Source organism: Streptomyces sp. NBC_01390, from assembly GCF_045040105.1.
Classification (GTDB): Bacteria; Actinomycetota; Actinomycetes; order Streptomycetales; family Streptomycetaceae; genus Streptomyces.
In genome coordinates this window covers 1,667,101-1,724,771 of the sequence record NZ_CP109551.1, presented here as the reverse complement: position 1 = coordinate 1,724,771, position 57,671 = coordinate 1,667,101, and the positions used below count along the sequence as shown (strand labels likewise).

Below are 57,671 nucleotides of genomic sequence, written 5' to 3'. Positions count from 1 at the left end.
CAACAACTACCAGGCGGCCGGCTGGGACCAGGACCACCCCAAGAACGGCTACGTCAACTTCAAGGACAAGCTGATGACGTCCGGCGAGCGTGCCGCGCACTGCGGCTGAACCGTCCCCGAGGACAGCGGGCGGCACCGGGCAACGGACCGCACCGGGCCGCCCGCCCTCACCGAGAAGTGGTGTTCCGTGATGCCAGACAGTCGTCTTCGTCCCCGTGCCGCCGTCGCGGCCGTCCTCTGCTCGCTGCTGTTCCTGGCGGGCTGCGGCGGCGCGGCGAAGCAAAACGCCGCGACCGCCTACGCGGATGACGCGGGGCCGCTCGTGATCGGCACCGACGGTTCGGCCGAGAGCCGGGTCGTGGCGGCCCTGTACGGCGAACTGCTCGCCGACGCAGGGGTGAAGGCACGCATGGCGAGCACCCGTTACTCCTCTCCCGCCGCCACCACACGGGCCGTGGCCGAGGGGCGGATCGGTCTCGCGCCCGCCTACGAGACCGCGACGCTGCGCGCCCTGCCCGCCGGCCAGACCCTGCCCGGCAACATGGCAGCCACCCTCAGCATGGCCCTGCCCCCGGGCATCGACGCCCTGCCACCCGCGCGGGCACAGAACGGCGTCGTCCTCGCGGTCACCCGGGCCACCGCCCGCAAGCACCACCTGCGCACCCTCGCCGACCTGACGAAGGCCGGCGGCCTGCGCACCTTCGGCGGCTCCGCCTCCCGAGATCCCGACGCCCCCTCGCCCACCACCCTCCAACGGGCCTACGGCGTCCAGCTCACCGCGACCGGCACCTCAGCGACCGCCGACGTACTGGTCCTGCGTGCCACCGACCCCGTCCTCACCCATGACGGGCCGGTCGCGCTGACCGACCCCAACGGCGTCCTGCCGCCCGAGCACGTCTTCCCGCTGATCGGTGCCCCCTACGCAGGCCGCACCGCGTGCACGGCCCTGGCTCGTCTCAACTCCCGGCTCACGACGGCACAGTTGGCCGGCCTGGCGACGTCCGTCGAGAACGGCGAGCAGCCGTCCGAGGCGGCCCGCAAGTGGCTGCGCAGCAACGGCCTCGTGGGCTGACAGCCCTCCCTCCTTCCCGAAAGGTATGAGCGACATGAGTTCCCTCAACAGAAAGCTCACCATCGCGGCTCTCACCGTGGCCTCCGTCTTCGGTGGCCTCGCGATGCCCGCCACGGCCGGCGCCGCCACGGCCAACGTGCAGATCCAGATCTGCAACGACAACGGCAGCGCACTGAAGTTCTTCCTCGTCGGCTACAACGACCAGGGCGACTGGGTGAACTCCCGCTTCTGGAACGTCCCGGCAAACGGCTGCACGACCGCCAACAACTACTGGTGGCAGACCAACAGCTCAGTAGAGTTCCACTACGTGCGTCCGCCGGCCGGCTGGACCTGGCACCAGGTGTACTTGTCGAAGAACAAGAACGGCCGCACCTTCACGTACCACCAGTCGTAACCACGCCCTCGCCCGCCCGGGGGTCCCGTCGCGACGCAACGTCGGCGAAGGTGTTCCCGGGGCGGGCGTAGCGTAGGCAAGTCGAAGGACGGATCCTTCCCAGGTACGCGTCCTCGGCAGGGGCGCACCACCCCCACTCAGGGGCAGCCACCGAGAACCCTTAATAGCATATAAGCGATTCGGGAACGTTAGATCGAGAGGCAACCCGTCGACCTGGACAGCCCTCAGGGGGTATCTCCTGCGCCGGTAACCACCGGCACGGGTGGTATGGGGTGCCGTTGTCCTTCAGGCATGCCATAGCAGCCGGAAGGAGGTTGCCGACGCCGATCGAGCTGGTGATCAGCCGCCGGGAGGCGAGGCCGCCTCGCCGACCGCACGCCGATGGTCAGGCGGCGGCACGCTCGCCTGTGGGTCGGCGGCGCAGGGCCGGCTGCTGGACGGCCGGAGGGAGGTAGGCGGACCGGTCACCAAGCCGCGGACTACGCCGAGTTGCTCGGCTGCTCGGTCCGCACCCTGAGTCGCGCCGCCCGGGACGCCACCGGCAAGGGCGTACGTGAACTCATCGACGAGCGGCGCCTTCTCGAAGCCCGACGCCTGCTGGGAGTGGCCCGGTGGGACGCCCGGGCCGTGGCCGTCCACCTCGGCTTCACCGATCCCGCGAACTTCGGCCGCTTCTTCCGTGACCGCACCGGTCTCACCCCGGCCGCCTACGGGGCCCGCGACTCCGGGCCCCACCCGTGAGCGGAGCGCGGCGGCAGCCCCATGGGCTCCTGACCGGCCGGGCAACGGGGGGCCCATGCTGCGGGACTCCCGATCGATTCGGAGGTCCGCTCGGGCTGGTCAGACCCAGGTGGGGGCATATTCTTCGGCGTAGCGGGCGCCGAAGCCGCCGGTCGGGAGGATCTCGTGGATCGCGGCGAGATCGGCCTGGGTGAGGGTGACGTCGGCCGCGTGGGCGTTCTCCTCCATGCGGGCTGGGCTGCGGGTGCCCGGGATCGGGACGATGTCCTCGCCCTGGGCGAGCAGCCAGGCCAGGGCGAGCTGGGAGACGGTGATGCCCTTGGCCCTGGCCAGGTCGCTGAGTCGGTCGACGGCTTCGACGTTCTTCTCGAAGTTGCCGGGCTGCCAGCGCGGGTCGGTGTTGCGCATGTCGGTGGCGTCGTAGGTGCCGGCGGGCTTGGCGGTGCCGGTGATGAAGCCTCGGCCGAGGGGCGAGTAGGGGACGAAGCCGATGCCGAGCTCCTTGAGGAGCGGGAAGAGCTGCTCGACCTCGCGCTCGAAGAGCGAGTACTCGGTCTGCAGGACCGAGACGGGCTGGACGGCGTGCGCCTTGCGGATCGTCTCCGGGCCGGCCTCGCTGAGGCCGAAGTACTTCACCTTGCCCGCGTCGATCAGTTCCTTGACGGTGCCCGCGACGTCCTCGATCGGCACGTCGGGGTCGACGCGGTGCTGGTAGAAGACGTCGATCTGGTCGACGCCCAGGTAGCGCAGGCTGTTGTCGGCGACCTTGCGGATGTTGTCGGGACGGCTGTTGACGCCGAATCCCTTGGACAGGTCAGACAGGTCGGACAGGTCGAAGCCGAACTTGGTGGCCAGGACCACCTCGTCGCGGAAGTCCTTGACCGCCTTGCCGACCAGGATCTCGTTGGAGCCGGTGCCCAGGCCGTAGAGCTCGGCGGTGTCGAAGAAGGTGACGCCCAGGTCGTGGGCGCGGCGGATGGCGGCGATGCCCGCCTCTTCGTCACCGGGACCGTAGGCCATGGTCAGGCCCATCGAGCCGTAGCCGATTGCCCAGGCGGTCAGGCCCTGGGTGCCGAGTGTCCTGTGCTGCATGCGAATCTCCTGATGTGAAACCAAACAGTTCGGTTTGAAGCCTGCATCGACCACCGCCCGGAGGCAAACCAAACGGTTTGGCCGGGTGGCGTGGAGACGTGAGCCCCTCACCCCGCGGGACTCGGTTCCCGGTCGACATCCTCGTCCTCGTCGACCAGATCGCCACCGCCTTGGCTGCACAGCCTGACCTGCTGCCTCCGCACAGCGACGGTCGCACCACGTTCCTGACGGCGGGCCGAACTGCCGTCGTCGCAGCCGTCGAGCGGCTGTTTCCCCGCGACGACGAACTGACCGCGCCCCGAGCCCTCGAAGCGGCGCATCACCCGCATTGGCGCCCGGGAGACTCGGGCGAGTGACCGACCGCCGTCGCATCTCGTCAATATCGATCAGCGGGTGACGGTGGCGCCATCCGGGTGCAACGCTTATCTGCATTCCCGTCCACGGGTGCTCGGGTCCCCCGGCGTCAGCGCGGCCCCCGGCGCTCGTCGGCGCCGCGCGGCGGGGTCCGGATGTGCGACGGCACGCTGCCGCTGAACGTCTCCATGTGAGCGGCCACCTGCGCCGCACTCACCCTCGGTGGGGGCGCCTGGCTCGCGGGTCTGCGGTAGCGGTGTTGAGGCGCGATCCAGATTCTTCGGAGTTCGACGGTCTGAGGGTCAGCGTGCGCGAGGGAACAGGCGCTCCACGGCGGTGACCAGGGCCGCACGGCGTGCACCGACGGAGTTGTCCGCGGCCAGCTTGGTCGCGGCGGCGCCGATCTCCGGCTGACCTGCCCAGGTGGTGGCGATCTGGTTGATCAGGGCGAGTACGTCGACCGGATCCCAGGCGGGATCGATGAGGCCGGCGCGCTGCGCGTCGCGGAGCTGTTCGACCTTGCCGGTGATGGTGGCCAGCATGGGGTCAACGGTGTCGCTGTCAGCTTCGCTGTCAGCTTCGCCGTCGGCGAGTTCGAGGCGGCCCCAGGTGATGAGCCGATAGTGGTCCGGGTGGGCCGTGAAGTGGTCGAAGAGGATGCCGGCGTAGCCGGGCAGGTCCGCCGGGTCCATGCGGGTGGCCTCGATGACCGCAGTTGTTTCCTGCCCGGCGATGTGGTGGTAGAGGGCCACTTTGCTGCTGAAGTAGGCGTAGACCCGTTCCTTGCTGGTTTGCGCCTGCTTGGCGAGGCGGTCCACTCGGGCGCCGGCGATGCCGTACCGGGCGAACTCATCCTTCGCCGCGGCGAGGATCCGCTGCCGGGTATCGGCGGTAGGGGAGTTCGAGGTCTTGCGGGAGACGGCGGAGCGAGGCATAGGGACACGATAGGCGACGGAACAGTTCGGTTTGCGAGCCATGGAGGCAGATCTCCTCTCCGGGGGTCGGGTGATCCGGAACGCAGAACGGCCACGAACCCGGCGTGGGCGGCCTGTTCGGACCGGTTCTGCGGCGGGTTCGTGGCGATGGGGGGCGGCCCGGGTATTAGCGGTTGACGCTGCGGAAGGGCTTGAAGTCGGTGCCCTCGCCGTCGAGGAACGTGTCGCGGAACTTCTGGGTGAGGTTGCCGACCATCGTGAGGTGGATCATCTCGGTGGCCTCGGCGAAATCCTTCTGGCCGTCGGTGGTGAGCTCCAGGTGCTTCCAGACGGCCTCCTCGTTCTCGTAGTGCTCGTGCTGGAAGTACGAGCCGTCGGGCGCCTGGAAGATCTCGTAGCCGAGGATGTACGGCTCCTGGGCCTCGGTGACCGGGAGGACCTTGGCCAGGTAGTCCTGGAAGCGGTCTTCCATGCCGGGCTTCACGCGGTAGTGGAACAGGGCGTACACGACGGTGTCGCTCATCGACTTCTCCTTGCTGTCTTCGTCGTTCGGTCGGTGCAGCGACCAGCCGCTGCTGCCCGCGCGGCCCGGGGGCTCCGCGATCGGCGAGAGCCTCTGCGGCATTCAGCCCGAACCGCACCCAAACCAAACCGATTGGTATTGACCGTACCCGGAGACGCTCCGTCGGTCAAACTGAACTGTTTGGTGTGGGATCTCGCAGGGGTCATCGGGTCCAGAGCGGTCAGGCCCGGTGCAGTGCTGCGACGTGCAGCCCGCCGGGCTCCTGTGCCGCCGCTGCTTCTGCTCCATCGGCGAGCCGGCAACGCCGACCTTGCGGTCGCGGACCGGGACCAGGGTGCCGTCCACGATCCACAACCTCTCCGCCGCATCGGCTGTGCGAGAGACGGGCTCAACCGCCAGTAGCGGACCAAGCCGCTGGATGACCCGGCACGCGGTGGAGGAGGAGACGCCGAACAGGGGGCCCAGCTGCCGCATCGTCAGATTCGTCCGGTAGTACACCGCAACCATCAGCACTCGCTCGGTCAACGGCGGCGACCGCGGCCGGCCCCGCAGCGTGCCGTTGCCGCCCCGCTCCCGCACCACCTTTAACGGCCCCGAGAACTGTGTCATCCGCAGTCCCGTGAACGTCTCCACCCACTCCCGCTCAGCGCGTAAGACCCGGCCATGCCAAGGAGATGCCCAGCTCAGAGCCTTGTGCAACACCCTTTAGGCGCAATGCCGTTGCGTCACACGAGACTCTCGTTGCGGATGAGGCGCAGGCCGATCGGTCCAGTCGAACGTGAACCGGCCGGTGGTGCTCTCGCGGCTGACGTTGCAGCGACGGGTGTCGACGCGAACTGCTCTGTGACTCTCGAGAAGAAGAGAAGCAAGGATTGTCATCTGGTGACCGTCAGGTGACCGCTGTCCGTCGGGCGTTTTGCCGGGTGGGGGGAAACCAGGGGAGACATCAGTGCGAACGTACTTTAGAGTGCAAGGAAATTGCTTGTCAGGACATGCTGATGTTCTGATGTGCGCGTGATCTGTGTGTGAGGTGGCACTTGGGGCGTCCTGAGCGGCCGGTCGATCCCGATGCCGGTCCTGTCCAGCGGTTCGCCCACGAGCTGCGCTCACTGCGCAGGGGGGCCGGGGCGCCTTCGTACCGGACAATGGCCAAGCGGACAGGGCTGTCGGTGACCGCCCTGTCGCGGGCCGCCTCCGGGGAGCGGCTGCCGTCGTCCACGGTGGTACGGGCCTACGCCCAGGCCTGCGGGGCCGACCCGGACGTGTGGGAGCGGCGCTGGCGCGAGGTCGACGAAGAGGCCACCCCCGCTGGGGTCGGGGAGGAGGATTCCCCGTACCTGGGGCTCGCCCGGTTCGAGCAGGGGGATCGGGCGTTGTTCTTCGGCCGGGACCGGCTCGTCGACGACCTTCTGCAGTTGGCCCTGGACCGGCGGTTCGCCGTACTGCTCGGTACGTCCGGGAGTGGCAAGTCGTCCTTGTTGCGGGCCGGGCTCTTGCCACGGCTGGACGACGCCCTGGTACGGGAGAAGGACTGGGCCGTGGAGTTCCGGCTGATCACACCGGGTGCCCGGCCCTGCCGCACGCACAGGGAGCTGCTGGATCCGCCGGCGGACGGGCCGGAACGGTTCGTCGTGGTGGACCAGTTGGAGGAGATCTTCACGCTGTGCCGGGACCGGGCCGACCGGTGGGGGTTCGTGGAGAGGCTGCTGGCGGCGCAGGAGTCCACCAGCCGGCTACGGGTCGTCGTCGCGGTCGGCGGCGGATTCCACAAGCTGTGTGCCGAGCACGAAGGGCTCGCCACGGCCATGCGGGACAGCTCTCTGACCGTCCGCCCGATGACCCGGACCGAGCTGCAGGACGCCGTTGTCCGGCCGGCGACAGCCGCGGGGTTGAGAGTCGAGCGGGAGCTGACCGCCCGTATCGTCGAGGAGGCCGTCGATCGACCTGGCGCGCTGCCGATGCTGTCCCAGGCCCTGCGCGAGACCTGGCGCCGACGACGCAGCAGTATGCTGACCCTTGCTGCTTACCAGGCCGCTGGAGGGATCCACGGGGCCATCGCGGCGGCTGCCGAGGAGGCCTACCGGCAGCTGACGCCGACCCAGGCCACCACCGCCCGGCTGCTGCTGCTCGCCCTGATCGCTCCCGGCGAAGGCACCCCCGACACCCGGCGCCCGGTCAGCCGCAGCGATCTGCGGGATTGGCCCGACCCCGAGGTGCCCGCCGTCCTCGAACGACTCTCCCGCGCCCGGCTGGTCACCCTCGACGGGGAGAACGTCGAGCTGGCCCACGAGGCTCTGATCACCGGCTGGCCCCGGCTGCAGGGCTGGATCGAGGCCGACCGTGAGCGGCTGTGCCGGCATCGTCGGCTCACCGAGGCCGCCCGGATCTGGCAGGAGCACGGCAGCGACTCCGGCCACCTCTACCGCGGCACCCATCTCGCCCTCGCCGAGGCGCTGTTCGGGCGAGGCCTCGACGGAGACCTCACCGGGCGTGAGCGAGCTTTTCTCAGTGCCTCCCGGGTGGAGGGCCGTATGGAGAGCTGGAAGGCGGGCCGGACCCGCAGGCGGGCGCGGGCTCTGGCCGTCGCGCTCTGCTTCGCCACCGCCGCCGGCCTGATCGCCAGCCGGCTGGCCTGCCAGAGCGAAGAGGCGGCCGACCTGGCCCGGACCAGGGCCGTCGCCCTGGAGGCAATCGGTCTCGCCGATCGCACCCGGTCGGCCGATCCCCGCACCGCCGCCCTACTCGGCGTCGCCGCCTGGCGGCTCGCCCCGTCGGCGACGAGCCGCGCGGCCCTGTTCACCGCGTTGACCGAGCCGCAGGACGATGTCTTCCCCGGGCCGGAGCAGGACGCGGACGGACGGAGCTTCCTGACCGGCTCCGGGCGGACGCTGCTCACGGTGGGCGCGGGCGCGTGGTCCACCTGGGACGTGGTGACGCATCGACGGACCGGGTCCGGAATCCTGCCGGACGAGCCGGTGTTGGACGCGTCCCCCGACGGGGGGAACCTTCTGCTGGGCGCCCCTGGGGGCCGGCGGCTGTGGCGGCTGCCGACCGGGAGCGGGACGCGGGACGCCGGGGCCCGCCCGGTGGTGGCCGGGCGGCTCCTCGGCTTCGGGACCGACGGGCACAGTTATGTCGTACGGCGTTCCGGGCCGAGCCCGAAGGTGCAGCTGAGGTCGGTCGATGACGGGAAGGTGCTGTTCGAGACGGCGCGGGACCTGTACCCCGTGCCCAGTCAGGACGACCGGCTGGCCGCTCTGTGCCGGCGCGGACAGCCGGTCGGGGTGTGGGACGTCGCTCAGCGGCGGGCGCTGCGGGGGGCCTGGGGGGACTCGGTGGCGGCCGGTGACTGCTCGTCCGCGACCGTCGCCTTCGGCGCCGGTGGTGCGCGGCTCGCCGTGGTGACCGGCGACGGCATCAGGGTGTGGGACACCGGAACGGGGCAGCAGATCGCCGAGTTCGGGGAACCGGGGGCACGACAACCTGCGTTCACGTCGGACGGACGGTTTCTGGCCGCCGACGGTACAGACGGGGTGACTGTCTGGCGGATCTCGGCGCCCCGCGTGCCGGTGTTCAGCCAGGACATGACCGGAGAGGGCCCCGTCGACGCCCTCGCCTGGGACCCCACCCGTCCGACCCTGCGCTGCCTGGTGGGCGGCGCGGTGCGGTCCCTCGATCTCTCGGGCTCTGTCGTTCGCACCTGGCGGGAACGGCCGCTGGACGCCGTGCTGCTGAGCCCGGACGGACGACTGCTGGCCGTCGGAGAAAGGGCCGGTGACGGCTATCAGATCCGGGTGCAGGACCTGCGGACCGGCCGTCGAATCGCCCAACTGCCCGTCGTCGGGCGGAATCCGGACCCCGCCCGGGACCGGCCGAGCGGTTTCACACGGACGCCGGTCCCCGGGGGGAACGCCCATCTGCTGCTCGCCTTCAGCCCGGACAGCCGCAGCATCGCCTACGGCCTGGACGCGGCATCCGGGGCCGCCGGGACCCGGTTCGGCGTACGGGACGTGTCGGGGGGTGGGCCGACTTTTCTCGTCGTGGCCGGGTCACCCGGAGCCGCCGTTCACTCGATCGCGCTCACCGCGCGCGGCCGGCGCCTGCTGGTCTCCTGGCCCACGCCCGGTGGTGGCCTCACCGGCCAGGTGTGGGACACCGCACGGCGGACCCGGCTGTCGGGGCCGGAGGCCCTGACCTCCGACTACTCCGGCCGCGGCTCGTTCCCGCCCTTCGGGCCGTCGCTGGCGGCGGACGGCAGCCACGACTTCGCGGTCAGCGCAGACGGCGTCCACTTGGCCGCGGGCGGGACTCTGGGCACGGTCACCGTGTGGGATGCGGCGGGCGAGCGGCGTACCGAGGCCGTGGTGCCGCCGTTGCCCGCCCCGGCAAGCTGTGCCTCCTGCTCCCGGATCACCGCCCTCGCCTTCAGTCCCGACGGCCGTACCGTCGCGGTGGCGTACGGCTCGGGCCGCCTGCGGCTGTGGGACCTCGTCCTCAACCAGCCGCTCGGTGGCAGTCTGGGCGCCTCGGGCGACACGGTCGACGCGCTGGCCTTCGGCGCGGACGGGAGCTACCTGTACGCCGCGGGCCGGCACATCGGCGTTCAGACCTACGCCGTCGGGCCCGCTCAGGTCGCCGCGCGGCTGTGTGCCCGTGCGGGGCGGACCCTGAGCGAGGGTGAGTGGCACCGGTATCTGCCGGACGTGCCGTACCGGAGGGTGTGCCCGCAGCCGGAGACCGGGACGGACGGGGGCCCGGCGAGCGGTGCGGGCCCGGCGGCCGAGGCTGGGCCGGCACTGGGGACCGGCGACCGCACCGACGGTCGTACGGACGCCAACGGTGAGAACACCGGGACGGTACCTGTCTCCCCAGACCACATCCCCTCGGCGTCCACTGGGTCGGCCGCGCCCACGAAGCCGGGGTCCACGCTCGGCCCGAAGACGTCCCCGGCGCCCGCTCCGCGCTCGCGGTCCCACTCCGCGCCGGGCAGGGAGAGGCACGCGGCGGACGTTCCGGTTTCCGGGCGGAAGCCTTCCGTGGCCCAGGACCACTCACGCGCCTGAGTCAGCCGGCGGATGGTCCCCACAAACCCTCAGGTCCATTTTGCTCTGTCCGGGAAGGCGCGGACACCTTCTGACGCACCGCACAGGTCGCGGCGGGCCCCAGTTTGTTTGTTTCCCCTCTGACCTGCATTGATCAACAATTCCACGGCTCCCAGAGTGGACGTCGAACAGCCCGCTCCGCCGCTGTCGATCTCCCCGGTGACGCGGCGGTGCGGACACCGTGCCGGCCCTCTCACACCCCCGAGGGTCGGCAAACACAGCGCATGCGCACATTCCGGAAGGTCGTCAGCTGCAGGTGTTCCGCTTCAAGGACGCGGTGGTGACGTCAGGCGAGTGTGCCGTGCACTGCGGCTGAACCGTCCCGTGGGACAGCGTGCGGCACCGGGCAACGGACCGCAACGGGCCGCCCACCCACACCGAGAAGTGGTGTTCCGTGATGCCAGACAGTCGTCCCTCCGCGTGCAGCCTGAGCCAGGCCGGCATGTCGGCCTCGCTCGTCACGGCCCTGCGCTTCCTCGGCTTCGACGCGCACCCCGTGGCGACTGGGGCCGAGGTCTGCCGACGGCTGCGCGTGACGGGGGGCAACACCCCGGTGCTCTTCCTCAGCGCTCGAGACACCGTGGCGGACAAATGTCACGCGCTGGCCATGGGCGGCGACGACTGCATGACCAAGCCCTTTGATCTGACCGAGGTCAGTGCCCGCATCCGCGCACTGATCCGCCGCGCCCGGGCGCCGGCTACGCCGCGGCCTCGCGGTCCCCCCGGCGGTTACACGTCGGCGGGGTCGAACTGGACGAGAAGACCCGGGAGGTGTGGCGGCACGGCCAGCCGGTGCAGCTCTCTGCGACCGAGTTCGCCCTGCTGGAAGTCCTCATGAAGCACGCGGGCGAGGTGATCCCCAAGGCGATGATCCTGGCCGGCGTGTGGAACTACGACTTCCAGGGCGAGTCCGGAGTCGTGGAGACCTACGTCTACTACCTGCGGCGCAAGCTCGGTGACTCCGGCCGTCGCTGATCCGCACTGTGCGCGGTGTGGGCTACATGATGAGTGCCGGCGCTGCGGAGAGCTGAGGGCGCCACGTCCCATCTCGTACGCAACGAAGCTCCGGTTGGAGCGGGGGACCTACCAAGTCGCCCTACTGAACCGGAGCTTTGGTCTGCCCTGGGTCTGATGGCATCGGGTTGCTGGTCATTCGAAGTCATGCACATGACTGCCTAAGTCGCGCCGCACATGAGTTTCCTGCTTTTCCGACACAACATCCATGTCAGAGGCATTGCCGTGCCCATCGCTGAACTCCGCAGAGGAACCATCCACTCCCCGATGGCCGAGGAGGAGGTCACCTATCCCGTAAGCATCGTTCTCTCGCTCCAGCGCGAGCAGACGGCGCCTCTGCTCCGCACCATGCGCAGTCAGCATGTGCTGCCTGCTCTGAGCCACACCTGGGGCTCCGCACAAGCCTACGGTGCCCTGCTGCACCAGGCCGTCACTCCACTCACCGTCCTGGACGTGCCCGGTCCGCAGTGGATCAAGGGGCTCGAGCAACGCGTGCGCGCACTCAGCAACATCTCATCCGTGGTGGTGCTCGTACCTGACCACACGGAGTCCGTAGGGCTTCTGCTGGCAGGGGCCGCCAACGTCATTCCCCGCGACACGCCTGCCGAGGAGCTCGCCAGCAGAATCGCCGCGGAACGGCGATGGCTGGACATGCGGCACTCACCGCAACGGCCTGCAGCAGATGCGGAACAGTACCGCTCGCTGCGACCATGGCAGTACTCACAGCAGGTACTGCTCGACATCCTCAGTTCCGGCTCGCGACCCTGGTGCTGCCATGATCTGTGCCTACTGCTCGGCACAGCCGGGGAGCCGATGAGCCGCCGAGCTCTGCAGGCCAGGACCACGCGGCTCAGCGAGCGTCTCATGCCTCACGGGATATCCCTGGACTACACCGCGCAATGGGGGCGCACGACATTCGTGGGGCTCGTCGAGGGCCCAGGAATGGCTGAACGTCGGCGGTGAAAACCTCGCGGTGAGCACCGCCCGGTGGCGGTAGCATCCGGCCGCCGAGCCGCTGCAGCACCACCAGCGCGCGCAACAGACGGGATCGAACGCATGGCCCGACAGGGACTCGTCGAGCGCCAGCCCTGCGGGATGAACGCGCAGGCCATCGCCAGGTGCACCGGAATGCGCTGGGCGGCGAAGTTGCACAGGAATCCGAGGACTTCACGGACTTGGTTCGGCAACTCGCCGTCGTCGGCGGTGTTGTGAGCCAGGTTGACCGGGGTCGGCGGGCGGCGCATCAAGGATCGTGGCCAGGACCCGGCAGTTGCGGTCGGGCAGCGCAGTCGTGATCAGCTCGTACCGTTCAGCCTCGACCTTGCAGACCAGCTCGGCAAGGATCGTGAACGCGTCCGGGGCGCTGACCTGCCGTCCAGGCGAAGCGCTCTTGACCTGCGCGGCAAGCAGACAGTCGCCGTCCTTGTCGACAAGGTCGAAGTCGACCACGTCGATGGCCGAGACCGAGGTCGTATCCGCGGGCCCCTCGATCCGGTGCTACGAGAGGCCGCCGTACGAAGTGATCTCCGCGTCGGCAGGTTCCCCGCCCCCGGCAACGCGGCAGATCACCGGAAGTCTGCCCCCGAACTGCTCAGGTCGGGACTGTCAGGGCAGGTCGGCCAGGCGCCGCGCCCAGAAGGAGCGGTCGGTCCAGCGTGCCTCCTGGGCGTGGATGACACGGTGGCCGCGCAGGTACGCGCTCCGTGCGGCCGCGACCTGGTCCGCGTAGGCGGCGAGGGCCGAGTCCGCGCCGTCAGGAACGCGACTCAGACGGGCGTCGACGGCCAGGCCCGCGCTCAGCCCGGTGTAGAGGGCGGTCAGCACTCCCTGGGAGGAGAGCGGGTCGAAGGCGACGGCCGCGTCCCCGGCGGCGGTCCAGCCGTCTCCGTACACCCGGTCCAGGTGCGCTGTGTGCGCGGCGGCCCGGCGGGGTGCGGCGGGTGACGTGGGCGGGGGCCCGTCCCGCTGAACCCATCGGGACACGTGGCGGGTGGCCGACATCCGGCGGCGGAAGTGGCGTGCGGTGTGGGTGGCCGCGGGCAGGTCGGTGTCGGTGAAGTAGGCGACCAGGCGCCCGCCGGAGGGCTGCGGGGCGGTGTACCACCAGCCGTCCTCGTCGGACTCGACGAGGGAGCGGCGGTCGGTGTCCAGCGGGTTCGCCTCCAGGGGCGCGTACAGGGCTGTGAGCCGGTCCCGGACCCGCCGCCGGGCCCCGTGCCGGACCGCGATCGCGGCGGCGCGGCCGGTGGCGTCGATCACCCAGCGGCAGCGCACCGTGCGCTCGCCCCCGGACCGGGTACTGGCAGGGCCCGTGCCGCCGCGCAGGACCAGAGTCCAGCCGCCGTCCGGCGTCCGTGCCGTTTCGCGTACGGCCGAGCCCTCGGCGACCTCGGCGCCCGCCGCGCGGGAGGCGTCGCGCAGTCGCCGGTCGAACAACCGCCGGTCGAGGTGCCAGCCATGGCCGTGCGGGTCGTTGATGAAGTCCACGGCGTGCAGGTCGGCCGAACCCCACGCCGAAAGACTGCCGTAGCAGGGCAGATGGCCGGAGTCGAGAACGCGCTCGGCGACGCCGAGGTCGCCGAGCAGGACCCGCCCGGCGGGCACGAGCGTCTCGCCGACCTTGGGCGGCCCGGTGCCGGCGTCCGCCAGCAGAACCGTACGGCCGGCCCGCGCGAGCATGAGCGCGGCGGCGCAGCCGGCCGGGCCGCCGCCCGCCACCACGACGTCGTAGGTGTCCGCGCCGGGAGCGACCGCGGCGCTCACCGTGCGTCGCGGAAGGGATCGAGCTTCTCGAGGTATCCGGCGGTGATCTCCTCCTCGCTGTAGCCGGTCGCCCTGGCTGCTTCGCCGACCGCCCGTGCCGCGGACTCGGCCTCGACGGTTTCGGGGGCGAGCCTTCCCTCGGGCGAGAGGCCCGCCGCCATGGACCGCACATGCGGACCCACCTCGGGCACCTGCACGTTGACGAGGTTCGCCGTGTCCGGTGCCTGATCGAGCGGTTGTCCCGGGTGCGACTCCACCAGGATCCGGTCGGGGAACTTCCCGTCGCCCACGGTGTAGTCGCGCGCCTCGACGACGCCGAGTTTGGCCCAGTCCCTGATCATCTGCGTGCGCTGCTGGTTCATGTTGCCGCTGAGTCCGCGCAGCCAGGTCGCCCGCCGTTCGAACGCCTCCTCCCGGGCGCTGTCGTCGCTCCCGGCCGGCGGGGTGTTGACCTTCTCGAAGTCCTCCAGCTTGAGCACATGGTTGGGTACCTGGGCAGGCCAGAAGGTCGGCAGGTACGGGCTGTACCGGGGCCCCAGGTTGGCCAGCACCTCGTAGCCGGAGCGGCAGCTCGCGGTGTCCGCCTGCCAGGGGGCGGCCATCCAGCGGGTGAGGTCTCCGGCCCCCTGCGCCTGTAGGGGGCCGGTGGCGGAGACCGCCTCGTCCGGAGTGAGGGTGGGCCCGAAGTCGGGTTCCGCGGCGGAGGGCGCGCGGTGCCGGATGCGGAAGGGTGCGCTGAACATGCTCGCGTGCCTGATCGGCCAGGTGACCTCGATCCCCGGGTGGAACGCGTCGGCGGCGCAGCCCTCCAGGGCCGCCCGGTCCAGCAGCGCCGGCTGCTCGGCGACAGGGGCGGCGTCGACCGTGGGGCGCGGCTGCCGCAGGGATCCGGCCACGAACGCCCCGTCCGCCCAACGCTGCAGCATCCAGTCCTGGGTCGGCGACAGCGCCAGGTGCTGAAGCACGGACTTGGGCTTGCTGGCCATGCCGTCGCCGTACAGCCACGGCCACGGCAGCGGGGACTTTCCGTCGCGGTTGTAGTCGCGTAGGGAGGCGTACGTCTGGCGGCGCAGTTCCCGGCTCCGGTTGGACGGATCGGCGAGCCTCTTGCGCATCGCCGGCGAGAGGAAGAAGTTGGGGCCGTTCCAGCCGAACTGGGTCGCGAAACCATGGTTGACCCACTGCAGATCGCAGAACCTGCGGAATATCGGCTCGATGTGATCGGTGAACGAGATCTGCTGCGGGCGGGTCAGCGAACCGGCCTGGACGAAGACGTCGAAGAGCAGGTCGTAGAGGGTACGGACGGACTTCACACCGGGGGCGTAGTGCGGAGGTCCCACCACGACCCAGGCCGGGACGGCGGTCAGGTCCCGGCCGTCGATACTGACCTTCGCCGTCACCGGGCCGTCGGACACGTCGTCGTACCAGGTGTCGTTGTTGGTGACCCCGGTGATCGGCTGGTTCTTGTAGGAGGCGGAGTTTCCCCGGCCACCGAGCACCACCAGGCGGCCGTCGGAACGGGTGGAGATCTCGCCGAGGTACACCGCCTTGTCCATGACCTTGCCGGTGTCGAACTTCTGCGTCTCGGTCTTCGAGCCGCGAACGGTGCGAGTTCCGGGATCGTTGACCAGCTTCTTCCGCGCGACGCCCACGACGTCGGCGTTGCGCCGAGCGTATTGCGCCGCCGTGAGCGTCTTGCCCTCGGGGATGTCCAGCGCCAGATGGAACTGGTACCAGGCGGCCTTCTTGTTGGCCAGATGCACCGTCCACTGGATCTCGGAGACACCCTCGGCGCCCGGCTTCAGCTCCCGTACGACTTCCCCCGCGGCGTTGTAGCCGTACACACGGAATCGGGCGGCCTGCCTCCGGAGCGCCCCGGAACCGTCCTTGTAGGAGCCGGGGTCCGCCGGTTTCTGGTCCGGTGATTCCGGGCCGATGAAGGGTGCTTCGGCGCTGTTGCCGACCCGGGCGACACCGATGGCGGGGTGGATCTTCACCTGCACGATGTGACTGTCCATCAAAGAGCCTTCCGTTGTGGGTTCAACCGGTCGAAGGGCTGTGGCCGTACATGAAGAGGGCGCCGGCCGAGATCGCGTTCCGGCCTACGGCCGCTGCTGCCAGGAAGTTCGGTGTTGGGTCGTCGGGCGGCGGACAGTCTGTGCCGCCCATGATCGCGGCGCCGGAGCAGAAGCGCTCACGGCGCCGCGCCTCGGCACGCGTGAACACCGCGATCAGCGGCCTGAACGCCTTGCCGCGTTCGCCGAGACGCGCGGACCGGTGATCTCGCCCCGTTGTTCGTCGAGGCGGCCCAGAGGGAGGCGGCCCAGAGGGCGACGGCGCCCCGCGGTTGATCGGTGCGGTGTGTGGCAGCCGGGCGGGTTCCGGGTCAGGGCCCCACCTGTCGCCAGTCCGTCACCGGGCCGGGGTTCGTGTGGTCCGTAGGGGTGACCCAGAAGGGTTTGCTCAGCTCGGCGCTGAAATGGGCGCCTGTCCGGCCGTCCCCGGAGGAGCGGCCCGTCAGACGGCGCGCTATCCACGGCAGCAGGTACTGCCGGGCGAAGCGGGCGTCCGCGACCCGGCGCGCGCCCCAGGCGAGCGGTGCCGTGGCCGCCATCGGTGTACGCCACTCCGGGTCCTCGGCCTCGTGGCCGAGGGTCTGCCAGACCGCCTCGGCAACTCGCCGGTGGCCCTCGGCTGTGAGGTGCAGCCGGTCCACGTCCCACAGCCGGGGATCGCCGAGCGACGGGGCGCTGTACAGGTCGACCACGAGGGCGCCGTGCCGGGACGCGAGGTCGTCGATGCAGACGAACAGTTCCTCCATGCGCGGCCGGAAGCGCTCCATGACCGGGCCCTGGCGACCGGGGCTGCGCATCAGCACCAGCTGCTTGCACGCAGGCGCCAGCCGCTCCACGGACTCCTCGAGGAGCCCGCGCACCCGGCCCATGTCGCACTTGGGGCGGAGAGTGTCGTTCAGGCCCCCCACCAGCGTGATGACGTCCGGCTCCATGGCCACCGCCACAGGCACCTGCTCGGCGGCGATCTGCCCGATCAGCTTCCCGCGCACGGCGAGGTTCGCGTACCGGAAACCGGGCGTGCGGGCGGCCATCCGGGTCGCGAGGAGGTCGGCCCAGCCGCGGTAGGTACCGTCCGGCAGCCGGTCCGACATGCCCTCGGTGAAGGAGTCGCCGACCGCGACAAGGCTGGTGTATGAGGTGTTCGTCTGCATGGCGACAGAGATGATAGCCCGTTCACATACCCGGCGGTCGGTCGACCTCTTCGAGGGGGTGGGAGAGGGGCCAGCCGGTCTACGCCCGCTGGCCGAACAGCTCGCGCAGCACGTCCTCCATCGTCACCAGGCCCGCGAGGAGCCCGTCCTCCCCTTGCACCGCCGCGAGGTGCGTACGGCTGCGCCGCATCGCCGTGAGGACGTCGTCCAGGGGAGTGTCCGCCCGTACGCTCGCGATGGTCCGCATGTCCCGCACCTGGAAGGCGAGGTCCCGGGGCGCGGCGTCCAGCGCGTCCTTGACGTGCAGGTAGCCGGCGATCCGGCGCTCGTCGTCCACCACCGGGAAGCGTGAGAAACCCGACTCGGCCGACAACTGCTCCAGCTCCTCCGGAGTGACGCCCACGCGCGCGTAGACGACGCTTTCGAGGGGGAGTGCGACGTCACGCACCGGCCGACGGCCCAGTTCCAGGGCGTCGTGCAGGCGTTCCCGCGCGCGGTCGTCGATGAGTCCCGCCTCGCCGGAGTCCCGGACCAGGCGAGCCAGTTCGGCGTCCGAGAAGGTCGCCGTGACCTCGTCCTTGACCTCGACGCGCAGCAGCTTCAGCAGCGTGTTCGCGAACGCGTTGATCGTGAAGATCACGGGCTTCAGCGCCCGCGCCAGGGTCACCAGGGGTGGCCCGAGCAGCAGTGCGCTGCGCACCGGCTCCGCGAGCGCGATGTTCTTCGGCACCATCTCGCCGAGCAGCATGTGCAGATACGTGGCCAGGGCGAGGGCGATCACGAAGGACACCGCGTGGCCCGCGCTCTCCGGGACGCCCACCGCGTGGAACACCGGCTCAAGCAGATGCGCGATCGCCGGTTCCGCGACCACACCGAGGATCAGGGTGCACAGCGTGATGCCCAGCTGGGCCGCGGCCATCAGCGCGGAAACGTGCTCCAGGCCCCACAGCACGCTCTTCGCCCGCCGGTCGCCGTCAGCACGGTCTCCGTGGGAGCTTTCCGCCCCTTCTGCCCCTTCTTCCATGTACTGCTCGATCTGGCTGCGGCGGACGGAGATCAGCGCGAACTCGGCGCCCACGAAGAAGGCGTTGACGACCAGTGTCGCCAGTCCGATGAGCAGCTGGATGGTGGTCACTTCGCCTCTCCTCCCTCTTCGTGTTCCTTCACGAGCGGCGCGTGCAGCAGCACGCGCGCGGCCCTGCGGCCCGACGCGTCCACCACGTCCAGGCGCCAGCCGGCGACCTCGACCGTGTCACCGGCCTGCGGAATCCGGCCCAGTTCGGTCGCCACGAGGCCCGCGAGCGTCTCGTACGGGCCTTCCGGCAGCCGGAGACCGACGCGGGCGAGCTGGTCGGTGCGGGCCGCGCCGTCCGCGGAGTAGAGGGCGCGGCCCCCGTCGTCCGTGCCGGCGGGGTCGAGGTCGGACGTCTCGTGCGGGTCGTGTTCGTCGCGTACCTCGCCGACGACCTCCTCGACGATGTCCTCCAGCGTGGCCACGCCCGCCGTACCGCCGTACTCGTCGATGACGACGGCCATCGTGCGCTTGCCGGAGAGCCGGTCGAGGAGCCGGTCGACGGTCAGTGACTCGGGGACGAGCAGCGGCTCGCGCATCAGCTCGGAGACGGACACCCGGGTGCGACGCTCCGCCGGCACCGCCAGGCAGTCCTTGATGTGCGCGACGCCCACGACCGAGTCGAGGTTGCCGCGATAGACGGGGAACCGGGACAGCCCTGTCGCCCGCGTCGCGTTCGCCACGTCCTCGCAGGTCGCCTGGGCGTCGAGGGCGACGACCTGGACGCGCGGTGTCATCACGTTCTCCGCGGTGAGGTCGGCGAGATTCAGGGTTCGTACGAACAGTTCCGCGGTGTCGGGCTCCAGGGCGCCCGCCTTGGCGGAGTGCCTGGCCAGTGCCGCCAGTTCCTGGGGTCCGCGCGCGGAGGCCAGCTCCTCGGCCGGCTCGATGCCGAAGAGGCGCACCATACGGTTCGCCGTGTTGTTGAGGTGGGTGATGAACGGCCGGAACGCGGCACTGAACAGGCGCTGTGGCGTCGCCACCCGCTTGGCCACGGCCAGCGGCGCGGAGATCGCCCAGTTCTTGGGCACCAGCTCGCCGACGACCATCAGGAAGACCGTCGACAGCGCCGTACCGATCACCAGGGCCAGCGAGGAGGCCGCCGAGGCCGAGACACCGAGCGATTCGAGCGGGCCCGCGATCAGCGCGGCGATCGACGGCTCGGAGAGCATGCCGACCACGAGGTTGGTGACCGTGATGCCGAGCTGCGCGCCGGAGAGCTGGAACGTGAGGTTCCGTACGGCCTTCAGGGCGCCGGCGGCACCCCGCTCGCCGCGCTCCACCGCACGCTCCAGCTCGCTGCGCTCGACGGTGGTCAGGGAGAATTCCGCCGCGACGAAGGCGCCGCAGGCCAGAGAGAGCAGGATCGCGACCAGGAGCAGAAGCACTTCTGTCATCGGTTCACCTCCGTCCCATGGTCGGGCAGGGCCGGCGGGATCGCTCGACGTCGAGTGGTGCTGTCGCTACTGGGAGGCTCGCCCATGGGCGGACGCTCACACCTTTCCTCGGAGAAGTAACTGGTCCGCCAATGGTAAAGGATGCGCAAAGTGGCTCAGTCGGTGAGAGGCTTCACCCAGCGACGCCACTGCTCCTCGGGCCCGTACCCGGCCGCCCGCCACGCCTGCTGACCGCTCTCGTTGCGCTCCAGCACCATGGCGTCCGCGCGCCGCCCGCCCAGTCGTACGAACCGCTCCTCGGCGGCGGCCAGCAGCGCCGAGCCGATGCCCTGCCGGCGCCGCTCCGGATGCACCGCGAGCCGGTACAGATGGCAGCGCCAGCCGTCTAATCTTGGCTGCTCACAAGCTTCCCGGCGGGTGCCTGCAGCAGTTTGACCCAGCGTCGCCAGTGGTCTTCGCGATGGTAGCCAGTGGCGGCCCAGGTGTGGTGGGCCTGTTCGTTGGCTTCCAGGACCATGGCGTCGACGCGTCGCCCGCCCAGGGCGCCGAAGCGTTGTTCTGCCGCTTCCAGGAGGGCGGTGGCGATGCCTTGCCGACGGTGGTCCGAGTGTACGGCGAGTCGGTAGGCGGAGCATCGCCATCCGTCGAAGCCGGCTATGACGGTTCCTGTGAGGTTGCCGTCGTGCTCTGCGAGGAGCAGGGCTTCGGGGTCTCGTGTGATGAGTCGGGCGACTCCGTCGTGGTCGTCGCTGATGCTCGTTCCTTCCGCGGCTTCGCGCCAGAACTGCAGCACGGTGCCGATGTCCGAGAGGGTGGCGCAGCGGATGTGAAGATCGCTCATGGGGGGAGCCAAGCAGAGCGCTCGCCTGTCTGGCGAACGGGTTTCCCTGCCGGTGAATCGAGAGGGGCAGGCTTGGTCCCGAGTTTCCGCAAGCCGTGAGGCCGTCGGCCGGATCCTCGTGCATCACGGGTTACCAGGTTGAGGACCGACCTGTTCAGGGGTGCCTCACGGAATCGGACTGTGCCCTGCTCGGCCTGCCGCCGTAGCCGGACGCATTGGCCACTCGATCGAGTGTCGGACGGGGCGCGCGTCTGGTGGACCTTGAGCCTTTCGAACGTGAGGGTGGGCGTCCGGCAGTGCGCGTCCTCGACCTGTTTCCGATGACTCATCATGTGGAGTGTGTCGCGATCCTTGAACCGGTCGCGAAGACGGATCCTGGACGAGCAGACCGCCAAGGAGGTTCAGCGCGATCCACAGGCCGCGGCCGTGGCGTTGGGCACCACAGCCGACAAGCTCGCCCGCGCGACCACCGGCGAACTGGACACGCTGGTGGCCTCCTGCCTGGACTTCGAGCACAGCCCGCACAGCGCGGGCGGGCTGTGTGACGTGTCCTTTCTGACCTGTTTGCGCTGTCCGAACGCGCTGATCGCGGAACGTCACCTGTCCAAGCTATTCGCCCTCCTGAACTGGCTCCAGGACGAGCTCGACGCCCGCACCGTCGAGGACTGGATCGGTCAGCACGGCATCACCTGGCTGATCATCACCCGGCTGATCCTGCCGAAGTTCACCCCCGCCCAGCAGGAGCGGGCCCGCCAAGAGGCGCCGGATGCCTTGCCCACCGACCTGCTCGACGGACTGAGGGAGCCTTCGTGACCGACCAAATGGCCGACCGAGTACACGCGAACGTACACAACCAGGGACAGCCCCGCATCGCTCCGGACGCCTTCGTCCTGGCCGGGCGCCCGCTGCTGCCCGGAGCGCGCCTGTCGGACACCTCGCGGTTCAGCGATGACATCTGGCGTCTGAAGCACGCCCAGATGCAGCGGCACCAGACCGACCTCGTCATGAATTTCATGCGGGTCCCGGCGCGGTTCCGGCAAGTGGCGAAGGAGGTGAGCTACATGCTGCTGGCCGGTGACCTGCCGCCGGGCTGCGAGCAGATCCGCACCCTCTCGACGATCCGCAGCTACATGACCGACCTGCGAGTGGCCCTGGTCTGGATGGACGACCACAAAGCCCCTGCTGTCTCCGCGTTGACCACCGGCGACGTCGAAGCCTTCGCCCGGCACGTCGGCGGCCTGCGGGCCAGCCAGGACACCAAGGATTGCTACCACCGGGCCCTGCGGCTGCTGTGGTTGTGTCGGACGAAGATCAGTGACCCGCTGACGTTCGACCCCGCTACGGTCCTCGCCGTCCTCCAGCCACCGAGGTCACGCTCGGCGACTCGACGGGCCAGGGAGAACGCCACCGACCGCATCCCCGAGCAGGTGCTGTCGCCCTATCTGGTCTGGGCTCTGCGCTGGATCAACGACTTCGCGGACGACATCATCGGCGCCCATGACGAGTGGCGGCAGCTGAATGGCTGGTCGATGCCCAGCCGCCGACGACGCGGAGAAAAGCCCCTCGGGTTCGACCAGACCGGCAAGCAGGTCGCCAAGGTCCTCAACCGATACCGGGCCGAGGGCCGACCCCTGCCGGGCTGGCGGGGCGAAGTGAACCGCCAGCACCTCGCCCGTGAGTCGCGGGTCGAGCGGACGAGCCTGGTCAGCAGGGCCCCGGGTGGGAAGCTGCTCCGTGAGGCTGCCGCCGAGATCGGGATCGCCGACGCGACCTACCTGCGAGCACCGGTCCGCGGCCTGCTGGACGGCAAGCCCTGGCACGGGCCGATCGAATACGCAGACGTCGAGCCGCTGACCCGCATGCTGCAGACCGCCTGCTACATCGTGATTGCCTTCCTCTCCGGAATGCCCTCCACCAGTAGTCCTGGGTCTGCGGCGCGGCTGCCGCGCCGTCGACGAGGAGACCGGTGAGCTGCTGATCCAGGGACGCCGAGGAAAGGGATTCGACCGCACCCCACTGGACCCGGTTGATCCGGAGCGGCCCTGGGTGACGGTGCAGCCGGTCCACGACACCATCGCCATGCTGGAGTCCCTTCACGACGCCGATCTCCTGTTTCCCGCCAGCTTGCGCATGAACACCCGCAGAGCACGGCGGTTCGCTCCCCGGACATCGCAGATCAACCGGGACATGGAGATCCTGCTCGCCTGGGTCAACGACACCTTCGCGCCCGGTGACGGGAGCCTGCCGATTCCACCGGATCCCACCAAGCACCTGCACGGCTCACGCTTCAGGAGAACCCTGGCGTACTTCATCGTTCGCCGACCGCGCGGGCTGATCGCCGCCGCATTGCAGTACGCGCACGTCTCCACCAAGGTCACACTCCGCTATGCCGGGGAGGGAGACTCCTCGTGGCTGGAGGACCTGGCGGTCGAGAAGCTGGAGATGGTCCTGGAACAGAACGACGACGACTGGACCCGGATCCAGGACGGTGAGCACGTCAGCGGGCCGTCCGCCGACGAGTACCGCTCCCGGGCGTCCGGTGTCGCGCGGTTCTCCGGGCGCGTGGTGCGCTCCGTCCGCAGTGTGGAGCGGCTGCTCGACCAGGCCGATCCCGACATCCACCACGGTGACGCCATGACCTGCGTCCACCGCGCGGAGACGGCCGAGTGCCGCAAAGAGAAGCTCGCCCTCGGGCTGCCGGCGGACAGCGGCCCCGACGAGTCGTTCTGCCGAAGCTCGTGCACCAACCTGGTCTACACCGACCGCGACATCGCCCAGCTCCGCAGCAAGATCCCCGCCTGGGAGGCGACAGCATACGATCCCCTCGCACCGCAGCCGCGGCGGGCCCGCGCCGCCGCCCTGGCCACACAAGCCCGCTCGATCATCGAGGCCCACGAGGCGATCCGGCCCGCCAGCAGCGAGGACGGTGACGCGGCATGACAGGCACAAGCAGAGACAAGGACGCCGAACGCACAGCGATCCGTGCCGCCGCCGCCCGCCTGCTCGCCGGAACACCACTGCGGTCGACGACTGGGAAACTCACCGGCAGCGAACTGATCATCGAAAGCGGCCTGCGGCGCGACGCCGTCTACGGCGACCACAAGGACCTCATGGAGGAGTTCCAGGCCCAGGCCAAGGCCCGGTCCTACACACCGGATGCGGTCCGGAAGGTCGCCGAGGAGAACGTCGCGCTGAAACAGGAGCTCAAGGACGCCAAGGCGGCGCTGGCCGCAGAGCGGGAGAGGAACTCGGCACTGGTGCGGGTCGCCGCCGAGCTGTCGCTCGAACTGGAACAGGCCCGCGCCGACCTCGAATCCGCGCGCAACGTACCCCGGCTGCCCGGAACGCGTTCCCCCCGCCTTCCTCCACGACGGCGCAGGTGACCTGACTTTCCCGAGCCGCTACCCGCGATACGGTGCCCGGGCAGACCGCGCCAAGGGAAGGACGACGCGCATGGACTTTCGCCCTGTCACGCGGGCCCCCGGGGCCTTCCAGCAGTCCGTGCCCCCGGAAGAGATCGAGGCGATCTGCCGCCGCGCCTTCGGAACGGACACCAAGGTTGTTTCGGCGACCGAGCTCGGCACCGGGATGTACAACACGACGTACCGGGTCACCGCCGAGGGCCAGGAGCGGGCGGTGATTCTCCGGATCGCCCCGGAGCCGGAGCGTCAGTTCACCTCGGAACGGGCCTTGATGCGCAACGAGTACGCCAGCCTGCCCTACCTCGCGACGCTCGCGCCTCTCATGCCGCGCGTCCTCGCGGCCGACTTCACCCACGAGATCATCGGCCGCGACTACATGGTGCAGTCACTCCTCGACGGCATCCCGGCGACCGAGCACCTGCGCACGTACCCGCGCTCGGCGTGGCCGGTGTACTACCAGCAGCTCGGCGAGATCGCACGGCGCGTCCACGACGTCCGCGGCCCCGCCTTCGGGCCCATCACCGGTCCCGCGTACGGCAGTTGGAGCGAGGCGGTCGCCGCCTCCTTGGAGGACATTGCCACAGACCTGGAGGGCGTCGGCCTCGACGCCGCCGACGTCCGCAAGGTCATCACGGCAGTACACCACCACCAGGCTGTCCTCGACGAGATCACCGAACCTCGGATGCTGGCTGGGGATTTGTGGCTCCCCAACACACACCTTGATCACCAGGCCCCGGAACCCGCGATCACCGGCACGTACGACTTCGACCGGACATGGTGGGGAGACCCTGCGGCCGACTGGACCATCCGCATGGTCACGGCCAAGTCCGACGAGCGACAGACGTTCTGGGAGACCTACGGGCCCTTGGACCAGTCCGAAAACGCTCTTTGGCGCCAGAAGGTCTACGAGGCCCGGCATCTCGGCGCCATCCGCCTTGAGCGGCACCGCCTAGGCAACCGTGATGGGGTACGCGCGAGCTACGACTCCATGGCGTCCATCCTGGCCATCGTGGGCTGAAACATCGTCAGCTAGGAAAAAGGTCGCGTCTTTCCGGAGCCGAACAAGACGAACCCGGCCCATTCGCGTGGTGGACGGCCTGCGGCGATCCGGTCGAGCGCGGCCCGGCGAACGGCCTCTGCTACATCGGTGTGGGCCAGATGCCGGTAGAACGCGGTTGCGAAACGACTCGCCGCGCCGTCCGCGATCTGCCAGGAGGTACCGAGCACATTGGCGGCGCCGGCCTCCATGAACGCGGGGAGGAGTCCGTACAGCTCGTCTCCCGGCCCGAACCGATAGGTCGCCCCGTTGCAGACGTTGAGGTAGACGAGGTCGCAGCCGCGCAGCGGAAGCTCGCGGACCCGGGCACTGGTGAGTTCGGGACCGGCCAGCTGGACGGCGTGGCCGTGCAAAGCGTGGGCACTTGGGAACTCGCCGTGGGAGGCGATGTGCAGCACCCGGGCCCGCTCTGCGTGTGCCGCGAGTGCTTCTACGTCGGCCTCCGTTCCGGAGAGCGACACCAGCGGCATTTCACCGATCGCCTCGCGCAGCGCGGTCAGTTCTCGGCGGCTCGCCGGGAGGGGCGGCGTGCCGTCGGCCGTCGCAGGCTCGGTCAGCGCCACGATCGAGGTGCGTGCCGGCTCCCGTTGTGATCGCAGCAGGGCCCAACTTGAGGCGCTGGGCGCGACCGTGAGAGCGGTGTGCGTAACGAGTGGGTTGCCGTCGGGGCCTCGCAACGCGGCGAAGGGCACCGCGTGCAGGGGGCCGTGCGGCACGAGGACCATTCGCGGGAACTCACGGGGCGAGAGTCCTGCCTTCTCCAGAGGTTCGATGAGCAACCGCCAAAGCTTGGAGAGCGCTTCGCCCGGATCCGTGTCGTCGTCGGAGAGGATCTGGTGGCGGGTCTCGGAAACGAGCGCCGTCAGCGGGTTGATGTCGCGCGGCGGCCGGTCGCCGATGGCGATCGACAAAACGGAGGGGTCACCCTTGAGGCTGGGCGCGCGCAGGGTGAACAACTCGCCGCGCGCCAGGGCAAGAAGGTAGATCTCCGGGTATGGCTGGTTCCAGTGGTGGACCACGATGTAGTAGACGAGAAGCTCGTCGGAATCGACGGTGCGTTCGAGGGTGTCCAGCGGGACGGTCAGTGCGGCCTCGTGCCGACCGCTCGCGAGGACGGTGTGGTCGCCTTCCAACTCCAGCAACCCCGAGGTTCGGGAGAGCGCCCGGTCGGCGTGGTAAGAGCGCTCGAACAGCGGGAGCGTGCTGACCAGTTCGAGCTGTTCGAGCTGCGAGTCCTGATAGTCCCCGTCCGGGACTGGGCTGAACGGCAGGAGTTGCGCTTCGCGCTGTTCGAGCGCGCGGTTCGTGGCTGCGCCCGGCCCGCGGGCGATCCCGTCGAGCAGAGTCCTGGCACGGAACGGCTCGATCAGGTCGTACAGGTCGGTGACGAGCGCGGTCGGCCGTTCATTCAGGCGCCGCACTAGTTCGCGCATGTGGAAGTCGTGCAGTGTCTCCGTCACCCAGATCCGTCCGGTTTTCGTCCGGCACATCGCGCGGACCTCTTCATAGGCCGACAGCAGGACATCGCAAAACGGGACCCGGTCGAAGTCCGCGATCAGGTGCTCGTCGTAGGTCTGGTGGAGGATCGCCGCACGGTGGAGCCAGCCGAAAGCCGCAGTCAGGCCGCCCTCCACGACACCGGGATCGTGGAGGTGTAGGGAGTATCCGAAGCGTTGGATCGCGACGTGGGCGCTCCCGTTGTCGCGGGACAGCTGGCCGAGCGACCAGGACGTTGCCGCAGACTTGTCCAAGTCTGCACCGAATCGGAAGGCCGTGGGCACCGTCCACTCCGCCAGTGCGGCCAGCGCACGCGCCGCGTCATTGAACGCGTCGAGCCGGTTCGCTGCATCCTCGGTGTTCGGCCACTGCCCCAGCTCTTCTTGCGTACCGACCAAACGATCCGCTACGACGCCCAGGAGGCTGACATATGTCGTGTAGTAGTAGTTCGGCTCTTCGGTGAGATCCGGTGTGTAGCTGCCACCTGCTCCGTGCAGATGGTCCAGAACGAGCATGAGCCAGTCGTCGGCGTTCGCATCGTCGTCGGCCTCTGCAGCGAACCAGGCGCAGTCGGCCGCCATGACCAGGGCACCGAAACAGGTGTGGCGGTCCTGGATCCGGACCGCCCGGTCGGCGACAGACCGGGCCATGCTTCTGATCGTCTCAAGGCGTTCGACCTCGGTGAAGGCCATGAACCCCGCGCGGCATCCCTCCAGATTGGCCCTGATGGCGAGGCGTTCGTCACCGACATCGTCGTAAAGGATCCCTGCGGCCTGTGCCTGATAGAACGCGTCCTCGTAGCGTTCGGACTGCATGGAATCTTCGTGGATTTCCATGAGCCGGGCCGCTGTCCGGGCCGGATCAGTGCGGAACGGGTACGCCGTCAGTTGTTCAACTCGTGACGGCTCCTCGGTGACCCACTCCATCAGTCCGCGCGCGTCGTGGTCGGCAGGGTCACCTCTACGAGCGAACACCGTTCCCCCTGCCGCTGTGAGATTGCGGGACGTACGAGCATTTCTCCCGTTACATTGTCCGTCATGGGCGGGCCAGTTGGGGGAACACGGGCGGATGCAGTAGAAGTGCTGCGAGACGTGCTGGACTGGCGGCTACGATCTGATGCCTGGCCCCGGATCGCGTCGCTGATCGAGTCGGTCGCCGCGGCCCCAGACGACACAATGCTCGCCTGGGCCATCGCGGACCTTGAGGCGCTTGGTCCCATGCGGGCAACCCGGCTCGGCTCCGCTCCGACGCTTCCCCCGCCCGCTGACGTGCGCGAGCGGGTCGCCGACGTGATCCGCGCACTCATCCTGGCGGAGCCCGGCCCAGGCGACAGGGAACCCGAGGCCAGGTGAACGCCCCGCTCCTCGACCCGGAACTGATCCTCCACGTCTTCGCTCAGGCCGAGGGGCCGGAAGCTGCCGATGCCCGCCACCGGCTGGCCGAGATCTGGGCTGCCTGCCGCGAACAGCTCGGCATGGACCAACTCGTCCCGGGGACCGGTCTGCCGAACGTACTACCCGAGCAACTCCGGGAGCAGATCGCCGGGACACCGGTCGCTGCCGCGCAAAGTCCCGGCAACAAGGTGTTCCAGATGGTCTTACACCGTCATTACGGGATGTACACGCTGTCACTGGTGCTCGCGCCCGACTCGGGCAGCCCCGGGTGGTGGGCGGAGGCAGACGCGCTGTGGAACGAGATCATTGGCGCGTCCCAGGACGGGCTGATCGGCGAAGCCCGATTGTTCCTCGCGAAAACATCTCAAGACGTCTCGGACAGGACGGTTGCGCAGAGTGTCCGAGATGCGATGGCGCAGGTGACCGATAACGCTCTGCGCGACCAAAGCGTCTCGGACGGGTTCGCGGTCTGGGAGGCATCAGCCCGTGCCGACACCCGGATGACGCGCAGACTCGCCATCGTCGCGCCAGCTGTGCGCGAACCGGAGCTCAGTGCCTGGACGTGGTCGCACGGCGGCCTCGAAGCCCCGCCTCTGGCCCGCTACCTCGCCCACGCTGCAAAGATCCGGCACGCGCTCCGGACCTGGGACGACGGACGGCCCCTGCGCAACCTGCGCCAGCGGGTGAACACCGCCGTCGACGGCCTACTCGACCTGATCTCCACCGGGTCGAGAGAACCGGAACCCATCAGCACTGCGTCCGCCGGACTGACCGCCTTGCTCGCCGACCGCACCGGATTGGTCGTGGCCGACACGTGGCTGCGCGAAACCAGGCGCGGCGTCGAGATCTCCATATCCAACATGCGAGCCTTCCTGCCTGAGCCGCCAGACGAGTCAAGTCCGTTCGCGGCCGACCTCATCCTCGCCGAATGGTTCCTCACCCGCCTCGACGACGATCTGATCTACGTGGTCGCCGTGCGCGACCGCGCGCGCGAGGTCGCAGCGCTGACCGACCGCGTCCTCACCGCCTCTGCTCAAGCACGCGAGCAGGCATCCCGACACCGCCAGGAACAGTTCGGTCTGCTGCAGGCCGCACTCATAGGCGCAGTCCTCATGGTCCTCACCGCGATCCAGGCTCTCGGCTACCAAGTTCCGGTACCCGAAGAGGTCAAACCCGCGATCGTGGCTGCGCTGGGCGCGGTCGTGCTCCTGCTTTCGATGCGAGCCTTGGTCCTGGCCCTGCCCGCCCGCCGCGCCGCGCTGGTCTGGGCCTACCGCGGAGCGGCCGCGCTGACAGCGGTCACACTGGTCTGGACGGCCCTGTCCTGGATCCTGGACTGACACACCATAAGTTAACGCCGGGGGGCCAGATTCTGGTGAAGACAAGCTGCCACAAGGCTCTGAAATCCACATGCTGGGGAAATCCCGTTGACTCCTGTTTGACGGGCGACGAAGTCGTCTTGGAGTAACCCTCGCAGTACCCGACAGCACCGCTTCCGACAAGTGACTTGCCTAGTGAACGGTCCACAGGTCTCCGGTCAGCAGCCTCGGTTCGGAGACTTCGTCCAGCACAGCGCGGTCGTGCGCTGCCGCCGCGGCGACCTTCCGTACGTCGGCCGCGTCCAGGCCGACGCCGTCCAGGTCGGCGGCGATCTCCTCCAGCGACGTGATCACCGCCTCGCTCCACGTCCCGTACCCCGGGCCGCCGACGGGCCCGAAGTACGGTCCGCGCACGTCGTGCACGGAGCGGGTGATGGCGCCCATCTGCCGGAAGAACGTCGGCCACGCGGTGCGCGGGTACGTCCCCAGGTGCTCTGGAGCCGGGACGCCGTCCAGGTACGTCTGGATCATCCAGTCCCGGCCGATCACCTCGTGCGACCAGTCCGCCGCGATCACTCGTGGCATCAGCGGCGCGATCACTGCCAGCCAGGGCACGGAGGCGTATTCGTTGCGCATCAACTGCTGCTCGGAACGGAACTGACTGCCCGCCTCCGGCGCCACCCGCAGGATCACGGGCCGGTCCTGGCCGGCCAGCTCGACCTTGTACGTGCTGTTGGACATGCCCATGCCCAACTCAACGGCGGACAGCGGGCGGCTCTCGGCTCCGAAGGCAGGGCGGTTTCAAAGTCCTGAACTTCATGAATTTATGCAGGTCACGGCCGTTCGACGGTGTATCGGTGACCCGCCACGTACGCAACGAAGCTCCAGTTGAAGGGGTGACCTTGCCAAGTCGCCCTGTCCAACCGGAGCTTCGATGTGCCGTCAGTCTGCCAGTGTCTGCCTGATCAAGTCGCCCTCGCGTCAGCACCGCGCGCTCCCGCATCTGTCGCAGCGGCTGGTCACGCTGGCCGATCCGCGCCATCGGCGCGGGAGGCGTCACTCGTTCGTGAGCGTCCTGCTGATCGCCTGCTCCGCCGTACTGGCCGGGGCCCGCTCGTTCACGGCGATCGGACAATGGGCCAGGTCGGCCCCGCAGACGGCCCTCGCCCGGCTCGGCGCCCGCGTCGCCACGGTGTTCAGCGTCCGCGTCGCGCCGAGCGCGGCGACCGTGCGCCGCGTCCTGAACGCGGTCTGCCCGGGCGGGCTCGCCGACCTGCTCGGCACCGATCCAGCCGGGGCCGGCACCCTCGCGGTGGACGGCAAGAGCGCCCGGGGCTCGCGCACCGCAACCGGCCCGGCCGCGCACCTGCTGGCCGCGATGACCGGCGCCGGACAGACGGTCACCCAGTTGCGGGTGCCGGACAAGACCAACGAGATCACCTGTTTCGCCGCCCTGCTGGAGCCGTTCGACCTGGCCGGAGTCACAGTGACCGCCGACGCGCTGCACACCCAGCGCGCCCACGCCCGGTTCCTGGTGGAGGAGAAGCAGGCGCACTTCCTGCTGGTGGTCAAAGCCAACCAGCCCGGGCTGTTGCGGCAGTTGAGGGCACTGCCATGGAAGCATGCCACCGCCCGGCGCTACGACCGCGAGACGGGGCACGGCCGCAAGGAGACGAGGGCGGACCAGGGCCTTGACGGTCACCGACCTCGGCCTGGACTTTCCCCATGCGGTCCAGGCCGTGAAAATCCTGCGCCACCGCACCGACATCAGGACCTGCAAGGTCACCCGGCAGACCGTCTACGCGCTCACCGACCTGACAGCCCGCCAGGCATCCCCCCAGCGGCTCGGACAGCTGGCCCGTTCCCAATGGGTGATCGAGAACCGGCTCCACTTCGTCCGCGACACCACCTTCACCGAAGACGCCTCGAAGATCCGCACCGGACACGGGCCGCAGAACATGGCCACACTCCGCAGCTTCGCGATCAACGTCCTGCGAACAGCAGGCCACGCCAACATCGCCGCCGGAATCCGCGAGATGTCCTACGAGCCCTTCCGCCGTCCGCTCGACCTCCTCGGGCTGAGCTGACCGGCAACGATTCAAGATCATCAGACTTTGCAACAGCCCTGGGCCGGGCCAGGTCGGTGCAGGAAGGCTTCAGAAGGCGAGTCCCACGTGGTCGCTGAGCACGTAGCGGATGGCAGTGAGGGCCGTATCCGTGGCGCGCGAGCGAGTCGTCCGAGTACAGCTCGTGGTCGTAGCGGAGGCGGTGCCAGCGTACGGAGATGGGGTCGGCCTTAGCGCAGAGATCCCGTCTCCCTGCGAGCCATCGCTGTCCTTCGCGGCCGAACGCGGCCTGGAGATGGGCGAGTTCGACGTCCTCACGACGCTGCAGCGCTCAGGCCCGCCGTACGAGCTGACCGCGGGCGCCTTCCGTAAGGCCGCCATGGTCACCTCGGGCGCGATCACCAACCGCATCGACCGCATGGAGGCCAAGGGGCTGGTCGAGCGGGTACGCGACACCGGCGACCGCCGCACGGTCAAGATCCGCCTCACCGAGCGCGGCCACGACGTCACCCGTACCTTCATGAAGGAACACCTCGCCAACGAGGCCCGCCTCCTCGCGGACTTCGACCGCGAGGAGTGCGAGGAACTGGCGGCAAAGCTGCGCAAGCTGCTCGTGGCGCTGGGGGACACCACCATCAAGTGACCTCCCGCGTGGGCTGGTTGAGCCGCGGCGGAGCAGAATACGTCTTAAGTGCGTATGGCCCGGCTTGCGGGGGCGTTGGCATGATGGGCGTCCCGTCGCCGACCCGAGCGGGTGATCATGGGCCCCACCGAGGACGTCTTCCGCTTCGTCGCCCTGCGCGACCCCGAGCCGCGCAGGAACGGCGCGCGGCGCCTGACCGCACCGGCCTACGACCCCGCCGCGCCGACCGCCCTGCATCTGCAGCTCGTACGCGTCGCCGGGCCGAAGGAGCGGGCCGAGGTGGCCGGGGAGTATCTGCGCGCGCCGTTCAACGTGGTCAGCGGCGAGGGCGGAGATCAGCGCAGGAATCCCCGCTTCATCGGCACCCGTGCGCAAGTTCCCCAGGTGATACGGGAGTTGAACGACCTGCTGACCGAGGCCGGCGACCGGATCTCCGGCAAGCGGATCGGGACCCGGATGGTCGAGGCGCTCTCCTCGGCGTTACCGGACCGGCCGAAGGAGCAGCAGCCTGAGCCGTCACAGGGCGATCCGGCACCATCCCAGGACGATCCGGCACGGTCGCAGGACAACCCCGCACCGCAGGTGGACAAGCACGGATACCCGAAGGGCGGATCAACACCGCCGAAGGGCAGGCCCACCCTGCGGGAGCTGCTCGACGACCCGTACATCCACGGGCTGTGGCTGGACCACGCGGACAGCCTGCTCGCCGTCACCTACGCCGCCGAACCGCCCGCCGCCGCCCGCGGCCTGCTGACCCGGCTGCTCCTGGTGTGGGAGCTGCTCAGCGTGCTGGCCGACAAGCCGGAGCTGCGCGCGGACCAGGTGAGCGACCTCCTCGCGAACGGCCTCGTCCTCGTGCCCTCCGACGCGGACACCCCCGCGCAACAGCAGCCACAGGACGCCAAGGAGCCCGGCGACAAGGCGGGCGAGGACAGGGCGCGCGCCATCGACAAGCTCGTACGCCTGGAGTCCTCCCTCACCGACCTGAAAGCCGTACTGCGCAGGAACCCCCTCGACAACTGGGCGATGAACGAACCGCTGCGCGCCCTCCTCGCCCCCACCACCCGCGAGCTCCTCCAGGAGGAGGGCCTCGCGGCCGACGGCACCCCCGTGCCCGAGCTCGTCGAGCAGCTCCTTACCCGCGCCGAGCGCGTCCACGCCCCCTTGCTGGCCCCGGCGGGCGCCGCGGAGCGCCGGCTTGCCGTACTCCAGGAGATCGCCCGCCGCAAGGGCTCGACCCTCGACGGCATACGGATCGACCCCGGCGAGATCCTCAAGCCGGTCGTCCCCACCACCCAGCCGGGCCAGGCCCGCCTCCTCAGCCCGCCGTTCATCGGCGAACTCAAGGTGATCCGGCAGCAGTTGCGCGGCTACACCTTCGGCGAGATCGCCCATGTCGAGAACGTCCTCGAAGGCGAGACCAAGGAGCGCCGGCACGAGATCGTGGACCTCCGCGAGGAGGAGACGACGTCCGTCGTCGAGGAGGAGCGCGAGCGCACCCACGACTCCCAGACGACGGAACGCTCCGAGCTCGGCAAGGAGACCCAGTCCGCGTACAACGAGAGCGAACAGATCACGCTCGGCGGCAGCCTCTCGGCCGGATACGGCCCGTATGTTCAGGTCACCGCCACGGCCGGTTACGCCAAGAACAACTCCCGCAGCGAATCGGCCTCTTCGAGCAGCCGCTTCGCCCGCGAGCTCACCGAACGCGCCAGCGACCGGCTGCGCAAACGCACCGAGGAAACCCGCAGGCAGCTGACCCGGCGCACGGTCAGCGAGCTCAACCGCCATGTCCTCAAGGCCCAGGACAAGCCGGTCGTCGGCATGTACCGCTGGCTGAACAAGGAGTACTGCGCCCAGGTCTACGAGTACGGCCTGCGGGCCCTGATCGAGATCGGCGTCTCCGACCCGTCGGCCAACCTCCGTTACGCACAGGGCAGGGGAGCGGGCCTGGACATCTCGATGGATCCGCCGCCTCCGCTCAACGTCCCGGGCACCAAGACCCCGCTGACCCCCGAACTCGTCGGCGAGACGACCTGGCGCACCCTGGCCGCCACGTTCCGGGTGCCCGACTTCCCGCCGCCTCCGGCCGCGATGATCACGGTGACCACGGCGTTCAGTATGGAGGCGCCGCCGGGGGAGCAGCCCTCCACGTCCAAGGACGCCGACGACAAGGAGAAGAAGGGGACAGGGTCCGAACCGCCGCCCCTGGTGAAGGTCAACACGGAACTCACCGTGCCCAACGGGTATGTGCCCACCCAGTACGTCGCCAATGTGCTCAGTGCGAGCGGGGATCCCCGGGAGCTGATCTCCCTCGTCTACGCCGATATCGAGGCGTTCTCGCGGGAGCTGCAGGATCAGTTCGACACGGACGCGGACTGGTGGAAGGCGATGACACCGTTCATGCAGCGCTGGTGGTCCTGGGCCCCGCAGACCGAGCCCGTGCCGGTGGTGAACGAGCCGGACCACGCGACCGGACTCCGCCTGCTCGCCCTGCTCAGCAGCCTGCCCAAGGTGCCCCAGCGCGTGCTGTGGAACCTCCGCAACTACCTTGACGCCTCCCGCGGCTGGCCACCCCGCCACCACGTCGACCTGGCGATCGGCCCGGTCCTGCGCTCCATCCCGGTCGGCCCCCAGAAGATCACGGGACTCTTCGACCACGGCCAACGCCTGGGCATCCAGGCCGAGCTGACCGGCGCCGAACCCGACGACCTCACCCTGCCCATCGCCGCCTGCGTCGGCGCACCCGCCACCGCCCTGTCCATGACGGTCTCGGTGATCTGCATCCAGACCACCGACCTGTACCACCGCTGGCAGATGCAGGCTTACGAGGCCGTCCTCGCCGCCCACGCCTCCTGGGAGTCGGACTTCCGGGCCGCCGTGGCCCAGGCCGAGACGCGAAGGGGTGTGGTCATCGAAGGGCGCAACCCGCTGGACAACGAGCGGACCATCCTCGACGAACTCAAGCGCTCCGCGGTCGCGATGCTCGGCGGTGTCGCGGCGGAGCAACTCACCGCCGTACAGCCGGGTGATCTGGTCGCCGGCACGCCTCCGTCGCTCGACCCCGCGAAGGCGCAGCGGGCGGGGCGGCTCGTCCGGCTCTACGAGGTGGCCTTCGAGTGGGAGCACGCGGCGTACACCCTGTACCCGTACTTCTGGAGCGGCCGCGCGGACTGGCCGGAGGCCGTCCTGCGTGACGACCCGGACCCCAAGTTCGCCGCGTTCCTGCGGGCCGGATACGCCCGCATGATCCTTCCGGTACGCCCCGGCTTCGAGGAGGTCCTCGCCAGCCACCTGAGCCTCAACATCCCCGACCCGTACCCGACTTCACCGGCCCCGCGCCCGGCGGACGACCCGTCCCTCGACCTGACGGAGGAGATCCGCGCCTCCCAGGACCGCACGGGCGGGGTGCCGACGGGTACGCCGTGGCCGGTCACGGTCCCGACGACGCTGGTCGCGCTGAGCACGGCGGAGTTGCCGTGGGAGGCGGGGCCGTGTGATCCGGAGCCGGTCGAGGGGGGTGAGGGCTGATGGGGGAAGGCGGGGGTTTCGACCCCACCAAGCCGTTCGAGTTCGTCGGCAACATGATCCAGTCGTTCGACGTACTGAAGAACTGGGTGCAGGCCCAGGACGGTCTGAGCGTCGAAGGTGACAGATTCGTCCTCAGGTCCCCGAAGCCGGCCGCGAAGGCGAAGCGCAAGCCGGCGGGGCGCCGGGACAATACGTCGCGGCGCGAGCAGTCGCAGCTGCGGGCGGGTGAAACCACTGCGAGCCCGCCGGCGCCGGACGTGGGCTGGCTGGACTGGCATCCGGAGGTCTTTCTGGTGGCCCGTACCGCGGGCGGGAAAGCCGGTGATGCCGAGGCGAAGTTCGGTGTCTATGCGCAGGATTTGGGTCAGGGGCGGGTTGGCTGTGTGGCCACCCTCATCAACCAGACCGGATTCAACAGCGCCTTCGGCGACCAGGTCGTCTGCCGCATCGGCGGCGAGATGGTGGATGACAACAGCCGCCGCCGGATGGTGACCTTCGAGGGCTGGATCAATCCTGTGGGGCCCGGGTTCGGACGGTTCGCCGGCGCCGTGCTGGTGTCGGTCGATCAGGGCAGGCTCAAGGTCGAACCGGGCGGCTGCTCGCAGATCGGCCAGGGGCCTTGGCGGCACATCGACTGGGTCAACAGCTGCTTCACGGTGACGGTCGGGCCTTCGGACTGACCCTGGTCCGGGAGGTGACGAGAACGATCGCCGGACCGGCCCGCCGCTCACCGCACCTCCACCTCACCCACCGCCTCCGGCCCCGCCCCCGTCTGCACGATCCGCACCCACCGCACCGAACTCCCTGCCGAAAACGCCCCCCACCGCTTCCCGTCCACCGACGACTCCACCCGATAACTCCCGCCCGCCGACACGGACTTCACCGCCCGCACCCGCCCCAGATCCACCTTCAGCCACGCCCCCGCCCGCTCCGGCTTCCACACCGTCGCCGCGCTCCCGTCCACCGCCGCCGCTGCGTACAGCCCCGGCTCCTCCGAGCTCGCCGACACCGGCCGGCACCGCGCGAGGGAGCCGCCCGGTGTCAGGTTCGGGCGGCGGGTCTTGAGGACGGCCGGCTCGCCGGGCGTCACCGGGAAGGAGCCCTGGGGCGACTCGACCGTGAAGGGCTTCCCGGACGTCAGGCGCACCGTCGTCTCGCGCGGCCCCACGTTCACGTCATACGTACGCCCGCGCCACGACAGCCCGTACAGCCGTACGCCCGAAGCGAGTTGAGGCGGCAGCGTCGGGTCCAGATGCGCCGCGTCCGGCCGAAGCCGCAGCCCCGTCAGACCGTGCGTGAAGACCTGCAGAAAACCGCCCTTGCCGGTCAGGAAGTCCTGCGCGGGGGAGCCCGCGAGGGGATCGTGCGCACCGGCCTTCTCGCCGCGCGCCTCCGAGAACAGCGCGAACGGGCCGCGCACGAAAGGCCGGATGGAGCGCTGCAGGTACGTATACGTGGAGCACCCGGGCTCCCCGATCGCGGCCGCGTCCACCGCGTGCACCGAGTCGGTCATCGCCGGACCGTCCGGGTCGGTGATCGCCGCATAGTGGTCGAGCGTCGCCGCCGCGGCACCCTTCGGCATCGGCCACTCCAGCGGATACATGAGCAGCACCGTGTCCGCCTGCTTGATCTTCGGCGCGGACAGCCGCTGGAACCCCTCGTACTGCCAGAAGATCTTCCGTCGTGGGTCGTACGGGATCCGCAGCTTCGAGGCGATCCGGCGCCAGGCGGGATCGGGCCGCCCGCCGAGGAGTTCGACGGCCTCGGCGGCGTGGCGCAGTGTGGTGGCCGCGCCCGCGTTGGTGAAGACCGCGTCGTCGACACCGTTGCTGTACTCGTCGGGTCCGGCCACATCGCGGATCGAGTACGAGCCGTCCTTGTTGCGTTCGGCCTTGTCGGCCCAGAACGCGGCGATAACGGCGTCCGCGGTTGCCTGGTCATGAGGCGAGGGCGAGGTTGTGCATGTGGGCCACGGCCTGGACCGCGTGGTGGAGGCCGTCGCCGCGTTGCCGGCAGTCGCGGAGGATCTTGTAGTTCTTCATCCGGCCGATCACATGCTCAACCCGGGCGCGGACCGTGCGGTGGGCGGCGTTGTCGCTCTCCTCGCCGGGCAGCAGCTCGCGGCGGGGGCGTTTGCGGTGCGGGGTGACCATGCCGCAGTTCAGGTAGGCACCGTCGGCCAGGACCGTGACGCCCTGGCAGTACTGGGCCAGGTCCGAAGCGCGCCAGGCGTGGGCGTCCGCGGTGGTCCCCGGCAGCGGACGACCGGCCGCGATCACCAGGCGCGTGTCAGCGTCCACGATGACCTGCACGTTCGCCGAGAACCGGTAGTTGCGGCTGGAAGCACCAACGGTGCGGTCGCGGACCGGGACCAGGGTGCCGTCCACGATCCACAACCGGTCCGCCGCGTCGGCCGGCCGGGCCACCGGCTCCAGTGCGAGCAGCGGACCCAGCTTCTGGATCACCCGGCACACCGTCGATGAGGAAACACCGAACAGCGGGCCGAGCTGCCGCATCGTGAGGTTGGTGCGGTAGTACACCGCCACGATCAGCACCCGTTCGGCCAGCGGCAGCGCCCACGGCCGCCCCTGCAAGGTGCCGTTCCCACCGCGCTCACGCACCGCCCGCAGCAACCGGCCAAACTGCTCAACCCGCAGCCCCGTGAACGTCTCCACCCACACCCGCTCGGCCCTCAACACCCCAGCCATACAACGGATATGCCCAGTTCAGAGCCTTGTGCAACACGCTTTAGACGCAATGCCGTTGCTTTACGGTTCTGCGGGTTGGGGGCGTTTGATGCGGATGGCTTCGGTGCCGGTGCGGGTGGGCTGGGGCCATGCGCGGTGTTCGGCCCGCTTGAGCCGGTAGTTGGACATCTTGCGTTTGACGACGCGGGGCTGGCTGCGCAGGCGTCTGGCGGGCATGAGTCTTTCCAGGAGGTCTTCTTGGAGTACTTGCAGTGCTCTGACCAGGAGTTCAGGGGGAAAAACCACCCGGGGTGACGGTCACGCTGCGGCGGGCGGAGCGCAGGGTTTCGGTGAAGGAGATGCGGTCGGGGTCGAGTTTGCGGGTGGCCGCGGTTCTCAGCATCAATTCCCGCAGCGCATGGTGGACCAGGAGATGGGCCCAGATCTGCTGGAGGACACCGTCAGGGGTCTTGCTGCTGAGCACGACCCGTGCGCCGCGTTGGTGGGTCTTGATCTCGGCGAAGACGGATTCGATCTCCCAGCGTTCGCGGTAGAGCGCGGCCAGTTGCCGGGCCGGATGGCGGCGGGCGTCCAGGAGGCTGGTGACCAGACGGTAATCGCCGACCGCAGCGGCGCCACCGGTGTCTTTGAGCTGGTAGGCCAGGACTCGGACCTCGACCGGATCACGTTTCGCCCTGTCGGTGCCGGCGTGGATGTGGGAGAGCCATGATCCGTCACGAAGGAGCTTGCGGACGGGCAGGACGCGGTTGGCGGGCACCCTCCACAGCAGGTCGGCTCCCGTGGCGGTGAATGCCCGCCACAGCGGAACGCCCAGGAACTCGCGGTCGGCCAGGACCAGCTGGCCGGGGCCGCATGAGCGGGTCAGGCGGCCCACCAGGGTGACTTCCCCGGTCCGGCAGCCGGCGAGTTCCGCGTCCAGCACCGCGTGGCTGCCCACTTCCACCAGAGCCGCCATCCGCACCTGGACGAAGGCACTGCGTCCCGTCCCGCGGCCGTTGCCGGGACGGCCGAAGGCGGTCTGGTTGGCTTCGGAATCGGCGACGTCCCAGCACGTCCCGTCGACAGCCAGCAGCCGCAGGCCCCGCCAGAACGCACCGGGCGTCGACTCGGCGGCCATCGGCTTCGCGGTCGCCGCGAACAGAACCTGCAGCGGCTCGGAACCCAGCCGCTGCCGGGCCCTGAACAGCGAGGACTTCGCTGGAATGTGCCAGTCACCCAGCAGCCCCAGACCGCGTAATCCCGCGACCAGATGTCGCATGACCTCGAGATACGGAGCAGGCGAGAACAGCGCCAGCCCCAAGACGAAGTACACGACCAACCGCGCAGGAAGCAGCCGCCTACGTTGCTCTGAACGTCCACACGCGGCCACCACCCGGTCCACCAACCCCGGCGGATACACCCAGGTCAACAGGCCAAGACCCGATAAGTCAGACGCACTCGCAGCCACCCGCACCACCCCCGGCACCCACTCCCAACCAGCCTACGCCCGCGGCAAAAGCAACGGCATTGGCTTTAGACGTCATCTCAATTGGTGGATGATTGTGTAGATAGTCGCTGGCAGACGTGCTGTGGTGACGGTTGAATGCCTTGGTGAGCGACTACTGGACACCCGCGCATCACGCGGTCGAGCACGAGGATGCGGAGACCCTGGCCCGGTTGCTGGCCGACGGTACCGATCCTGATGAGGTCTTCAGCAACATGACGCTGCTGACGCACGCAGTCGACGCCGAGGGCGATGGCTCCCTGCAGAGCGGTCAACCGTTGACCGTGCACTCCACTGCTGTGCTGCTGGCCTTCGGGGCTGACCCGGAGCTCGCCGATCCAGACGGTCGCACCCCCATGGACATGGCCAAGCACTACAGCCACGACTTGGCGGTGAAGCTGCTGCGGGCCCACATCAGCGGCCGAGCCGCCGGTAACAGATGAGGGTGCAGGCGATACTCGTGAAGGCGAGGAAGTGCTCGGCCGTGCGCTCATAACGACGGTGGAGACGGCGGCAGCCGGCGAGCCAGGACATGGTGCGTTCGATCGTCCAACGGTGACGCCCCAGCCGCTGGGAGGTCTCAACTCCCTTGCGGGCGATGCGGTGCCGGATGCCTCGGCAGCTTAACCATCGCCGCAGGTGGGCATAGTCGTAGCCCTTGTCGGCATGGAGCTTGCCGGGCTTGCGACGCCGGGGGCCCCGGCGGGACCGGACCGGCGGTATGCCCTTCACAAGCGGGATCAGGGCCTGGCTGTCATGGACGTTGGCACCCGAGATCCCCACGGACAGGGGCAGACCGGTCCGCTCGGTAATCAAGTGGATCTTTGAGCCGTCGAATCTTGGCTGCTCACAAGCTTCCCGGCGGGTGCCTACAGTAGTTTGACCCAGCGTCGCCAGTGGTCTTCGCGATGGTAGCCAGTGGCGGCCCAGGTGTGGTGGGCCTGTTCGTTGGCTTCCAGGACCATGGCGTCGACGCGTCGCCCGCCCAGGGCGCCGAAGCGTTGTTCTGCCGCTTCCAGGAGGGCGGTGGCGATGCCTTGCCGACGGTGGTCGGAGTGTACGGCGAGTCGGTAGGCGGAGCATCGCCATCCGTCGAAGCCGGCTATGACGGTTCCGGTGAGGTTGCCGTCGCGCTCTGCGAGGAGCAGGGCTTCGGGATCTCGTGTGATGAGTCGGGCCACTCCGTCGTGGTCGTCGCTGATGCTCGTTCCTTCCGCGGCTTCGCGCCAGAACTGCAGCACGGTGTCGATGTCCGAGAGGGTGGCGCAGCGGATGTGAAGATCGCTCATGGGGGGAGCCAAGCAGAGCGCTCGCCTGTCTGGCGAACGGGTTTCCCTGCCGGTGAATCGAGAGGGGCAGGCTTGGTCCCGAGTTTCCGCAAGCCGTGAGGCCGTCGGCCGAATCCTCGTGCATCACGGGTTACCAGGTTGAGGACCGACCTGTTCAGGGGTGCCTCACGGAACCGGACTGTGCCCTGCTCGGCCTGCCGCCGTAGCCGGACGCATTGGCCACTCGAGCGAGTGTCGGACGGGGCGCGCGTCTGGTGGACCTTGAGCCTTTCGAACGTGAGGGGGGCGTCCGGCAGTGCGCGTCCTCGACCTGTTTCCGATGACGCATCATGTGGAGTGCGTGGCGATTCTGGAGCCGGTCGCCAAGGGGGCCTGAGCTGGGGTTTTGTGCGTGCGCATTATGTGTGGTGTGGGCGTTACGGGCGATATCTTGACGCTGAAATGACGCTCGTGACGCTCATTTGACGCTCGTTCTGATGGGGAGTCAGGCGTGCTGCGCCGCAGGTCAGCCGATCTGAATGCGTAGGTCGGTCAGGCGCGATCGCCGAGGAATTTGTGGTGCCAAGCGGTCAAACTCGGCCACTGGTACAGACCGCCCAGCAGGTTCTTCGTCTGCTAACGGTACAAGTGCTCGGCACTGGTTGATCTGCGCGTTCAAGGCCAGGGACGACATTCAGCAGTCCTGTGGTCCGTGAATGGTCCGGACTGTGGCTGCTGGCTGCTGGCTCAGGTGCCGGCGGTGGTCTGGGCTTTAGGCAACCGGCAGGAGGTAGTGGCTGATGGACGCGCGGTCTGGCCGAACAGGGTTCTCAACCAGGAGTAGGCGTCGCTGCGTTGAGCGTGGTGCTTCGGGCAGCGGTCATGAAGGCTTCGCGGGCGGATTCTGCGCTGTCCATGAGCGGGTCTCGGAGCCAGCCGCCGACCAGCTGGTCCCAGGTCGAGGGGCAGCGGTTGGCGAGTTCGAGAGCCTGGTCCACCTGCGTGTCGGACAGGATGCCGCTGTCACGGAGGCAGAAGTCCAGCAGGTCCCTGTCGTTTCGTCTCTCCTCGTGTTCTTTGTCGGCCCAGCTGGTGAGGAGGTCCCACGCGACCCACGCCGCATTGTGGCCCTCGTGTGTGCAGTTCTCCACATCGCCGGAGCACCAACCCGTCTCGGCGCTGCCGGGGCACCATCCGGCTTCCAGCGCATCGATGGTCGAGTGGAGCACCGCCCGGTCGAGCGCTACTCGCTCCAGGTGCCGGCAGCATGCACGCAGCTGCTGCGCAGGGGACAGGAGGGCCGTAGGGGTGATGAGTTCCAACGGGGCGTAGGCATCTTCCACTGCCTTGGCGTGTTCCCAGACGAGGGGCTGGCGCAGCTCGTGTTCGACACCGGGCAGCCGTTTCACAATCCAGGTCAAGGCGTCCGTCGCGCGGAGGAACTCGACTGCCGCGTCGCCAAGTTGCGCGCGGTGCCACCGATCGTTTTCGGCGCGGTCCTGGGCCCGTACGGCCGTCAAGGACGCAGCGGCCTGAGCGCGTCCCGCAGTGAGCGCGGCGGCCGTTGCTCGCTCTGCACTGCGCTTGTTCCACCACGCCGCGACAAGGGCGACGGGTATGGAAAGAAGGGCAGCGATGGCGCCCGTGTCCGCCATATCCATGGGGCCCATCTTGCCGGGGCTCGCACGAACTCGGCGGCTGTTCGCCACAGACGCTCGGAATCGGCCTTACGGGGATGGTAGGGGGACGATCACCGTGTTGACCTTCGACGGGAGATGCGTCTGGCTGGACGGGTCATCCCTGACGCTGGCCGTCAGCTTCGTCGCCCGATTCCCGGTTTGCCCAACCGGGGGTCCACTGCTGTAATCCGCCGCGTCGTCGCGTTCCGGGGCGACTACGGTGGATTGAAGATCAGGCCGGTTTCGGTGATGAAGTCGTCGAGTAGACCGCTGCGGTACTGCATCTTCTCGGGGGCAAGGGGTCGCACCATTGGGTCAGCTGTCCCGGGAAGAGACGTATGTGGGATCAGGCAACCCGTGGGACTTGTGGAGCATCAGCGCGGCCCAGCGGCTCGGACGTAGCCTCTCACAGCATCTTCACGCGCTCGAAGGCGATCGCGGAAACAATCACCCCCTCCCCGGCGTTCTTGATCGTCGAGTCGAGGAGGGGAAGGTGTCGGGTCTGAAGCTGTTCCACACGACCAATGACGGCGTGACGGAGGTCGCGCCGCGTCTTGCCGAGGCCGAGGCGGATGTGCAGGGTCTCGTCGAGGCGCACATGGAGATGATGCTGGGGGTGCGGCTCCTGGCGAGCGAGTACGGCACGGGCCCGGTGCATGGGGGTCGGATCGACTCGCTCGGGCTGGACGAGAACGGCTCGCCGGTGATCGTCGAGTACAAGCGCGGCGTCGACGCCGGCGTCATCCACCAGGGCCTGTTCTATCTGGCGTGGCTGATGGACCACCGTGCCGAGTTCGAGCACCTGGTCCGCGACCGGCTCGGGGTGACGGTCGCGTCCCAGGTCCTGTGGAGCGGCCCGCGCCTGATCTGCGTCGCCGGTGACTTCACCCGCTACGACGTGCACGCCGTACGGGAGCACCGGCGCAGCATCGACCTGGTCCGCTACCGCTACTTCGGCACCGAGCACCTCAGCCTTGAGACGGTGGCTTCGGTCACCGGCCTGGCCGCAGTTCCCGGAGCAGCCCGTCGTCGCCGTACGCCGGAGGCGGCGCGGGTGCGCAAGGCGGATGGGGCGATGGCCGAGCTCGGCGCGGCCGTCGACGAGGTCCTGCTCGGCCTCGGGGACGGCATCACCCGGGTGCAGCGCAAGCAGTACCGGGCCTACCAGCGGCTGCGGAACATCGCCTGCGTCTGCCCGCCGCAGCAGACCAAGGTTCTCGTCTACCTCAAGGCCGACCCGAAACAGGTCGACCTCGTTCCCGGCTTTACCCGGGACGTGACGGGGCTCGGCCACCACGGCACGGGGGACCTGGAGCTGCAGCTGCGTACGGAGCGGGACCTGGAGCGCGCCAAGGACCTGCTCCGCCTCAGCTACACCGCGGCGTAGACCGGCGCATCCCGGTGTATGGGCTGGGCCAGCGCGGTGGTGGTACGGCGTGTGCAGTTGTCGGTCAGAGCTCGTAGCGCAGCCTTCCGACGTGACGGTCAGGGGTGGCGGTGGACTATCAATGATGCGGACGATTCCCGGTTTGGCCAACCGGCGATCCGCTGCTATGTTCCGCGGCTTCGTCCTTGGACCGGGCTGTCTCAGTGGGGCTGTCCACGCTAGATTGCGTGCACGAGGCCCCGCGTCATCCCCCGTACGCGGGGCCTCGTGCACGCCGTACCTGGTGAGCTGCTGTCACTTACTGGGTGGTCGGTAGGCCGCTCCCGGCTATTCGTGTCTGGCCTCAGCGGGGGCGAGTGGTGACCTTATGAGGCCCGCTCCCGTACGAGGCCGAGGCGGGGGTCTAGGCGGAGTGTGTGGCGGCCAGTGACGTACGGCTGACGTCCCCGTTGCGGGAGACCCTGTGGGGCAGCAGTCACAGTTCCGCCGCGGCTGGGGTTTTGCGCCATTCCTACGGGGCCTGAGTCTCGGGGGCCTCGACGGAACACCCCCGCATCGGCGGGACGGACGACATCTTGCTCAGGTCGGAGTCGGCGAGACCCGGTACACCCCGCGTTGGCGGGACGGACTGGCTGGCAGACGCGGCCAAGGCCGGGCAGGACGGAACACCCCCGCGTTGGCGGGACGGACGAATACCGGAGGTGGCTGCAGGCCGGCCGCGGCGAAACACCCCCGCGTCGGCGGGACAGACAAATCGGCAGCGCTCCACTTGAAGGGCACCCACGGAACACCCCCGCGCCTGCGGGACGGACGTGTTCGGCGACCGGGTCTGCGAGAACGTCGACGGAACACCCTCGCGTCGGCGGGACAGACGTCAGTGGCCATGGCGCGCAGCCGGTTGAGTTCGGAACACCCCCGAGTCAGCGGGACGGACCCCTCCTCCCGGATCAGCCAGGCGAACGCGTGCGGAACACCCCCGCGTCGGCGGGATGGACCGTGTGGCCTCTCGTGGTGCCCCTCGTAGTAACGGAACACCCCGCGTCGGCGGCACGGACACCACGAACGTGGCCAGCACCACCAAGGGCCTCGGAACACCCCCGCGTCGGCGGGACGGACTCGGCCAGCTCGTTGGGGTCGAGGTTGGAGAACGGAACACCCCCGCGTCGGCGGGACAGACCGCAAAGCCAAGGAGAAGGCCCTGAACGTCGCCGGAACACTCCCGCGTCGGCGGGACGGACATCAAGCGGCTGTCCGAGATGAGCCCCGAAGCCGGGACACCCCCGCGTCGGCGGGACGGACTCGAGGAGGGCGGGGATGCGGATGTCGGCCCACGGAACACCCCCGCGTCGGCGGGACGGACGGCTGGAGCCTGCTGTGCAACGACCTGGTGCTCGGAACACCCCCGCGTCGGCGGGACGGACTGGGTCGGCCGGTACTCCTTCACCGGCGAGAACGGAACACCCCCGCGTCGGCGGGACGGACTCTCCCGGTTCAACTCCCTTTTCCTCGGCGGCCCGGAACACCCCCGCGTCGGCGGGACGGACCTCACCCGGCTCCGCATCCCCGTCGTCGGCAGCGGAACACCCCCGCGTCGGCGGGACGGACCCACGAAGCGACGTCGTCCCGTACAGCGCCACCGGAACACCCCCGCGTCGGCGGGACGTACCAGGGCACCGACCTCGTCCCCAACCTCATCGACGGAACACCCCCGCGTCGGCGGGACGGACCGCTGGGATTCCCGCTGGGCGGGTTCGGGCGTCGGAACACCCCCGCGTCGGCGGGACGGACTCCGCCGTCGTCAATTCCGCCCTGGCCGCGCAGGGAACACCCCCGAGTCGGCGGGACGGACGCGTCAAGGCCGGGGTGGTCCCCGCGGATTTCCGGAACACTCCCGCGTCGGCGGGACGGACTCAATGACGACCTCGCGGTGAGTGCGGCGGACCGGAACACCCCGCCCCGCGTCGGCGGGACGGACGCCTCGGACTTCTTCAGCGCGTCGGTGGTCCACGGAACACCCCGCGTCGGCGGGACGGACATCGACGAGTACGCCGCATGCAGCCCTGAGATCGGAACACCCCCGCGTCGGCGGGACGGACCATCAGCGCCGCAACGTCGAGATCCTCGCCACCGGAACACCCCCGCGTCGGCGGGACGGACACTGACGGCGCGTTGTCTCCCTGGCACATGTCCGGAACACCCCCGCGTCGGCGGGACGGACGCGGCCACCACGGCGGACGAGGGCCCACCCTTCGGAACACCTCCGCGTCGGCGGGACGGACACGTAGATCGAGCCGTTTGGAGCGAACCGGATCGGAACACCCCCGCGTCGGCGGGACGGACTTTACGCGGTGGATTTTCCCGGCGGATTCCAGCGGAACACCCCCGCGTCGGCGGGACGGACACCTGGATGGTGGTGCCGACGGTGACCGTGGACGGAACACCCCCGCGTCGGCGGGACGGACGTCCTCACCGAACTGCGCGCCACCGGAGGCCGCGGAACACCCCCGCGTCGGCGGGACGGACTGGCCGACGGCACCTACCCGCCAAGAACCTGGCGGAACACCCCCGCGTCGGCGGGACGGACGGGAAAACCCTGAACGGGTCCGCGACGGTGGATGGAACACCCCCGCGTCGGCGGGACGGACATGAGGGCGGCCGGGAAGGTGGCGGCCCATTCCGGAACACCCCCGCGTCGGCGGGACGGACCGTGCCATGGCCCAGGCCGCGTTGCGGATGACCGGAACACCCCCGCGTCGGCGGGACGGACGTCCTCACCGAACTGCGCGCCACCGGAGGCCGCGGAACACCCCCGCGTCGGCGGGACGGACTGGCCGACGGCACCTACCCGCCAAGAACCTGGCGGAACACCCCCGCGTCGGCGGGACGGACCCTCCCGAGCCGCCAGAACCGCGCTGAAGGGTCGGAACACCCCCGCGTCGGCGGGACGGACACCACCAAGGCACTCGGTGGTACGACTCGTGCCGGAACACCCCCGCGTCGGCGGGACGGACTTCCTGACCTGCTGCCTAGCGATGGCTTTGCGTAGTCATTGCCAAATTGGTTGCAGGGTAGCGGGTGGCCATGGGCCTCACCGTACAAGTTGCTGCTCCAGGCGGTGTTGTCAGTGCGGTCTGGTTGAGTCGGGGCGTTAGTTCGAAGTGTGGTGGGTGGGGAGGGCGCTCGATGATGCGAAGGCCGTGTGAGAGGCCGGACGAGTCGGCATGGGGGAAGTCGCGTGGTCTCGACCCGTTACTTCCGCCGTATCCGTTGGTGCGGCATCTGCTGGATGCTGCCGCGATGGCTTTGTGGATCTGGGACCGTTATCTCTCGGTCAACCAGCGGCGGTGTATAGCTGACGGGCTGGGACTGGCAGATGATCATGAGCGGGCGCGGGCGGTCGTGGCGTTGTGTGCGGGGCTCCATGACATTGGCAAGCTGTCCGGTTTCCAGTTATGCGATGCCCGTGGCCGTGAGCGGCTGAGTACGGCGCTTCTCCGTGACATGGGGAGGATCGGCGTGGAGAAGCTGTCGCATGACGTGGCTGGAATGGCGGCGGTGCCGGCGGTGCTTGCCGCGCTGGGCTTTGCGGATGACATGACGGGGAGAGGGGCTGTCGACCGGGTCGCGGAGATCGTCGGCGGCCATCACGGCCGGTTCTACCGTTTGGAGAGGGAACGCAGCGGAGGCCCCGTCTATCAGTCGCTGCTGGGTGGAGCGGCCTGGGCGCGGCAGCGTACGGCGCATGCGTCGACGGTGTTCGAGGCGCTCGGGTCGCCTGTGCCTCCGGAGCAGTTCAAGGCCCCGGCCGCGGTGCTGGTGACCGGGGTGGTGATTCTCGCGGACTGGCTGGTCAGCCAGGAGGATTTCCTCAAGCGGCGCCAGCGGCGGCTTGGTGTTTCGCTGGAGGGGCATTTCGTGGAGTCGTGTGCGCAGGCGGGGAGGCTGGCGCGTGAGGCTGGGCTGGTGCCCGTGGAGCTGGAGCGTAAGGGCTTTGGTGAGGCGTACGGGATCGACGGGGAGCCCAACTCCCTGCAGCGGTCGATCACGGAGGAGTTGTCGGCGGCGTTGAAGGGCATGGGCGGGGATCGGGGCGGGGCCGGCATCATGCTGGTTACCGCGGCGCCGGGGGACGGCAAGAGTGAGGCCGCCCTGGAGGCGGAGCGGGCCATGTCCGCGGTCTTCGGGACGCGGGGGTTCGCGTTTCTGCTGCCGTCGATGGCCACCAGTGATCAGATGCACGGCCGCATCGCCGGTGTGCTGGCCCGCCAGAACGGGCAGGGTGCCGGGCTGACCCTGACGCACAGCATGGCGTGGCTGAGCAGTGCGTACGCAGACGATGTCCTCGATGGCGGGCCGCGGGTGCTGGTCTGCGAGGGGGAGGAGTGCGCGGGCAGCGGCACTGCTGGTCACCAGGCGCAGATGCGGCCCCCGCAGTGGCTGCGCGGTTCCAAGCGACCGCTGCTGGCGCAGTACGCGGTGGGCACGGTGGACCAGGCGCTCATGGCGGTACTGCCGGTGCGGCACAACGCCTTGCGGCTGCTGGCACTCTCCGGCAAGACGTTCATCGTCGACGAGGCGCATGCCTACGACCCGTACATGCAGGTCCTGTTGGGAAGGCTGCTGAACTGGCTGGGGGCCTACGGCGTTCCCGTGATCCTTTTGTCCGCGACCTTGCCCGCGTCGGTCAGTGACCGGCTGATCAAGGAGTACCTGCGGGGAGCGGGGCACACGGGCCGCGAACTGAAGGGGCGGTCGTTCAGGGCGCCTTATCCGGGCTGGCTGTATGTGGACGCCGCCAGCAGGGACCGCACGGACGGGGCTTGTGCCGCGATCTCCGAGAGCCGCCAGAAGGAGCAGGCCGCTCAGCGGTCCATGGAACTTCAGGTTGAGGTGGAGGCGGTGGTCCACGGTTCGTTGGGTGGAGCCCGCAACCGGTTCGCGGTCATCGAACGCCATCTGGAGCCGGTCGTCACCGGGGAGGGGGGCTGCGCGCTGGTGGTGTGCAACACAGTGGGTGACGCGCAGGAGACGTACACCCGGCTCCGTGCACGCTGGGCAGGCCGGGGCCTGGCCGACGGGGACCTTCAGTTGCTGCACGCGCGGTTCCCGGGCGATGTGCGCGAGGCGCGGACACAAGGTGTTGCCGACGGCATGGGGCGGACGGGACCCAGGCCGCTGCGGCGGATCATCGTGGCCACCCAGGTCGTGGAACAGTCGCTCGATCTGGACGCCGATGTGGTGATCAGTGATCTGGCTCCGCTGGCACTCCTGCTGCAACGGGCAGGGCGCTGCTGGCGCCACGAAACCTGGTGGGCCGCGCACGGACGGCCGGGCGGACGACCGCGCCCGGCCTGGGCGGCCGGGACAGGGCCCCGCCTGGTGGTGCTGGATCCGCTGGCCGGCGCGGGGAGCGTGCCGAAGCAGTGGGGGAGTGTGTACGCGGAGTTCCTCCTGTCGGAGACCTCGGACGTTCTGGCCGGGCGTGGGGATCGGCCCATCGCCATCCCCGGGGACGTCCAGGAGCTGGTCGAGCTGGTCCAGGGTGATCGCACGGACCGCTTCGACTGGGAGAACCCGGAAAAGTCCGCGGCGTGGTCGGCGTACACCGGCGATGACCACGCCCAGCGGAGCGTCGGCTCTCTCGTCGCCATTCCCCGGGCGCAGAAAGGGCTCGAACTGCGTGCCCTGCACCACCTGCAGGGCACGGAAGACGAGTGGGAGGCGGCCACCCGGCTCGGGGCGGACTCGGTCCGGCTGCTGTGTGTCTACGAGCACGAGGACGGCCGCGTCACGTTGGACGTGGACGGTGCGCAGCTCCTGCCGGAACCGGGTGAGGGCGGGCGGATGCAGGTGGGAGACGTGCGCACGGTGATGGGCAGGACGATCCCCGTCCGTGCCGACTATTTCCGCGGTGAGGAAGAGGGGCACCAGCCGCCGGCCGCCTGGTCCGATCATCCGATGCTCGGCGACCTTGCGGTCCTCAGGCAGCCCGTCATCGCAGGGCAGGTGCAGGCGGTCCGGGTTGGCGGTAAACGCATCTGGCTGGATGTGGAGTTGGGGCTGGTGAGGGAATGAACAGCGAAACCCGGTGGCAGGGCGTGCACCCCCACATCGGCGGGGAGAACTCGGCAGCTGAAGGCAGGCCGCACCTTCAGGCGAAACACCCTCACATCGGCGAGGACACCGCAGCCGGCACCCGCACCACCCTGGTGCGCGGGAGGACGGCACAGACGAGGTCAGGCCCGGCGACGTGCCAGGCGGCCGTACGCCTCCGCGGCGACGAGGAGCAGAGCGCCGCACGTCGTGCCGACAGCGGGAGTCGGCTGGATCACCAGAACCACAACGATCACGAGCGTGATGAAGACAAGGGGCCCAGCCCCGTGTTGCCGATCAGGCCATAAGGCCGGAACACCTGCTGTGTGTGACGTCATGAGGGTCTCCTGTGGTTGTACGGCGCCCAGCCGCGGGCGACGGACGTGGCTGGGCGTGAAGCACACGTCGCATGCTCAGGGGACGTTGTACCGCCCCAACGGCCTTGATCGCAATGGCCAGTTGAAGATCAAACAGCACCTTCAGGCTTCTTGAGACAGCCAGAGTCTGTGTCTGCTCCACTGGTGGTCTCGGCAGGAGCCAGGGCGTTGTCAGTGGCGCCTGTTTCACTGTGCGCAGCGGTTCCCTTCAGATCACGCGAGGGACACCGCCATGCCTTGATACGTGCCGATGAACGCAAGGGAAGGGAGGAAGGATGACCGGTCGATTCGACCTGCGGGACGAGCCATGGATCCCGGTACGCCTGTTAGGGCAGTCGCGGCGGGTCGGGCTGCGGGAGCTGTTCCACCGGGCCCATGAGATCGAGGACGTGGAAGTGCCGGTGCCGCCGGCGGCCTCCGGCCTGTTACGCATCCTGGCCGCGATGACGGCGAGGATCGCCCGCGAGGACGGTGTGCAACTCGGGGACGAGGAACTCACCGACGAGATCGAGGACTGGCTCACGCACCGGGCGAAGGTTCTGGCCCGGGGGCGGTTCGACACCGAGGCGGTGGACGCCTACTTCGACACGGAGGTCCCCAGCGGGCGATTCGACCTCTTCGACACGGAGCGGCCGTTCCTGCAGGATCCGCGCCTGCGAGCCGAATGCGTCGATGCCAAGGGCAAGCCCAACCCGTCCGGCGTGAACAAGCTGGTCCTGGGACGGCCCACCGGAGTCAACGGGGCAGTGCTGTTCGGCCACTTCACCGACGGTGATCCGCTGCCGGTTCCCGCGGGCGAAGCCGCCTGGCACCTGATCGCGCAGCTGTACTACGGGCCGTCGGGACAGTGCACTCCGCGCCGGATCACCACCGTCAAACCGGGCAACGGCGACGCGGGACCACTGCGCAAGAGCGTCTCCTTCCACGTCTGGGCGTCCGACCTGTTCACCACACTGATCCTCCAGGTGCCCGCCCCCGGCGACGGCGTGGATCTGGACGGCGAGGACCACTGCCCGTGGGAAGAGGACACGCTTGGCGATCCGCTCGGGCCGCTCGCACCCGTGACCTGGCCGGGACGGCTGCTCACCGGCCGTGCGCGGCACGCCCTGCTGCTGGAGCCGTCGGCCGAGGGCACCGCGGTCACCAACGCCTACGTAACCTGGTCCACGCATCAGAGTGCTCTGAGCGCCGCCGACCCGTATGTCGTGCTGGACCAGCCGAAAAGCGGCGCCGGCGCGCCGTTCGCCCGCCCCGCCGACGGCCAGCGCGCCATATGGCGTGATCTGGACGCGCTGCTGCTGAAGGACGATGGCCAGTCCCGGCGGCCCAGCACGTTCGAGCACCTGCCGCCCGCGCTGCGGCCGGTGCTGCGGGTGCGGGCGTACGGGTTCGACCAGGACGGGCAGCAGCGTGACAACGGCTGGTACGAGGCGACCACACCGCCGGTCCTGCGCTGGCAGGCGGACGTCGACGAAGAAATGGCCCTGTATGTGGCCCGCTGTCACCGGGCGGCCGAGTCGGTCGGCGACCAGCTGCGGTTCGCGGCCCGGCTCGCCTGGAAACTGACCACCGATCCGGGCACCGACCCGTCGGCGAAGGTGAGGCTGGACCCCAAGAAACCCGGACCGTGGGCTTCGGCAGCGCTCGCCCGCTACTGGCCGGCCGCCGAACGGGAGTTCTGGCACCTGCTCACTGCACAGCGGTGCGACACCCCGCCGCACCGGCCGTTCGTGGAAGCAGCGCTGAGCGCACTCGACGAGGCGATCGGCTCCGCTCGCGCCGACGTACGGGCAGCCCGCGCCCGCAGCCGCGCCCACGCCGTCATCCGCTCCGCCATCCCGTCCGGCGGACTCCCGCTCAGCGATTCAAGGACGTGAGATGACTTCCTCCTCGCCGCCGAAAACGGTGAAACAGACACAGATCGAGCAGTGCGACGCCTTCGTGGGCTACGTCCTTGGCCTGTGCCAGGACAAGAAGACCCAGGCCGAGCTGCGCACCGGACTCGGACTCCCGGTCGAGCGCTGCACCTACCTGCACCGCTACCTCGTCCCGCGCCTGCCCGAGCGGCAGCACCCCGACGCCCGCCGGGCCCGCTACGCCGTCGCGGCCCTGATCGCCGGCCGACCACGCACCGCCCGCGACGCAGACGCAGCAGCACACGCGACTGCAGCTGAAGCCGGCGCCGGAGAGCCGGTACCGGAGTGGTGGAAGCGGCCCAACCTGGGGGTCTCTCTTGCCCAGGCGGTCAACAAGAGGGCCCTCAAGCCCGCTTCGGCCGAAGGCGATCTCCACCTGATGACCCGCCAGAGCAGTGACGCGATCCACCCGCGGCTGCCGTCCCTGACCCGGCACCTGCTCAGCAGCGGCGTGCGGGTGGACTGGGCCGTGCTGCTCGACGACCTCTCCTGGTGGAACCACGACCGCGACCGCATCGCCACGCGCTGGCTGGAGAGCTACTTCCGCACGCGCACCCCCGACGACAGCCATGACCCGCTGGAGGAACACAAGTAATGTCACTCTTCGTCGATTTCAGCGCCATCCAGTCCGTTCCGGCGGCCAACCTCAACCGTGACGATCTCGGCTCGCCGAAAACCGTCATCTACGGCGGCGCCTCGCGTATCCGCGTCTCCAGCCAGTCCTGGAAGCGGGTGATCCGCCACGGCGTCGAGCAGGATCTCGGCGAGACCGCCGCCCGCACCCGCCTCGTGCCCATCAAAGTCAAAAAGACGCTCATCGGGGCGGGTTGGCCGGCCGATCTGGCCGAGTTCGCGGGGGCCCAGGTCGCGGCGAGCGCGGGGAAAAAGCCGCTGAAGACGGAGAAGGCCGGGCACACCTCCGTGCTGCTCTTCCTCCCCGAGAGCGGCATCGAGGAACTGACCGCCGTGTGCGGCGAACATCGCGAGGCACTGGAGAAGGGGCTGGGAAAGAAGGATCCCGGCGCCCTGCTGCCCACCGCCCGGATCGAGGAGATCCTCAAACGCCGCACCGCCTCCATCAGCCTGCTGGGCCGCATGCTCGCCGAACTCCCCGGCGCCAACGTCGACGGCGCCGCCCAGGTCGCCCACGCCTTCACTACCCACGCCAGCGAACCCCAGCGCGACTACTTCACCGCCGTCGACGACTGGCTGGACGCGGCCGACACCGGCAGCGGGCACCTGGACACCGCCGAGTTCAGTGCCGGCGTCTTCTACCGCTTCGCTACCATCAACGTCACCGACCTGCTGACCAACCTCGACGGCGACCACAAGGCATCCCGCACCGTCCTGGCCTCCTTCGCGGACCAGTTCCTCATGTCGCTGCCCCAGGCCAAGAAGAACAGCACCGCACCGCACACCCTCCCCGACCTCGCCTACCTCGCCGTCCGCACCCAACGGCCCATCTCCCTGGCCGCCGCCTTCGAGACCCCCGTCCCCGCCGACCGCGCTGGCGGCTTCTCCCGCCCCTCGCGCCAGGCGCTCGCCACCTACGCGCAGGCCATCAACCGCCTCACCGGCAACCGCAACCGGCCCTTCCACGGCCACGCCGGCATCAGCACCGAAGCGCTCGACGGCATCGGCGATGCGCACGACTCCTTCCACGACCTGATCGACGCCGCAGTCGACGCCGCGCTGCCCGAGTCCAAGGACGAGCGGTGAGCGGACTGCTGCTGCGGCTGGCCGGACCCCTGCAGTCCTGGGGCGAACGCTCGGCGTTCGCCCCGACCCGCGACACCACCTCCTTCCCCACCCGCTCGGCCCTGATCGGCATGTTCTGCGCGGCACAGGGCCGCCCTCGTGACGCCGACGACGACACCCTGGCCCGGCACGCGGAACTGGAGTTCACCGTCCGCATCGACCGGCCGGGCATCCGGCTGATCGACTACCACACCGTCGGCGGCGGACAACCCAAACACCTCACCGCCGCCACCAGCGGCGGCGACCACAAGGGCGACGCCGTGATCACCCGCCGCCACTACCTCGCCGACGCCGTCTTCACCGTCGCCGTCAGCGGACCCGACGACACGATCACCGCCATCGCCACCGCCCTCCACCAGCCCCACTGGGCCCCCTACCTGGGACGGCGCTCCTGCGTACCCGACGAGCCCTTCCTCCTGCGCACCGCCGTCGACGATCCCGTGCGCGAGCTCCTGGAACGGGTCCCGCTCAGCCTTCCCGAAGCCGGCGACCAGGGACGGGCATACCGAGGGGGCGACGTGCCGGTGGACTTCCTGTGGGAGACCTACCACCAAGACCAACTGCCCCAGGACGCCGTCACGCTCACCGTCCACGACGTCCCGCTCAGCTTCGCCCAGCACAGCCGCAGCCACGGCAAACGCCTCGTGCACCGCACCACCGAGCAACTGCCCGCAACCCTGCGGGCCGACCAAGCCAGCCTGCACCAACGACTGACCGACTACGCCCAGGAGGAATTCGCGTGAGTGACGCCGCGACCCTTGCCCGGATCCGCCTCAACCCGCACAGCCGCGACGTCCAACGTGACCTGCGCGACGCCGCCCAGATGCACAAGACCCTGATGCGCCTGGTCCCCGACCACCTCGGCGACACCCCGCGCCACAACTCCGGCCTCCTCTTCCGCGTCGACGAAACCGAGCAGACCAGCACCCTCCTCGTCCAGGCCACCATCCCGCTGGACGCGGGGCGTCTTCCCGCCGGGTACGGCCACGCCGAGATCAAGAACCTGGCCCCCATGTTCGCCGCCCTGCGCAAGGGACTGACCGTCCGCTACCGCACCACCGTCGACCCTGCCAAACGCGAACGCCTGCCCCTGGAACAGAAGAACACGCGCGGCAAAATCACGCCGCTGGCCGGAGCCGAGGCCGATCAGTGGTGGACCGGCCGCGCCGCCGCGGCCGGCCTGGACCTCCACACCCTGCTGCCGACACCCCTGCGCCTCGTACGCTCCGCGACAGGAGGCGGTTCCACGTTGCGGCACAGCCTTATCCGCTACGACGGCACCGCCACCGTCACCGACCCCGACGCCCTCACCATCGCCCTGCTCAACGGCATCGGGCGCAGCAAGTCCTACGGAGCGGGCCTGCTCAGCCTCGCCCCGACCACCACCGCGTGAGCGCACCCGACAGGACACCAGCCGATCCGAAGGGATCGGGCTGCTGTAAGCGGCTGGGACGGGAACTGTCTCTCGTGTTCCCACGTGTACTGAGAGAGGCATCATCAGCAACGGTCTAGGCCATGGACACACAGTAACGATGGGATTCTGAGGGTGATGATCGACGCATTAACGGCGATAGCTGCGGCCGGGGGCAGCGCTGTTGCGCAGGCTGCAGGGACAGATGCGTGGACAGGGCTCCGCTCGGCGCTGGCTCGGTGGTTCGGCCGCGGCAACGCGCAACGCGAACGAGTCACTCTTGAGCGGCTGGACCACAGTGCCACCGAACTCGCCTCTGCTGGCCCAAATGCCATCTCGGACCAGGTGATGGCCGTCTGGCGGACTCGCTTCGAGAGCCTGCTGGAAACCCTGGATGACGATGCACAGGAGCAGGCCGCGGCCGAACTCAGCGCGATCCTGTCTGCACACTCCCCGGCCCCCGGTGCCTTGGCAGATCACGCAGGGGTGGCCGTCGGCGGTAACCTGGACATCAAGGCCAGCCACGGTTCGGCAGCTGCCGTGGTGATGAGGGACGTGACGCTGGGAAACCCTACGGTGCCGGGCTCGGAGTAGGGATAACCGCACCCGGCATAACAACGGTCGACCACCACGCCTCCTTCCATCCATCACTAGGGGCCCAGCACGGCAGCGTCGCCGCACAGTCCATTGCTGCCGTCTACATGAATGCCCCGCCACGACGGCCGGTCTCCTGGCCCCATCAGGTCGGGGTCCTCCCCCGCCAGGCGGACGGCTTCCAACAGCGCGACGCTCTACGGCAATTGGAACGGTCACTGTCCGGCTGGCACACCACGGCACGAGAGCACCTGTTGATCGGCATGGGCGGGGTCGGCAAGACCCAGGTAGCCGCGCGCTACGCGCGCCGTGCCCAGCAGACCGGCGCAGTAGACCTACTTGTCTGGGTCGACGCAAGCACTCGTTCGGCAGTGGTCGACCGGTACGCGCAGGCAGCCGCCGGGGTCATGGCCACCCCCTATGCCGACGCGGAACAGGCAGCCGCCGACTTTCTGGCATGGCTGGAGCCGAAGGCCAGCCAGACCTCTCCGTGCCGGTGGCTAGTTGTGCTAGATGATGTAGTCAACCCGGCCGACCTACGGGGGCTGTGGCCTCCCGCAAGTTCCGCCGGTCGGGTCCTGGTGACCACGCGCCGTCGCGATGCCGCTCTGACCGGGCGCGGACTCGAGCTAACACTCGGACTGTTCGACGCGGCACAGTCCGCCGCCTACCTCGCCGACCGGTTGGCTGCCGCTGGCCGGCATGAGCCACCCGAGCACATGGCCGCCGTGGCGGCCGACCTCGGACACCTCCCGCTGGCGCTCTCACAGGCTGCTGCATACATCATCGACACGGCTCTGCCCGTTGACGGCCCACCCGGGTGCGGTACCTATCGGGCCAGGCTCGCCGACCGTGCTACTGCCCTGGCCGACCTCACCCCTGACGCTCTTCCTGACGACCAGGACTCCACACGGGCTGTGGGGGCGGCTTGGACTTTGTCCCTCGACCATGCGAACGGGCTCACACCCAAGGGGTTAGCCCAGCCAATGCTGCAGCTAGCGGCCATGCTCGATGCGAGCGGCATTCCGATGAGTGTCCTGACCAGTTGGCCTGCTCTCGCTTACCTCGCTCACTACCGCGCGCAGGGAAAATCGGTCACCGAGTCGGCGGCGTCCGACATCACCCCCGACGACGCGCTCGGGGCCCTGCGAGCGCTGCACCGTCTCAGTCTTCTAGACCACAATCCGCATCAGTCTCACCAGAGCGCCCGTGTCCATAAGGTCATCCAGCGCAACATCCGCGACCGCCTCACCGACAACCAGCATCGGCATGTGGCCCACATCGCCGCCGATGCACTTTTCACCGCCTGGCCTCATGTCGAACGCGACACCGCTCTCATCCAGAGTCTGCAGGCGAATGCCAGCGCGTTGACCAGCCACGCGGAAGAGACGCTGTACCAGCCACATACTCGTCCCGACTTGGTGCAGCTAGGCAACAGCTTGAGCGACGAGGACAAGGAGGTGCTGCGCCGACCCCACCTTCGCCCTGTGCTGCTCAAGGTGGGCAACAGCTTGGGCGAGGGCGGTCAGCCAGCTGCAGCTC

General features: G+C 69.3%; 49 protein-coding genes, 5 pseudogenes and 2 CRISPR repeat arrays (2 of these 56 only partly in view). Of the genes and pseudogenes, 31 read left to right on the top strand and 23 right to left on the bottom strand.

The window, feature by feature from the left end:
* From OG241_RS07575 to OG241_RS07560, 4 genes and pseudogenes are all read left to right on the top strand, one after another.
* A protein-coding gene (locus OG241_RS07575; RefSeq protein WP_405814449.1) for a hypothetical protein crosses the window boundary here: on the top strand, nt 1-109 show its 3' portion. It extends 536 nt beyond the left edge of the window; only the last 109 of its 645 coding nucleotides appear in the window; its start codon lies beyond the left edge, outside the window; the stop codon is at nt 107-109.
* An 81-nt stretch (nt 110-190) separates the two neighbouring features.
* Nucleotides 191-1,072 carry a glycine betaine ABC transporter substrate-binding protein gene (locus tag OG241_RS07570; RefSeq protein WP_405814448.1) on the top strand — a complete coding sequence of 294 codons (882 nt, stop codon included), beginning with the start codon at nt 191-193 and terminating at the stop codon, nt 1,070-1,072.
* 34 nt (nt 1,073-1,106) lie between these two features.
* The gene (locus OG241_RS07565) at nt 1,107-1,466 is read left to right on the top strand and encodes a hypothetical protein (RefSeq protein WP_405814447.1); all 360 of its coding nucleotides are present in this window, start codon (nt 1,107-1,109) and stop codon (nt 1,464-1,466) included.
* A gap of 465 nt (nt 1,467-1,931) precedes the next feature.
* Nucleotides 1,932-2,207 (top strand): annotated as a pseudogene (locus OG241_RS07560) (helix-turn-helix domain-containing protein); the annotation flags it as partial.
* Nucleotides 2,208-2,306: 99 nt separating this feature from the next.
* Here the strand turns inward: OG241_RS07560 and OG241_RS07555 are convergent.
* The gene (locus OG241_RS07555; protein ID WP_405814446.1) at nt 2,307-3,299 is read right to left on the bottom strand and encodes an aldo/keto reductase; all 993 of its coding nucleotides are present in this window, start codon (nt 3,297-3,299) and stop codon (nt 2,307-2,309) included.
* Nucleotides 3,300-3,397: 98 nt separating this feature from the next.
* On the opposite strand from OG241_RS07555, the gene OG241_RS07550 reads away from it, so the two are divergent.
* Complete coding sequence (locus tag OG241_RS07550; RefSeq protein WP_405814445.1) at nt 3,398-3,655, top strand: hypothetical protein; 258 nt, start codon at nt 3,398-3,400, stop codon at nt 3,653-3,655.
* Between the two features lie 300 nt (nt 3,656-3,955).
* Here OG241_RS07550 and OG241_RS07545 read toward each other — a convergent pair whose 3' ends face one another.
* The 3 genes and pseudogenes from OG241_RS07545 to OG241_RS07535 form a co-directional block, all read right to left on the bottom strand.
* On the bottom strand, nt 3,956-4,588 hold the full coding sequence (locus OG241_RS07545; RefSeq protein ID WP_405814444.1) for a TetR family transcriptional regulator: 633 nt from the start codon (nt 4,586-4,588) through the stop codon (nt 3,956-3,958).
* A 166-nt stretch (nt 4,589-4,754) separates the two neighbouring features.
* The gene (locus tag OG241_RS07540; RefSeq protein ID WP_405814443.1) at nt 4,755-5,111 is read right to left on the bottom strand and encodes a putative quinol monooxygenase; all 357 of its coding nucleotides are present in this window, start codon (nt 5,109-5,111) and stop codon (nt 4,755-4,757) included.
* A 303-nt stretch (nt 5,112-5,414) separates the two neighbouring features.
* A pseudogene (locus tag OG241_RS07535) lies at nt 5,415-5,720 on the bottom strand (transposase family protein); the annotation flags it as partial.
* Nucleotides 5,721-6,256: 536 nt separating this feature from the next.
* Here OG241_RS07535 and OG241_RS07530 point away from each other — a divergent pair.
* The 4 genes from OG241_RS07530 to OG241_RS07515 all read left to right on the top strand — a co-directional run bounded on the left by OG241_RS07530 (nt 6,257) and on the right by OG241_RS07515 (nt 12,190).
* On the top strand, nt 6,257-10,174 hold the full coding sequence (locus OG241_RS07530) for a hypothetical protein (protein WP_405814442.1): 3,918 nt from the start codon (nt 6,257-6,259) through the stop codon (nt 10,172-10,174).
* A gap of 436 nt (nt 10,175-10,610) precedes the next feature.
* Nucleotides 10,611-11,051, top strand: a complete 441-nt coding sequence (locus tag OG241_RS07525) for a response regulator (protein WP_405814441.1) — start codon at nt 10,611-10,613, stop codon at nt 11,049-11,051.
* Nucleotides 11,006-11,188 (top strand): helix-turn-helix domain-containing protein, encoded by a 183-nt coding sequence (locus tag OG241_RS07520; protein ID WP_405814440.1) that lies wholly within the window; start codon nt 11,006-11,008, stop codon nt 11,186-11,188. Before OG241_RS07525 ends, OG241_RS07520 begins: the two co-directional genes overlap by 46 nt.
* Before the next feature lie 306 nt (nt 11,189-11,494).
* A complete protein-coding gene (locus OG241_RS07515) occupies nt 11,495-12,190 on the top strand; it encodes a hypothetical protein (RefSeq protein WP_405814439.1) in 696 nt (231 codons plus the stop codon).
* A gap of 204 nt (nt 12,191-12,394) precedes the next feature.
* Here the strand turns inward: OG241_RS07515 and OG241_RS07510 are convergent, their stop codons facing one another.
* The 9 genes and pseudogenes from OG241_RS07510 to OG241_RS07470 form a co-directional block, all read right to left on the bottom strand.
* The gene (locus tag OG241_RS07510) at nt 12,395-12,676 is read right to left on the bottom strand and encodes a hypothetical protein (protein ID WP_405814438.1); all 282 of its coding nucleotides are present in this window, start codon (nt 12,674-12,676) and stop codon (nt 12,395-12,397) included.
* Nucleotides 12,677-12,832: 156 nt separating this feature from the next.
* On the bottom strand, nt 12,833-13,990 hold the full coding sequence (locus OG241_RS07505) for an NAD(P)/FAD-dependent oxidoreductase (RefSeq protein WP_405814437.1): 1,158 nt from the start codon (nt 13,988-13,990) through the stop codon (nt 12,833-12,835).
* Nucleotides 13,987-16,008 carry a LodA/GoxA family CTQ-dependent oxidase gene (locus OG241_RS07500; RefSeq protein WP_405814436.1) on the bottom strand — a complete coding sequence of 674 codons (2,022 nt, stop codon included), beginning with the start codon at nt 16,006-16,008 and terminating at the stop codon, nt 13,987-13,989. Before OG241_RS07500 ends, OG241_RS07505 begins: the two co-directional genes overlap by 4 nt.
* Before the next feature lie 22 nt (nt 16,009-16,030).
* Entirely contained in the window at nt 16,031-16,216 is a 186-nt protein-coding gene (locus OG241_RS07495; RefSeq protein ID WP_405814435.1) for a hypothetical protein, read from the bottom strand.
* Between the two features lie 160 nt (nt 16,217-16,376).
* On the bottom strand, nt 16,377-17,216 hold the full coding sequence (locus OG241_RS07490; RefSeq protein WP_405814434.1) for an SGNH/GDSL hydrolase family protein: 840 nt from the start codon (nt 17,214-17,216) through the stop codon (nt 16,377-16,379).
* A 79-nt stretch (nt 17,217-17,295) separates the two neighbouring features.
* On the bottom strand, nt 17,296-18,351 hold the full coding sequence (locus OG241_RS07485; protein WP_405814433.1) for a hemolysin family protein: 1,056 nt from the start codon (nt 18,349-18,351) through the stop codon (nt 17,296-17,298).
* Nucleotides 18,348-19,685 carry a hemolysin family protein gene (locus OG241_RS07480; RefSeq protein ID WP_405814432.1) on the bottom strand — a complete coding sequence of 446 codons (1,338 nt, stop codon included), beginning with the start codon at nt 19,683-19,685 and terminating at the stop codon, nt 18,348-18,350. Before OG241_RS07480 ends, OG241_RS07485 begins: the two co-directional genes overlap by 4 nt.
* A gap of 155 nt (nt 19,686-19,840) precedes the next feature.
* A pseudogene (locus tag OG241_RS07475) lies at nt 19,841-20,071 on the bottom strand (GNAT family N-acetyltransferase); the annotation flags it as partial.
* A complete protein-coding gene (locus OG241_RS07470) occupies nt 20,071-20,526 on the bottom strand; it encodes a GNAT family N-acetyltransferase (protein ID WP_405814431.1) in 456 nt (151 codons plus the stop codon). The pseudogene OG241_RS07475 and the gene OG241_RS07470, both read right to left, overlap by 1 nt.
* A gap of 339 nt (nt 20,527-20,865) precedes the next feature.
* On the opposite strand from OG241_RS07470, the gene OG241_RS07465 reads away from it, so the two are divergent.
* The 5 genes from OG241_RS07465 (at nt 20,866) to OG241_RS07445 (ending at nt 24,966) form a co-directional block, all read left to right on the top strand.
* Complete coding sequence (locus OG241_RS07465) at nt 20,866-21,339, top strand: hypothetical protein (RefSeq protein WP_405826894.1); 474 nt, start codon at nt 20,866-20,868, stop codon at nt 21,337-21,339.
* The gene (locus tag OG241_RS07460) at nt 21,336-22,496 is read left to right on the top strand and encodes a hypothetical protein (protein ID WP_405814429.1); all 1,161 of its coding nucleotides are present in this window, start codon (nt 21,336-21,338) and stop codon (nt 22,494-22,496) included. Before OG241_RS07465 ends, OG241_RS07460 begins: the two co-directional genes overlap by 4 nt.
* A 76-nt stretch (nt 22,497-22,572) precedes the next feature.
* Nucleotides 22,573-23,466 carry a hypothetical protein gene (locus OG241_RS07455; protein ID WP_405814428.1) on the top strand — a complete coding sequence of 298 codons (894 nt, stop codon included), beginning with the start codon at nt 22,573-22,575 and terminating at the stop codon, nt 23,464-23,466.
* A complete protein-coding gene (locus OG241_RS07450) occupies nt 23,463-23,909 on the top strand; it encodes a hypothetical protein (RefSeq protein WP_405814427.1) in 447 nt (148 codons plus the stop codon). Before OG241_RS07455 ends, OG241_RS07450 begins: the two co-directional genes overlap by 4 nt.
* Nucleotides 23,910-23,979: 70 nt before the next feature.
* Complete coding sequence (locus OG241_RS07445; RefSeq protein ID WP_405814426.1) at nt 23,980-24,966, top strand: phosphotransferase family protein; 987 nt, start codon at nt 23,980-23,982, stop codon at nt 24,964-24,966.
* Nucleotides 24,967-24,977: 11 nt separating this feature from the next.
* On the opposite strand, the gene OG241_RS07440 is transcribed toward OG241_RS07445, so the two are convergent.
* The gene (locus tag OG241_RS07440; protein ID WP_405814424.1) at nt 24,978-27,317 is read right to left on the bottom strand and encodes a CHAT domain-containing protein; all 2,340 of its coding nucleotides are present in this window, start codon (nt 27,315-27,317) and stop codon (nt 24,978-24,980) included.
* Nucleotides 27,318-27,581: 264 nt separating this feature from the next.
* Here OG241_RS07440 and OG241_RS07435 point away from each other — a divergent pair, with 264 nt between their 5' ends.
* Nucleotides 27,582-27,854 (top strand): CATRA system-associated protein, encoded by a 273-nt coding sequence (locus tag OG241_RS07435; RefSeq protein WP_405814422.1) that lies wholly within the window; start codon nt 27,582-27,584, stop codon nt 27,852-27,854.
* Nucleotides 27,851-29,236: a CATRA conflict system CASPASE/TPR repeat-associated protein gene (locus tag OG241_RS07430; protein WP_405814421.1), complete on the top strand. Its 1,386-nt coding sequence runs from the start codon at nt 27,851-27,853 to the stop codon at nt 29,234-29,236. The genes OG241_RS07435 and OG241_RS07430 overlap by 4 nt, the downstream gene beginning before the upstream one ends.
* Before the next feature lie 171 nt (nt 29,237-29,407).
* Here OG241_RS07430 and OG241_RS07425 read toward each other — a convergent pair whose 3' ends face one another.
* Nucleotides 29,408-29,962: a phosphotransferase family protein gene (locus OG241_RS07425; protein WP_405814420.1), complete on the bottom strand. Its 555-nt coding sequence runs from the start codon at nt 29,960-29,962 to the stop codon at nt 29,408-29,410.
* Nucleotides 29,963-30,149: 187 nt separating this feature from the next.
* Here OG241_RS07425 and OG241_RS07420 point away from each other — a divergent pair.
* The 5 genes and pseudogenes from OG241_RS07420 to OG241_RS07400 form a co-directional block, all read left to right on the top strand.
* Nucleotides 30,150-30,860 (top strand): annotated as a pseudogene (locus OG241_RS07420) (ISAs1 family transposase); the annotation flags it as partial.
* Between the two features lie 46 nt (nt 30,861-30,906).
* Nucleotides 30,907-31,302: a transposase gene (locus tag OG241_RS07415; protein ID WP_405814419.1), complete on the top strand. Its 396-nt coding sequence runs from the start codon at nt 30,907-30,909 to the stop codon at nt 31,300-31,302.
* Nucleotides 31,303-31,411: 109 nt separating this feature from the next.
* Nucleotides 31,412-31,924: a MarR family winged helix-turn-helix transcriptional regulator gene (locus OG241_RS07410; protein ID WP_405814418.1), complete on the top strand. Its 513-nt coding sequence runs from the start codon at nt 31,412-31,414 to the stop codon at nt 31,922-31,924.
* 117 nt (nt 31,925-32,041) lie between these two features.
* Complete coding sequence (locus OG241_RS07405; RefSeq protein WP_405814417.1) at nt 32,042-35,455, top strand: hypothetical protein; 3,414 nt, start codon at nt 32,042-32,044, stop codon at nt 35,453-35,455.
* Nucleotides 35,455-36,135 carry a hypothetical protein gene (locus OG241_RS07400; protein ID WP_405814415.1) on the top strand — a complete coding sequence of 227 codons (681 nt, stop codon included), beginning with the start codon at nt 35,455-35,457 and terminating at the stop codon, nt 36,133-36,135. Before OG241_RS07405 ends, OG241_RS07400 begins: the two co-directional genes overlap by 1 nt.
* Before the next feature lie 47 nt (nt 36,136-36,182).
* On the opposite strand, the pseudogene OG241_RS07395 reads toward OG241_RS07400, so the two are convergent.
* From OG241_RS07395 to OG241_RS07380, 4 genes and pseudogenes are all read right to left on the bottom strand, one after another.
* A pseudogene (locus tag OG241_RS07395) lies at nt 36,183-37,370 on the bottom strand (glycosyl hydrolase family 65 protein); the annotation flags it as partial.
* Between the two features lie 22 nt (nt 37,371-37,392).
* Nucleotides 37,393-38,163, bottom strand: a complete 771-nt coding sequence (locus tag OG241_RS07390) for a transposase family protein (RefSeq protein ID WP_405814414.1) — start codon at nt 38,161-38,163, stop codon at nt 37,393-37,395.
* Nucleotides 38,164-38,223: 60 nt separating this feature from the next.
* Entirely contained in the window at nt 38,224-38,379 is a 156-nt protein-coding gene (locus OG241_RS07385) for a hypothetical protein (RefSeq protein WP_405814412.1), read from the bottom strand.
* A gap of 52 nt (nt 38,380-38,431) precedes the next feature.
* Nucleotides 38,432-39,610: an IS4 family transposase gene (locus tag OG241_RS07380; RefSeq protein WP_405814410.1), complete on the bottom strand. Its 1,179-nt coding sequence runs from the start codon at nt 39,608-39,610 to the stop codon at nt 38,432-38,434.
* Nucleotides 39,611-39,753: 143 nt separating this feature from the next.
* Here OG241_RS07380 and OG241_RS07375 point away from each other — a divergent pair, with 143 nt between their 5' ends.
* Complete coding sequence (locus tag OG241_RS07375) at nt 39,754-40,089, top strand: ankyrin repeat domain-containing protein (protein ID WP_405814409.1); 336 nt, start codon at nt 39,754-39,756, stop codon at nt 40,087-40,089.
* On the opposite strand, the gene OG241_RS07370 is transcribed toward OG241_RS07375, so the two are convergent.
* From OG241_RS07370 to OG241_RS07355, 4 genes are all read right to left on the bottom strand, one after another.
* The gene (locus OG241_RS07370) at nt 40,061-40,534 is read right to left on the bottom strand and encodes an IS5 family transposase (protein ID WP_405826093.1); all 474 of its coding nucleotides are present in this window, start codon (nt 40,532-40,534) and stop codon (nt 40,061-40,063) included. The two genes, OG241_RS07375 and OG241_RS07370, sit on opposite strands and share 29 nt — an antisense overlap.
* On the bottom strand, nt 40,516-40,935 hold the full coding sequence (locus tag OG241_RS07365) for a GNAT family N-acetyltransferase (protein WP_256906353.1): 420 nt from the start codon (nt 40,933-40,935) through the stop codon (nt 40,516-40,518). The genes OG241_RS07370 and OG241_RS07365 overlap by 19 nt, the downstream gene beginning before the upstream one ends.
* Nucleotides 40,936-41,744: 809 nt before the next feature.
* On the bottom strand, nt 41,745-42,575 hold the full coding sequence (locus tag OG241_RS07360; protein ID WP_405814408.1) for a hypothetical protein: 831 nt from the start codon (nt 42,573-42,575) through the stop codon (nt 41,745-41,747).
* 424 nt (nt 42,576-42,999) lie between these two features.
* The gene (locus OG241_RS07355) at nt 43,000-43,191 is read right to left on the bottom strand and encodes a hypothetical protein (RefSeq protein WP_405826892.1); all 192 of its coding nucleotides are present in this window, start codon (nt 43,189-43,191) and stop codon (nt 43,000-43,002) included.
* Here OG241_RS07355 and OG241_RS07350 point away from each other — a divergent pair.
* The 9 genes from OG241_RS07350 to OG241_RS07310 all read left to right on the top strand — a co-directional run.
* Complete coding sequence (locus OG241_RS07350; RefSeq protein WP_405826091.1) at nt 43,102-43,980, top strand: transporter; 879 nt, start codon at nt 43,102-43,104, stop codon at nt 43,978-43,980. The genes OG241_RS07355 and OG241_RS07350 overlap by 90 nt on opposite strands.
* A 1,086-nt stretch (nt 43,981-45,066) precedes the next feature.
* Nucleotides 45,067-45,890: direct repeats of the CRISPR family, unit length 29 nt; unit sequence CGGAACACCCCCGCGTCGGCGGGACGGAC.
* A 156-nt stretch (nt 45,891-46,046) separates the two neighbouring features.
* Nucleotides 46,047-46,991: a CRISPR direct-repeat array (repeat unit 29 nt; unit sequence CGGAACACCCCCGCGTCGGCGGGACGGAC).
* Nucleotides 46,992-47,061: 70 nt separating this feature from the next.
* The gene (gene cas3 / locus OG241_RS07345; RefSeq protein ID WP_405814407.1) at nt 47,062-50,055 is read left to right on the top strand and encodes a CRISPR-associated helicase Cas3'; all 2,994 of its coding nucleotides are present in this window, start codon (nt 47,062-47,064) and stop codon (nt 50,053-50,055) included.
* A 670-nt stretch (nt 50,056-50,725) separates the two neighbouring features.
* Entirely contained in the window at nt 50,726-52,327 is a 1,602-nt protein-coding gene (casA, locus tag OG241_RS07340; protein WP_405814406.1) for a type I-E CRISPR-associated protein Cse1/CasA, read from the top strand.
* 1 nt (nt 52,328) lies between these two features.
* Nucleotides 52,329-52,961: a type I-E CRISPR-associated protein Cse2/CasB gene (casB, locus tag OG241_RS07335; RefSeq protein ID WP_405814405.1), complete on the top strand. Its 633-nt coding sequence runs from the start codon at nt 52,329-52,331 to the stop codon at nt 52,959-52,961.
* Complete coding sequence (gene cas7e, locus OG241_RS07330; protein WP_405814403.1) at nt 52,961-54,085, top strand: type I-E CRISPR-associated protein Cas7/Cse4/CasC; 1,125 nt, start codon at nt 52,961-52,963, stop codon at nt 54,083-54,085. The genes casB and cas7e overlap by 1 nt, the downstream gene beginning before the upstream one ends.
* Entirely contained in the window at nt 54,082-54,867 is a 786-nt protein-coding gene (gene cas5e, locus OG241_RS07325; protein WP_405814402.1) for a type I-E CRISPR-associated protein Cas5/CasD, read from the top strand. The genes cas7e and cas5e overlap by 4 nt, the downstream gene beginning before the upstream one ends.
* Nucleotides 54,864-55,517 (top strand): type I-E CRISPR-associated protein Cas6/Cse3/CasE, encoded by a 654-nt coding sequence (cas6e, locus tag OG241_RS07320; protein WP_405814400.1) that lies wholly within the window; start codon nt 54,864-54,866, stop codon nt 55,515-55,517. The genes cas5e and cas6e overlap by 4 nt, the downstream gene beginning before the upstream one ends.
* A 156-nt stretch (nt 55,518-55,673) precedes the next feature.
* Nucleotides 55,674-56,129, top strand: coding sequence for a hypothetical protein (locus OG241_RS07315; protein WP_405814398.1), 456 nt, complete (start codon nt 55,674-55,676; stop codon nt 56,127-56,129).
* Between the two features lie 206 nt (nt 56,130-56,335).
* Nucleotides 56,336-57,671, top strand: the 5' portion of a protein-coding gene (locus OG241_RS07310) for a tetratricopeptide repeat protein (RefSeq protein WP_405814397.1). 923 nt of this gene lie beyond the right edge of the window; only the first 1,336 of its 2,259 coding nucleotides appear in the window; it begins with the start codon at nt 56,336-56,338; its stop codon lies beyond the right edge, outside the window.

Bases quoted from the DNA above. Each gene is read 5' to 3' on its own strand.
- OG241_RS07570 (WP_405814448.1), top strand. From the start codon at position 191: ATGCCAGACAGTCGTCTTCGTCCCCGTGCCGCCGTCGCGGCCGTCCTC.
- OG241_RS07565 (WP_405814447.1), top strand. From the start codon at position 1,107: ATGAGTTCCCTCAACAGAAAGCTCACCATCGCGGCTCTCACCGTGGCC.
- OG241_RS07555 (WP_405814446.1), bottom strand. From the start codon at position 3,299: ATGCAGCACAGGACACTCGGCACCCAGGGCCTGACCGCCTGGGCAATC.
- OG241_RS07545 (WP_405814444.1), bottom strand. From the start codon at position 4,588: ATGCCTCGCTCCGCCGTCTCCCGCAAGACCTCGAACTCCCCTACCGCC.
- OG241_RS07540 (WP_405814443.1), bottom strand. From the start codon at position 5,111: ATGAGCGACACCGTCGTGTACGCCCTGTTCCACTACCGCGTGAAGCCC.
- OG241_RS07530 (WP_405814442.1), top strand. From the start codon at position 6,257: ATGGCCAAGCGGACAGGGCTGTCGGTGACCGCCCTGTCGCGGGCCGCC.
- OG241_RS07525 (WP_405814441.1), top strand. From the start codon at position 10,611: ATGCCAGACAGTCGTCCCTCCGCGTGCAGCCTGAGCCAGGCCGGCATG.
- OG241_RS07515 (WP_405814439.1), top strand. From the start codon at position 11,495: ATGGCCGAGGAGGAGGTCACCTATCCCGTAAGCATCGTTCTCTCGCTC.
- OG241_RS07500 (WP_405814436.1), bottom strand. From the start codon at position 16,008: ATGGACAGTCACATCGTGCAGGTGAAGATCCACCCCGCCATCGGTGTC.
- OG241_RS07490 (WP_405814434.1), bottom strand. From the start codon at position 17,216: ATGCAGACGAACACCTCATACACCAGCCTTGTCGCGGTCGGCGACTCC.
- OG241_RS07480 (WP_405814432.1), bottom strand. From the start codon at position 19,685: ATGACAGAAGTGCTTCTGCTCCTGGTCGCGATCCTGCTCTCTCTGGCC.
- OG241_RS07470 (WP_405814431.1), bottom strand. From the start codon at position 20,526: ATGAGCGATCTTCACATCCGCTGCGCCACCCTCTCGGACATCGGCACC.
- OG241_RS07450 (WP_405814427.1), top strand. From the start codon at position 23,463: ATGACAGGCACAAGCAGAGACAAGGACGCCGAACGCACAGCGATCCGT.
- OG241_RS07445 (WP_405814426.1), top strand. From the start codon at position 23,980: ATGGACTTTCGCCCTGTCACGCGGGCCCCCGGGGCCTTCCAGCAGTCC.
- OG241_RS07440 (WP_405814424.1), bottom strand. From the start codon at position 27,317: ATGCAGTCCGAACGCTACGAGGACGCGTTCTATCAGGCACAGGCCGCA.
- OG241_RS07425 (WP_405814420.1), bottom strand. From the start codon at position 29,962: ATGGGCATGTCCAACAGCACGTACAAGGTCGAGCTGGCCGGCCAGGAC.
- OG241_RS07410 (WP_405814418.1), top strand. From the start codon at position 31,412: ATGGCAGTGAGGGCCGTATCCGTGGCGCGCGAGCGAGTCGTCCGAGTA.
- OG241_RS07405 (WP_405814417.1), top strand. From the start codon at position 32,042: ATGGGCCCCACCGAGGACGTCTTCCGCTTCGTCGCCCTGCGCGACCCC.
- OG241_RS07400 (WP_405814415.1), top strand. From the start codon at position 35,455: ATGGGGGAAGGCGGGGGTTTCGACCCCACCAAGCCGTTCGAGTTCGTC.
- OG241_RS07390 (WP_405814414.1), bottom strand. From the start codon at position 38,163: ATGGCTGGGGTGTTGAGGGCCGAGCGGGTGTGGGTGGAGACGTTCACG.
- OG241_RS07385 (WP_405814412.1), bottom strand. From the start codon at position 38,379: ATGCCCGCCAGACGCCTGCGCAGCCAGCCCCGCGTCGTCAAACGCAAG.
- OG241_RS07365 (WP_256906353.1), bottom strand. From the start codon at position 40,935: ATGAGCGATCTTCACATCCGCTGCGCCACCCTCTCGGACATCGACACC.
- OG241_RS07360 (WP_405814408.1), bottom strand. From the start codon at position 42,575: ATGGATATGGCGGACACGGGCGCCATCGCTGCCCTTCTTTCCATACCC.
- cas3 (WP_405814407.1), top strand. From the start codon at position 47,062: ATGGGCCTCACCGTACAAGTTGCTGCTCCAGGCGGTGTTGTCAGTGCG.
- casA (WP_405814406.1), top strand. From the start codon at position 50,726: ATGACCGGTCGATTCGACCTGCGGGACGAGCCATGGATCCCGGTACGC.
- casB (WP_405814405.1), top strand. From the start codon at position 52,329: ATGACTTCCTCCTCGCCGCCGAAAACGGTGAAACAGACACAGATCGAG.
- cas7e (WP_405814403.1), top strand. From the start codon at position 52,961: ATGTCACTCTTCGTCGATTTCAGCGCCATCCAGTCCGTTCCGGCGGCC.
- OG241_RS07315 (WP_405814398.1), top strand. From the start codon at position 55,674: ATGATCGACGCATTAACGGCGATAGCTGCGGCCGGGGGCAGCGCTGTT.